Origin of the sequence: Pseudomonas sp. 2995-3, from assembly GCF_002742565.1 — a bacterium.
GTDB lineage: Bacteria > Pseudomonadota > Gammaproteobacteria > Pseudomonadales > Pseudomonadaceae > Aquipseudomonas > Aquipseudomonas edaphica.
The window spans coordinates 167,584-225,254 of record NZ_LJSB01000178.1; the positions used below are offsets into that span (position 1 = coordinate 167,584).

A 57,671-nucleotide genomic window follows, 5' to 3' on the forward strand; every position below is an offset into this window, starting at 1 on the left:
AGCTGGAACAGGAAGCCTTGCAGTCCCAGGCCGCCGAAATCAACCCGTGGCTGGAGTCGGCCGAACCCGAGGCCCAACAACCTGCGGCCGCCCCGGAAAAACAAGGCGCACCGAAGTCCGCGACCGGCTCGTTCATTATCGATAACGTCGGGCCGGCGTCACTGCTGGACCTGATCAACCAGAGCTTCGAAGTGATGCAGACCTCGTTGGCGCAGTACAAGATTGCCGGTTACCCGCCGGACGTGTTGATCAACGTGCCGAAGCGCGTGTGCCGTTTTTTCGAGTTCTACAAGGCGCCGGAGTTGATCGCGTTGGGGCGGGAAATTGCCAGTGATACCTTGGACAAGTATGAGAGTGAGCAGGGTTGAACGTGTGGATGTGGCTGATGGCCCTATCGCAGGCAAGCCAGCTCCCACCTTTGAATGTATTCACAGATCAAAAGGTGGGAGCTGGCTTGCCTGCGATGAGGCCCGTTCAGGCACTGCAACATTCAGGCATTCAACAACCGATACCCCACACCCGCCTCGGTCACGATAAACCGTGGCTGGGTCGGATCATCCGCCAACTTCTGACGCAGATGGCCCACCACAATGCGCAGGTAATGGCTGTCTTCAGTATGGGTCGGCCCCCAGATATCCTTGAGCAATTGCTGCTGGGTGATCACCCGCCCAGGATGCCGCGCCAGTTGCGCCAGCACCGCGTATTCCTTGCGGGTCAGGGCCACCTCGGCACCGTCCAGCAGCACCCGGCGATAGGCCAGGTCCACCGTCAAAGGGCCGAAACTCAAAGCCGCTTCCTGAGCCTCTCCCGCCGGTGCCTGGCGCAACAAGGCGCGCACACGGGCAAGAAATTCCTGGATGCCAAAGGGCTTGGTCACGTAGTCATTGGCGCCGCTGTCCAGGGCTTCGACTTTTTGCACTTCGCTGGCGCGCACCGACAGCACCAATACCGGCACCGTCGACCACTCACGAAACTCGCGCAACACTTGCTGGCCGTCCATGTCGGGCAGGCCAAGGTCGAGCACCAGCAAATCCGGTTTGCTCAATGCCGCTTGGGCCAGGCCCTCGTTGCCGGTGCCGGCCTCGATCACCTTGTAGCCCTGGGAGGCCAGGCTGATACGCAGGAATTTGCGGATCTGCGGTTCGTCATCAATGACTAAAATCGTCGCGGTCTGGCTCATGGTGTCCAATCAAAATCCGTGGAGAAAAGAGGGTAGCTCAAGGCTCGCGCTCCGGGCCAGGTTGCGTCGGTAACGGCAGGAACAAGCTGATGCAGGTGCCGCGCCCCTCTATACCATCCTCGACGCGGATATGCCCGCCGTGTGCGCCTACCATGCCCTGGCAGATCGCCAGGCCAAGGCCTGTGCCCTGCCCGCCGCGATCACCACGGGCGGCGGTGTAGAACATATCGAAAATCTTCGCACGCTCGTCCTCGGGGATCCCCGGCCCCTCGTCGGCCACCGAAAAAAACAGTTGCTCATCGGCCACGCCGGCACTCACCTGCAAACGGCCGTGGGGCGGTGAGAAACGCGCGGCGTTTTCCAGCACATTGACCAAGGCCTGCTCGATCAACGCCGCGTGTACATACAGCAACGGCAACTGCGCCGGCACGTCGGTGTGTACCTGCAACGGCGCCAGTACCGCGCGCAAGCGGCCCAGGGCGCTGCCGACGATATCACCCGGCGAGACCCAATCGCGCGCCAGCTTCAGGGCGCCGTGACCCAGGCGTGTCATGTCCAGCAGGTTCTGGATATAGCGGTCCAGGCGCTCGGCTTCATCGCGAGTGCCTTCAAGCAATTCGCGGCGGTCTTCCAGCGGGATGGCTTCACCGAGCGCCAGCAGGCTGTCGATGCTGCCGCGCATCGAGGTCAACGGCGTGCGCAAATCGTGGGACACCGAGGCCAGCAAGGCGCTGCGCAGTTGTTCGGTTTCGCCGTGCAGGCGCGCCGATTCCAGCTCCTGCGCCAGCTGTGCGCGCGCCAGAGCCTGGGCCAATGGCTGGCTCAATGCAGTGAGCAGGCGACGGCGTTGGCCGCTCAATTCCAGGCCGGGTTTGGGGCTGACGCCAAGCAAACCCAACGGCCCCTCCTCGCCCGACAGCGGCCACCACCACCAACGCCCAAACGGCAACGTGCCGGTGCCCATGCCAGCCGGTTGATCATGCTGCCAGGCCCAATCGGCGGCGGCGCGTTCGGCTTCGGTGAGGTTCAGCGCGGTGCCGGTTTCAACCTTCCAGCCGCCCTGGCCGTCGCGATTAAGCAGACACAGGTCCAGATCACTCCAGCCGTCCAGATGATGGGCCGCTGCACTGATCACCGCCTGACGGTCGGTGGCCGCAGTGAGCTTGCGCGACAGGTCGAGCAGTTCGCTGGTTTCTTCCTGGGTGTCGCGCAAGGCCTGCAACTGCTGACGCTGACGCGCCGCGAGGTTGCCGGTCAGCGCCGCCATCAGCAAGAAAAACAACAGGGTCAGCACGTCTTCTTCACGCTGGATGGCAAAGGAGAATTTCGGCGGGATAAACAAAAAGTCGTAGCTCAGGAACGACAGCGCCGCACACACCAGCGACGGTCCCAGGCTGCTGCGCACACCGACCAGCAGTACCGCAGCGAGAAACACCAATGAGATATTCGGCAGCGGCAACACACTGGCTACCGCCCAGGCCAGCGCCGCCGCGACGATGGTTGCAACCACCGCCAGGCCATAGTCGAACCACACCAGCCCGCGCACATCCGGCAGGCGTGGCGGCGCGGGCATGTCGTCGCTGTCGAGCACGTTGATCTCCAAACCCCGCGCATTGCGCAGCAAGCGTGCCGCCAAGCCACCTCCGAACAGCCTGCGCCGCCAGCGCATCCGCGACTGCCCCACGAGTAGCAGGCTGGCGCGGCGTTCGGCGGCATGCTGGATCAGCGTCTTGGCCACTTCGCCAGCGCGCAGCAACACCACTTCGCCGCCCAGCCGTTCGGCCAATTGCTGGGCGTTCTGCAGGCGCAGGCGCGATTGCTCGTCGTGCGCACGGCCGTTATCGATATGCACCATGCTCCACGGCAAATGCCGGCGCTGGGCCACGCGGCTGGCGTGACGCACCAGGCGTTCGGCCTGCGCATCACCGTCCACGCCCACCAGCAAACGCCCGCGCACCGCCGGGGCGGCCTGACCGAGCTGGCGGTAGCCTTGGGCCAAATCGTCATCGACATGCGCAGCAGCGGTTTGCATGGCCAGCTCGCGCAGGGCCATCAGGTTGGTCTGGGTGAAGAATGCGTCGATGGCGGCGCGGGCCTGTTCCGGCACATACACCTTGCCGTCGCGCAGGCGCTCGAGCAGCTCGCGGGACGGCAGGTCGATCAGCAGCAGTTCGTCGGCCTCTTGCAGCACCCAGTCGGGCAAGGTTTCACGCACTTGCACGCCGGTGATGCCACGCACTTGATCGTTCAAGCTTTCCAGGTGCTGGACGTTGACCGTGGTGAACACGTTGATGCCGGCGGCGAGCAGTTCCTGGATGTCTTGCCAGCGTTTTTCATGGCGGCTGCCGGGGGCGTTGCTGTGGGCCAGCTCATCCACCAGCACCAGCTTGGGCTTGGCGGCGAGCAGGCCGTCGAGGTCCATTTCTTCGAGCATCACGCCACGGTATTCGCTGCGCAGCAAGGGTTGCTGCGGCAGGCCGCTGAGCAAGGCTTCGGTCTCGGCGCGGCCGTGGGTTTCAACCACGCCTGCGATCAGGCGCACACCCTGGCGCAGTTGAGTGTGGGCGGCCTGGAGCATGGCGTAGGTCTTGCCCACACCGGGCGCCGCACCGAGGAAGACTTTGAGCCGGCCACGGCCGTCCCGTGGCAGATCGGCTAACAGGGCATCGGCGCGGCCGGAGTCGCTCATGCTTTGGAGTTCCTTCAGGTGTTTATTTGGAATCCTTCAGGCCGTCATCGCGGGCAAGCCCGCTCCCACATTTGGAATGCATTTCCCTGTGGGAGCGGGCTTGCCCGCGATAACGGCACCACGGTTTACAACGTTTCCAGCGCCATGTTCAGCGCCAGCACATTCACCACCGGCGGCCCCACCAGCGGGCTTTCGATGTGCTCATCGAGCAAGCGCTGCAGTGTAGACACCGGCACATTCCGCGCCGCCGCTACTCGCGCCAGTTGATAGGCAATCGCCGCCGGTGGCAAGTGTGGATCAAGGCCGCTGCCGGAGGTAGTCAGGGAGGCCAAAGGCACCGGCCCCTGGCCTGGCACCAACTGTTTATTCGCGTCATCAAAAATACGCGTGGCCAATGCCGGGTTGCTTGGGGCCAGGTTGCTGGCGCTGCTGGAGACCGTCGCAAACGCGCCAGCCGATGGGCGTGGGTGGAACCAGCTGTCACCGGTAAAATCCTGGGCGATCAGGCTGGAGCCGCGCACTTTGCCCTCGGCGTCACGCACCAGGCTGCCGTTGGCCTGGTCGGGGAACGCAACTTGGGCGACACCGGTGACCACCAGCGGGTAGGCAACGCCGGTGATCAGGGTCATGAGGACCAGCAGGCTCAGGGCCGGGCGGATCATGTTAGTCATCTTGAAATCCTCAATAAATCGAGTAACCACTGTGGCGAGGGAGCTTGCTCCCTCTCCACAAAAAGTGCGATCCAGTTACACCAGGTGCAGCGCGGTCAGGAGCATGTCGATCGCCTTGATGCCCACGAACGGCACCAAAAGCCCGCCCAGCCCGTAGATCAGCAGGTTGCGGCGCAGCAACGCCGCCGCACTCGCCGCCTGTACGCGCACACCGCGCAGTGCCAGGGGAATCAACACCACGATAATCAGCGCGTTGAAGACGATGGCCGAGAGAATCGCGCTCTGCGGGCTTTGCAAATGCATCACGTTGAGCACGCCCAACTGCGGGTAGATCGAGGCAAACAGCGCCGGCAAAATCGCGAAGTATTTAGCCACGTCGTTGGCGATGGAAAAGGTCGTCAACGCACCGCGGGTCACCAGCAGTTCCTTGCCGATCTGCACCACGTCCAGCAGCTTGGTCGGGTCGCTGTCGAGGTCGACCATGTTGGCCGCTTCGCGAGCGGCCTGGGTGCCGTCGTTCATCGCCATGCCGACGTCGGCCTGGGCCAGCGCCGGAGCGTCGTTGGCGCCGTCGCCGCACATCGCAACCAGGCGACCGTCGTTCTGCTCGTGGCGGATGCGGGCGAGTTTCTTCTCTGGCGTGGCTTCGGCCAGCACGTCGTCCACGCCCGCTTCAGCGGCAATCGCGGCGGCGGTCAACGGGTTGTCGCCGGTGACCATCACGGTGCGAATCCCCAGTTTGCGCAGTTCGGCGAAGCGTTCGCGGATGCCGGGTTTAACCACGTCCTTGAGGTGGATCGCGCCGAGCAGTTTGCCATCGGCGCATACCAGCAATGGCGTGCCGCCGCTCTGGGCGATCTTGTCGATTTCCCGCGAGAGTGCCGGCTGCAGGTCACGGCGTTGTTGGCCGATAAACGCCAGCAGTGAATCGACCGCGCCTTTGCGGAACACACGGCCTTGGTAGTCGACACCGGACAAGCGCGTTTCGGCACTGAACGGCACGGAGGTCAGCTCCTCCACGGTTGGCTCGGCCTGAGGGTGCAAAGCACGCAGGTATTCGACGATGGATTTGCCTTCCGCCGTGTCGTCCGCCAGGGACGCCAGCAACGCGCCTTCAGCCAGGTCGCGACCACTGACGCCAGGCGCTGCAATCACGGCTGCACAGCGACGGTTGCCGAAGGTGATGGTGCCGGTCTTGTCCAGCAGCAGCACATGCACGTCACCCGCCGCTTCCACCGCACGCCCGGATTTGGCGATGACGTTGAGGCGTACCAGGCGATCCATGCCGGCAATACCGATGGCCGACAACAGGCCGCCGATGGTGGTCGGAATCAGTGTCACCAGCAGCGCGACCAGGAACACCAGCGGCAAGCTGCCATTGGCGAAGTGGGCGAACGGCTGCAGGGTGACCACCACCAGCAGGAAGATCAGCGTAAGGCCGATCAGCAGGATATCCAGCGCCACTTCATTCGGGGTTTTCTGGCGTTTGGCGCCTTCCACCAGGGCGATCATGCGGTCCAGCGTGGACTCGCCCGGGTTGACGGTGATGCGGATCAGCAACCAGTCCGACACCAGCCGCGTGTTGCCGGTGACGGCCGAACGGTCGCCGCCGGATTCACGGATAACCGGTGCGGATTCGCCAGTGATCGCCGCCTCGTTGACGGCCGCGATACCTTCGATGACCTCGCCGTCACCGGGGATCATCTCCCCGGCCGCGACGCGCACCACATCACCTTTGCGCAGGCTGGTGGCCGGCACGACCTTGAAGCTGCCGTCGGCCTCTTTGCGGCGAGCGCTCAGGCCTTCGCTGCCGGCTTTGAGGCTGTCGGCGCGGGCCTTGCCGCGACCTTCGGCCAAGGCTTCGGCAAAGTTGGCGAACAGCACGGTGAACCACAGCCACACGGCGATTTGTACCGCCACAAAGGTCGGCACCGCAGTGTCCGGCACAAAGCACAACACGGTGGTGAGGATGGCGGTCAACTCGACCACCAGCATCACCGGCGAGCGTTGCAGTTGGCGTGGGTCCAGCTTGACGAAAGCCTGGACCAGCGCCGGACGCCAAAGAGCGGAGATGGCGGTTTTGGCCGGTTCCTGAGAACTCACAGGGGCCGCATTTTTTGCAGGCATATTCATTTTCATATCCCCTCTAGCTCTTTATTTAGGAGCAGCCATGCTCAGGTGTTCAGCAATTGGGCCCAGTGCCAGCGTCGGCAGGAAAGTCAGGCCGCCCACCAGCAAAATGGTCACGGTCAACAGGGTCACGAACAGTGGGCCATGGGTCGGGAAGCTGTTCTGGCCAATCGGTGCGGTTTTCTTCATCGCCAGGCTGCCGGCAAGGGCCAGTACCGGGAGGATGTAGCCGAAGCGGCCGATCAACATACCCAGGCCCATCATCAGGTTGTGGAACGTGGTGTTGGCACTGAAGCCGCCGAACGCCGAGCCGTTGTTGGCACTGGCCGAGGTGTAGGCATACAACAATTGACTGAAACCGTGCGGGCCGGGGTTGCTGATGGCCCCCGCCGGACCCGGCAGGCTGGCGGCGATGGCGCCCAGTACCAGGGTGCCGATCGGCATCACCAGCAAAGTCACCACCAGCAATTGCACTTCCTTGGCCTGCAGCTTCTTGCCCAGGTATTCCGGGGTGCGGCCGATCATCAGGCCGGCGAGGAACACCGCGATCAACACGTTGAGCAACATGCCGTACATACCGGCGCCGACGCCGCCGAAGATCACTTCGCCGACCATCATGTTGACCAGCGCCACCATGCCGCTCAGCGGGTTGAGGCTGTCGTGCATACCGTTGACCGAACCATTGGACGCCGCTGTAGTGGTGACCGACCACAACACGGTGGCAGTGGTACCGAAGCGCACCTCTTTACCTTCCAGCGGCGCGGTTTGCTCAACAGCTGGGTTGTTCAGGGTGGGGTTGGGCTGGTATTCGGCCCACAGCGAGGTCGCGCCGCCGATCAGGAACAAGGCCAGCATACAACCGAGGATCGCCCGGCTCTGACGCAGGTCTTTCACGTAATGGCCGAAGGTGAACACCAGCGCCACCGGGATCAGGATGATCGCCGACAACTCGAACAGGTTGGCCCAGGCTGTCGGGTTCTCAAACGGGTGCGCCGAGTTGACACCGAAGAACCCGCCACCGTTGGTGCCCAACTGCTTGATCGCAATCTGGCTGGCTGCCGGGCCGAGTGGGATCACTTGGTCCACGCCCTGCATCGTCACGGCATTCACATAGTGCGCGAAGGTTTGCGGCACGCCCTGCCACACCAGGAACAACGCGAACACCAGGCACATCGGCAGCAGGCCGTAGAGGGTGGCGCGGGTCATGTCGACCCAGAAGTTGCCCAGGGTCTTGGTGGATTTACGCCCGATACCACGGCACAACGCGACCAGCACAGCCAGGCCAGTGGCGGCGCTGACGAAGTTCTGCACGGTGAGACCGATCATCTGGCTGAGATAGCTCAGCGAGGCTTCACCGCTGTAGTTCTGCCAGTTGGTGTTGGTCATGAAACTGACCGCCGTGTTGAAGGCCAGCGTCCATTCCTGACCCGGCAATTTCTGCGGGTTAAGTGGGAGATATTCCTGGAACAACAACACGGTAAACAGCAACACAAAACCGGCCAGGTTGAACGCCAGCAGTGCCAGCGTGTACTTCTGCCAGCTCTGCTCCTGGTGCTCGTCCACGCCGGACAAGCGATAACAGCCGCGCTCGACAGGGCCGAGCACGGGCGAGAGCCAGGTGCGCTGGCCTTCCATCACCTTGTAGTAGAACCGCCCCAGGAACGGTGCCGGCACCAGCACCACGGCAAAGAAGGCGATGATCAGCCAATAGTCATAACTGTGCATAGCCTGCTCCTAGTTCCGATCCGCGCGTAACAGCGCAACCAGCAGATAAATGAACAGCGCCACGGCCAATAGCAGTGACACCCCGTCCAGAACGCTCATGGAAGTCTCTCCGTTTTGCGGCGATTGCCGCGTGTGGGGCAATTGTCGGCAGGAGTGGCGTAAAGGAACGAGAGCGAGGGCATGGGCGGGGCGTAAAGACGGCGTAAAGAGTGGGTTTATGCGGGGTTTACAGGGGGATTTTCAGCGCCTGGGCGGGCCTCATCGCGGGCATGCCCGGCTCCCACCATTGAAATGCATTCCCTGTGGGAGCCGGGCTTGCCCGCGATGGCGTCGGTGAGGCCACCACCGCACCCATCTGGTGCGACGCCGAAAAAATTCAAACGCCAAACCGTCCCCATGGCGACAGTTCGGCGCCTTTACGACATGAGTTCGCGCAATGGCATGGCCGCTGCAACACCCAGTAATCATTCCAACCCGTTCAGGGAGCGCCACACGATGAACACACAACTCAAACCCACCTTGGGCACCCTGCATTTATGGGGCATTGCCGTCGGGCTGGTGATTTCCGGCGAATACTTTGGCTGGAGCTATGGCTGGGGCGTGGCCGGCACGCTGGGCTTTTTGGTGACCTCGTTGATGGTCGCCGCCATGTACACCTGCTTTATATTCAGTTTCACCGAACTGACCACCGCGATTCCTCACGCGGGCGGGCCGTTCGCCTACAGCCGTCGCGCCTTTGGCGAGAAAGGCGGTTTGATCGCGGGCCTGGCGACCTTGATCGAATTTGTCTTCGCACCACCCGCGATTGCCTTGGCCATCGGCGCTTACCTGAACGTGCAGTTCCCGGCACTCGATCCGAAACACGCGGCTGTGGGGGCCTACATCGTGTTCATGGGCCTGAATATCCTGGGGGTGAAGCTCGCCGCGACCTTTGAACTGGTGGTGTGCGTGCTCGCCGTCGCTGAATTGCTGGTGTTCATGGGCGTGGTCGCGCCGGCGTTCAGCTTCAGCAACTTTGCCCTGAACGGCTGGGCGGGTTCCGACACCTTTGGCGCACCGGCCATTGCCGGGATGTTTGCGGCCATTCCTTTCGCCATCTGGTTCTTCCTCGCCATCGAGGGCGCAGCCATGGCAGCTGAAGAGGCGAAAGATCCCAAGCGCACTATTCCAAAAGCCTACATCAGCGGCATCCTGACCTTGGTGATCCTGGCCATGGGCGTGATGTTCTTCGCCGGTGGCGTGGGCGACTGGCGCACCCTGTCGAACATCAACGACCCGCTGCCGCAGGCGATGAAAAGTGTGGTGGGCACCGGCTCCGGCTGGCTGCACATGCTGGTGTGGATTGGTCTGTTTGGCTTGGTGGCAAGCTTTCACGGCATCATCCTCGGCTATTCGCGGCAGTTCTTTGCCCTGGCCCGTGCTGGTTACTTGCCGCCGTTCCTGGCCAAACTGTCGCGTTTTCAGACACCGCACCGGGCCATTATCGCCGGCGGTGTGGTCGGTATCGCCGCGATCTACAGCGACGGCCTGATCAACCTGGGTGGCATGACGCTGACCGCAGCGATGATCACCATGGCGGTGTTCGGCGCCATTGTGATGTACATCATGAGCATGCTCAGCCTGTTCAAGCTGCGTAAGACCGAACCGCTGCTGGAGCGCACATTCCGCGCACCGGGCTATCCGATCGTGCCGGCTATTGCGCTGGTATTGGCGCTGGTGTGCCTGGTGGCCATGGCCTGGTTCAATGCGCTGATCGGCTTGATATTCCTGGGCTTTATGTTGGCGGGGTTCATCTACTTCCAGCTGACCGCCCAAGACCGTGCCGACGCACCGGCTGATGCGATGTTGACCGGGCGCTAAGGTTAACGAGGCGGAACAGGCCTACAATGAACTACTCAGAACGCCTGTTACTCAAAGCCGTTATTAGCGTGGGAACATCCTCCGACGCTGGTCCGCCTCAAGGAGAGCCTTATGCCGTGGTATGCGTGGTTGATTTTAGTGGTAGCGATCGGGTCGATCGTCGGTGGGCTGCTGATGCTGCGTGACAGCGCCAACAAGGTGGAACTCACCGACGAACAACGCAAACGCGTGGTCGAGCGCAACGCCCAGGCGGACGCCAAGGATGCGCAGGACCGCTGAAGCAGGTTATTCCCAGGCTGCCTTGGCAATATGCAAGCCGTGCTGCCCCTTGTAGGCAGCACGCTCAGGCTGGCTCCAGCCGTTGAGCAACGCCTCCTCCAAGCGATAGATCTCTACGCCCAGCGGGCGGCACACGGTCAATGGGTCTTGTGCGTCCGGCCCCCACATCGGTAGCGACAAGTCCCCGCCCGGGCACGTCGACAATGCGCAGAGCAAATCAATCTCGGCAAAAAACTCCAGGTAATCGCCCTTCTGCGCCGGGCAGGCTTTCATGAAGTACATGTCGTCATGATTAAGACCGGTGCACTGGAAAATATTCAGCACATCGTGCACGTCAAATTCGGTCAGGCCATGGGGCAGCACGGCGCGGGTCAAGTTGGAATGGCAATGGTGGTGGAAGTCTTCGCCGGTGAGCATGCGGTTCACATACGGGTCACAGCGAGTGCCGAGCAAATCGTGCAGGCGCCCACCGTGTTCATCGATGCCGTAGCCCGCCAGGCTGTCATCGGTGATGGTTACCAAGGGGCGCAGAAACGGCAGGTTCGACCATAACCGGTCATGGGTACTGACATGGGCGCCCTGCAACTGCCGCGTGCGTGCCGCCCATAGGCGTTCGCGCGGGTCATTGGCGTTCCACACGTTGAAATCGCCGACCTGTGGCCCTACCGGCGTTGTCACGCGAAACACATGCCCGGCCGGCACTTTCCACGCCCTGCCCGTGCGAATCGGCACTTCGAACTGCTCGATCAATGTGCGTTTACCCGCCTGGTCGCGAATACGTGCGTAGAAGGCCTTGTCCACTTGCAGCGCCGAGCCTTTGCTGACCTGATAGGCAGCCGGATAGTCTTTGTACATGGGTGCAATCCTCCATCAAGGGTAGTCAAACAGCGCCAGGGACAGCTGTTCAGAATCGTGCAGATAGAGGCTCATCGCCTCCTGCGCAGCTGGTTTATTGCCCTGCGCCAGCAAGGTGTAGATCTCACGATCACGCTCCAGCCAGGGCGACTGAAAACGTTGTTCATCGGGCGCCGCACAAAACACCAGGCGCAACTGAGCAATCACTTGGGCGAAAAACTCATCGAATAAAGGGCTGCGCATCAACCCGACAACGTGCTGGTGGAACACCAGGCTATGAGTGGCAACGGCGCGCCAATCTTCGCGCTCTCGCGCCAGCGTGGTGGCGTCGATGGCATTTTGCATACGCACGTCGTGGTCGCCCGTCAGCGTGCCACTCTGGGCGATGGCCTGCAGCTCAAGGGTACGGCGGACCACAAACAGGTCACGCACGTCGTCGCGCGCCACACGCCGGACCATCACGCCCTTGTTGCGCACATAACGGGTGAGCCCCTCCTGCCCCAAACGGTGTAACGCTTCGCGAATGGTATTGCGCGAGGCGTTGTAGCGCTTGACCAGGTCCACTTCGACCAGCGCTACACCTGGCAGCAGCCGCCCACCCATGATGTCGGCGCGCAGTTCAAGGGCAATCTGATCGGCTAGAGACAAGCTGAGCGTCATCATGGCACCTCGATTGTTGAACAATTCATGCAACGGATGTAATCACTTTTCATGCCAAGCCCGCTGAATACTGTCTCTATGGGTAAACAGGTTCGACTCCGCTAAAATGCGCACTCGTTCTCGAGGCCGTCCTATGCGTTATTCAACAGACCACAAAGCCCAGACTCACCAACGCATCATCAAGGAAGCCTCCGTACGATTTCGCCGCGATGGTATTGGCGCCACCGGCCTGCAGCCCTTGATGAAAGCGTTAAACCTGACACACGGCGGGTTCTACGCGCATTTCAAGTCCAAGGATGAACTGGTGGACAAAGCTCTTCTGGCCGCCGCCGCAGAGCTGGATGCCCATTGCGCAATGTTGTTCAGCCAGAAACGGCCGCTGGATGCGTTCATCGACAGCTACCTTTCGCAATGGCACCAGACCTCGCCGGGTGAAGGCTGCCCGCTGCCCACGATGTCGTCGGAGCTGGGCCTGCGAGGGCAGCATAGTCCGGTAACGGATGCGGTACTTGAAGCCAGGTTGACGCAGATCGACTCAGCATTGGAGCACCCAAAGGGGGAACACGAGAGCCTGGTACTGATGTCGACATTGGTGGGCGCATTGGTGTTGGCCAGAAGCGTCGAAAACCCGGAACTGGCAGCCCATATCATGGAAGTGGTACGCGGGTGTTTGAAAGAACAGGTCTCGGACAAACAGAAGGCCGGTCAATGACCGGCCTCTTGCCCAGGATTTACACCCTTAGTTGATTGCCAGCCTGTCGCGGTTTTTCTCCAGCAACGCCTTACCGATGCCTTTGACTTCCAGCAACTCGTCTACCGCCGTGAAAGGCCCGTTGCTGTCGCGATAGGCGATGATCGCCTTGGCCTTGGCGGCGCCAATACCGAACAGGTCGCGGCGCAGGACTTCAGCGTCGGCGGTGTTGAGATTGACCTTGGTGGATTGCTCGACGTTAGCCATCTGGGCCGTGATAGGCGCCGGGGCTTCGGGTTTGATGGAGGGGGCTGCGGTGGTTGCTACGGAGAGGCTGGTGAGGACTGCAAAGATCAGGGAAGAGATATAGGCGTTTTGCATTGGTGACACTCCATGACATCGGTAGAAGAAAAGCAGCTTTCCAAAAGCTGCTTTTCTAACTTAGGCGATGTGGGGAGAGAGTCAAAAACGGGTGAGTAACAGGGTGTTAACTCACGGCTCCAAACGGCGCTGCTGGTAGATCCAATCGACGATTTCGCCGTCGGGCGAGTAGCCACTGACTGTCTCGCGCAGGATCTGACGCACACGGGTGTAGTCGTCCTCACTCACCGCGCCGAGCAATTCGCTCAGTTTGCTTTTGAGTACGTCCCACGCCAGGTGATCCTCGTTGGCGCTCATAATCATCGGGTGCTGGGTAGCGACGACGTTGTTGCCGATCAGCAACTCCTCGTAAAGCTTTTCGCCTGGCCGCAATCCGGTGAACTCAATCGCGATATCCCCGAGAGGGTTTTTATCCGTGCGTACACTCAGCCCGGATAAATGAATCATCTTTTCCGCAAGCTCTACAATTTTTACGGGCTCACCCATGTCCAGAACGAACACGTCCCCCCCCTGCCCCATGGAACCGGCCTGGATCACCAGTTGGGCCGCTTCGGGGATGGTCATGAAATAACGCGTAATTTTTGGGTGTGTGACGGTCAATGGACCGCCGGCCTTGATCTGCCGGTGAAAAAGCGGAATCACTGAGCCGGAAGAACCCAGTACATTGCCGAACCTGACCATCGTGAAGCGCGTTTTGTTTACGCGGGCCACGCCAGACTTGTCGCCAAACATCACCGGCGCTTTTTCAACGCTGAGGGCTTGCAGGGCTAATTCTGCAAGGCGCTTGGTACTCCCCATCACATTAGTGGGGCGAACAGCCTTGTCGGTGGAAATCAGCACAAAGTTCACCACACCGGCCTTCAAGGCTGCCTGGGCGGTATTCAAAGTACCAATGATGTTATTCAAGACACCTTCGGCAATGTTGTGTTCGACAATCGGCACATGCTTGTACGCAGCCGCATGATAAACCGTGTCGACGTGCCAGCTCTTCATAACATCAAGTAATTTATTCTCGTCGCGTACCGAACCCAGAATGGGCAATAACTTAATGGGCATTGACTCATGCGCAACGCGGTGTTCAAGTTCGGACAGGATACTGTAGAGGTTAAATTCGCTGTGTTCGAACAAGAGTAAGGTCTTGGGTTTCTGCGTCAAAATCTGCCGGCATAGCTCAGACCCGATCGACCCCCCTGCTCCCGTGACCAAGACCGACTGGCCAACGATACAACGTGCAAGCAGGTCTTCCTGGGCTGGCACTGCATCACGCCCCAGCAAGTCGGCAATATCGACTTCCTGAATATCGTCGACCTTGACGCGGCCACTGGCCAGGTCCATAAAATCCGGAACACTGCGCACATGCAGCGGAAAACGCTCCAAGTTCGAGAGAATCTCACGCCTGCGCCCGCGGCCCGCCGAAGGCACTGCGAGCAATATCTGCTGAGCGCCTGTTGTGTCGATCATCTGCTGAATATGCTTGGGCTTGAACACCTGCAGCCCAGAGATGACACGACCTGCGATACTCCCGTCGTCATCGATAAAGGCGACCGGCCGCATGACACGCCCCATGCGCAACGCAGCAACCAATTGATTACCCGCCGAGCCGGCTCCGTAAATGGCAACTTTCGTCAAGCCATCATCACGATTGGTAAAGGGAACATGCTGTGCTGCAGAGAACCAATCCCCCATGAAGTACTGGCGCATCGCTAGTCTCAACCCGCCTACGGTAACCAGGCACAACCACCAATAATTGAAAATAACCGAGCGTGGAACAACGTATTGATGGTTGCTGTAAAGATAGACAGCCAAGCCAAGAATAAGTGAAGAAAGGCTCACCGCCTTGATAATAGTAATAAGTGCATCGTTACCAAAGTAACGCATGACGGCGCGGTACATGCCAAAGCGAACAAACAGGGGAATGGCAATAACCGGAGCGCTCACGAACAGCCATAAGTATCGCTGGATCGGTTGTTCCATCTCGGCAATTCCAAGCCGTACGACGAAGGCCAACCATAATGAAATCCACACCAGTACAATATCGACAAGCACCTGAAGAATGCGCTTGTGGCGGCGCGGCAGATTTAATAAAAAAACTCTCATCTTATCCATGCCCCTCTCCAACACTTTTCCACGCTCCTAGAATCAAAACCCTGCCCGCGAATAGACGAAAATAGCGATCCACAATGAATAACCCGCACTGAACAAAAATCGTACAGACGTGGCAACTGCATGAAAATCTCCTTTCAGAAAAATCGCACTCCTTTGACGACCTTTCCTTGGGTTAATAACCCCTATTCTGTACAGAAAATACCACGGTGGTACTCGACACCTACAGTAAACACCATAGATGGGATGATACCCTTGTTGTGTCGGAAATCCTTTGAAATCCTTTCTCAGCCCCAAAAAAAACCAGGACGGGTAGGCACTGACCCCTACGAAACCGCGGGGTTCGAGCGCTCACGAACAAAAAATGGCGAACACCTGACAAGCTGCTAGGCTTGGCCCGAGACGTTGAGTTGCAGCCGTATCATTAGCTAGCACAGCAACAGTATCGTATAGCAAAATGTAACAAAAATGGTCACCCTTAAAACAATACGAGAGAGGCTGATGCCACCGTCGATGTTCATTAATGGTATAGCTGGACTCTAAGTCCCTTAATCTAGAACGTCTCGCGAATGCCCTTTTAGAGCCAGTCGAACAGCTGTTCCATTCCAATCTTGGAAAAAACACGCCTAAAGAGGCTATACTCCGCAACGCGTTCACCTGCGCCGCTACAGCGGAAAGCGCTGTAGGAAAAATCTGTAAGCATCCGCCGCGACAAAATAATGACCGGATCACCCGCACTTGACGGTTGACTTTAATCATAGAGATGCTAATCCGCGATCATGTTTTAACGAAACTAACCAGCCCCAATGCAAGCCAATTTTTGCCTTGGAGCCGAATGGGAGGGATACTTTAGAGTATGCGCACTACTTGCTGAGTGATCATCGCAGGTGTACATACGCACTGCCAAACGGGACGAAAGGAGGACGCCCGAGAATTTTCACTAGACCCAGGCAAATGGCTTGGAATTCGCACGAACCTCAACTCACGGGCCTGCAACTGCCTGCGAGTGGAATTCCAAAAAATAACGCATGCACAACTATCAGATGTCATGTTTCCACTATCTGATTGTGCTGTCCCGCGGCCCTGCGCCCTGGCATAGCGTGTGCAAAAACGTATCACAACTGACGGCACCCTAATCCGCGGATTATGACGTAAGCGTGCATTGATTTTTACTTTAAGTAGCGGTGTTGCGATGACTTTAAGAACCCTGTGTGTATTCGGCACACGACCTGAAGCAATCAAAATGGCTCCCTTGGCGTTGAGCCTTGCAGCAGATGAGCGCTTCACTGCCAAGGTCTGCGTGACTGGACAGCACCGAGAAATGCTCGACCAAGTGCTCAGTCTCTTTGAAATCAAGCCTGATTTCGATTTGAACATCATGAAGTCCGGCCAGGATCTGACCGATGTCACGAGTGCCATCTTGCAGGGAATGAAAACTGTCTTCGCAACCTTCAAACCGGATATTGTCCTGGTCCATGGCGACACAGCGACGACGTTCGCCACCACATTGGCCGCTTACTATCACCAAATTCCTGTGGCTCACGTCGAAGCCGGCCTGCGCACCGGAAACCTCTATTCTCCGTGGCCTGAAGAGGCAAACCGCAAGCTGACTGGCGCTCTTGCGGCATTGCACTTCGCGCCCACTGAAACGTCCAGGCAGAATTTGCTGAGAGAGGGGGTCGCAAGCCAAAGCGTCCATGTGACCGGCAACACTGTCATTGACGCGTTGCTGGATGTGGTGGGCCGAATCAAGACCCGTCCGGCCCTGCAACAGCAATTTCACCAGCAGTTCTCGTTTCTGGGCGATTGCCAGCGAGTGATCCTGGTCACGGGTCATCGCCGCGAAAGTTTCGGCGGTGGCTTTGAGAATATCTGCCAGGCCTTGATCAATACGGCCCTGGAGTTCCCCGATGTCGAGATTGTGTACCCCGTTCACCTGAATCCGAATGTACGCGAGCCAGTCAATCGCCTGCTCAGCGACATCCAGAATATCCATCTGATCGAACCCCTGGATTATCTGCCCTTTGTGTATTTGATGGATCGCTCTTATCTAATTTTGAGTGATTCAGGTGGCATTCAGGAAGAGGCCCCCTCTTTAGGTAAACCTGTGCTGGTGATGCGTGACACCACAGAGCGTCCAGAGGCGGTTGACGCGGGCACAGTCAAACTTGTCGGGACTGAAATTGAGGCCATTACCTCTAACTTGAGAGTCTTGCTGACTGATGTTGAAGCCTATGGCCAGATGAGCTTCGCTCACAACCCCTATGGTGACGGAAAAGCATCCGCACGAATTCTCGATGTACTTTCACGAATTAAAAAGGCTAATTCATGAGCTTTGAAACTGTTTCTGTAGTCGGCCTCGGCTATATAGGGCTTCCGACGGCAGCTGTTTTCGCTGCACGTAAGAAAAAAGTCATTGGCGTCGACGTCAACCCGAACACAGTTGCAACCATCAACCGCGGCGAAATCCATATTATCGAACCGGATCTGGATATCGTCGTACGGGCCGCCGTTACCGAAGGCTATTTGCGGGCAACTCTAACCGCAGAGCCGGCCGATGCCTTCCTGATTGCCGTCCCGACACCGTTCAAGGGCGATCACGAACCCGATCTTTCCTACATCGAATCAGCCAGCCGAGCCATTGCTCCCGTCCTGAAAAAGGGTGACTTGGTCGTGCTGGAATCAACCTCCCCAGTCGGGGCTACCGAGCAAATGTCTGCCTGGCTGGCAGAAGCCCGTCCGGACCTGACATTTCCGCAAACCCATGGCGCAGAGTCGGACATCCGCATAGCGCATTGCCCTGAGCGCGTGCTGCCGGGTCACGTACTGCGGGAGTTGATCGAAAACGATCGCATCATCGGCGGGCTTACCAGCAAATGTTCAGAAGCTGCGCGGTCTCTGTATAAAACATTCGTTGAGGGTGAATGCATCATCACCGACGCCCGCACCGCCGAAATGTGCAAACTCACAGAGAACAGCTTTCGCGACGTGAATATCGCGTTTGCCAATGAACTGTCGATGATCTGCGACGAACTCAACATCAATGTATGGGAGCTGATCCGCCTTGCGAATCACCACCCTCGCGTTAATATCCTGCAACCTGGCCCCGGTGTGGGCGGTCACTGCATCGCTGTCGACCCCTGGTTCATTGTCAGCAAAACGCCCGCCCTGGCACGCCTGATCCGCACCGCAAGGGAAGTGAATGACAGCAAGCCAAAGTGGGTATTGGAGCAGGTTCAACTGGCTATCGGTCAATTCCTGCAGGAACACCCGTCGAAAACCGCCAAGGACGTTACGGTTGCCTGCCTCGGGCTGGCCTTCAAGCCGGACATCGACGACTTGCGTGAAAGTCCATCCTTAGAGATCACCGCACACATTGCCCAGTCCCATCCCGGTACTGTTCTGGCGATTGAACCGAATATCGCGCACCTGCCGGCTCGCCTTGAAGGTATTGCAACCCTGAGCGGAATCGATCAGGCGCTGTCATCTGCGCACGTGATTGTCCTGCTGGTCGATCACAGCGTATTCAAGAAAATCCCGGGCGCACGCCTGTCCTCGCTCAAAGTCATCGACACACGCGGTGTGTGGGCTTGAAAAAAGCTTGATGAATACCGCTTGGAAATCGACGCAAGCCGTTAGTATTGCGTCGGTTTCCGAGCACCGAGCTGGGCACGTTTGTTAAATGATCATGCAATTGCATTTGTCATGATGAGGTTCAAGAGGTTCTGGCATGGTCAATTTATTGATCCAGGTGCTGACACTGATAAGTGGCCTGGTTGTTAACTTTGTGATTCCCGGACTTTACGGCTTGGAAGCATACGGCGCATTCATCAAGGCCAACGTGCTGGTATTTTTATTTCAAAAACTGTTGGATATCGTCAATGAGCAGCTGATTGCCACCGTGGAGGCCGAGTACATTCTGGTGACTTCATTATTTATGGCCGTACTGATTTTTGTACTGTTCAGCGCTGTGAACCTGATTGACCACATTGGCAACCCACTCCTGCTTGGGGTGATGCTTTTGAGCTCGGCATGCCTGTTATCGCTGTTCGGGCTACGCCTGCAACGCTGGATCGTGGCCTACCTGGTGCTATTTCTTGGCGTGTTTTTCACGCTCCTGTTTATCAGCTACCAACAAATAGTCTCGCTGACTATCGTCGACATACTGATTCTGACCAACTTGATTCCGTGCGCGTTTGCGGTAGCGGTGCTGTTTTTCAAAGGTGCGAAACTGCCCGTCGGCAAACAGCTGCTGCAGACCTGCCAAGGTGTGCTGCTGTTATTACCCAGAATGATATCCATCACCCTGGTGTTCAATCTGTTCACCAACATCTTGCCCTTCATTCTTTCCAAGAGCCTGCCCGTGCGCGACCTTGGATTGTTCAGGGTCATCGTCTCGATCATTCAATCCGCTACCAGCCTGTTCCCCATCAACGTCAGGGCAGTGTTTGTCGCCTTCGTCTCGGGCGGGCAACGCCAAGCGCAATATAGAATCATCACGTCGATCGCTATTTTCTACTTCGCGTTGGTAGGCTTATCGGGGTACGCAGCGGTTTGGCTGTTCCCTCAGTACTCGAACTATCTGGTGATGCTGCCCTGCCTGCCAGTGCTGTACTGGGCAGTGGTGACAGAGCGCTATCTGGTCGCCTCCGGCCTGCACCGTAAAGTCATCGTGGCAAACCTTGTCATTGCGCCACTGGCCATAACGAGCATGATTCTGTTTGTCAAAGACTTGAACCAGGCACAGTTGTTCTACGCTATCGGGTTCTCGGCCTACTTGTTGTTCCTGCACATAAGCTGCCGTCCTGGCATTCGCTTGCCGGTAGTTTTTTGGGTCGCCTTACTCTCTCCCCTGACTATCTTTTTGACACACATCAGCCTGGTCTGGGCCGTGCTGTATATGTGCTCGCTCATGATCATTGCAGTGGGAGCACTCCAGCTTCGACCCGCTGATCTTCGCACGCTGAGGTTTTAACCGTGAACGCAGTAAAACTTTATCGAGTTGGAAACTGGCTGCACCGGCGTCGAGTGCCGTTATTACCAGGCCTTGTTCGAAATGTGATTTTCCTACTGTTCAACTCTTACATTCCAATTACCGCAACGATCGGAAGGGGCACGATATTCGCCTATGGCGCGATCGGCGTTGTACTGCACGCAAATGCCAAGGTTGGCGACGGCTGTGTGCTGGGCCAAGGCATCACCATCGGCGCCGCTGAGGGTTATGTCACCAGCGAGATCAATCGCTGCCCCGTCATCGGTGACAACTGCTACATAGGGGCCGGGGCAAAGATCATTGGCGATATCGTCATCGGCAATAACTGTCAAATTGGCGCTTCAGCGGTCGTATTGAAAGACGTGCCTGATAATTCAATCGTTGTGGGAATACCCGCAAAAGTGATTGGACAAACAGCCAGCGACTATAAAGCCATACGCCCTTGAACAATGGAGTACCGCAATGCGTCAACCTGACTGCGTAAAAAATTCCATGGCGATCACGGCGGCAGCGCTCATCGCCATTTTATTTATGCTGGATCCTGGCGTGCTTTTCTACACGGCCATTATCGGCAGCGCTTTATTGGTATTGACGGCCATCATGTCGCCTTGGCTGGGTTTATTGGCGCTATTCCCATTGGCCTTTGCTCTCCACCCCGCGCCCACTTCGTTGGGCGCTCAGGAAGTGGCGTTTGCTGCCCTGCTGGTGGCGGTATTCCTCAGCGCATTGATCAAATTGCTCCGTACTCTGGGTTTTACATCGGTCCTGCGCCTGTTCGCCGCGCCATTGCTAATAGGCCTTGGGTTTCTAGTGCTGAACCTGGTTGTAGCGATGTACCACCATGTTCCGATGACTGATTGGCTCAGAGGGGTAGTGCCCTTTCTGTTTATCTATGCACTGATCCCGATCTGCGCTCTTGTAGGCCGCGAAGAAAACAACGTTCGTTGGCTCGGCGCTTCGGTGGGAACCCTGATTTTATTGACCGCAGGCTACATCGTTTTCTATTACTTCTATCACGGTCTGTGGCAGCCGTACTGGACCCTTGAGGTCAACGGGGAGATGGTAAAAATCCCTTATGAAGAAGCGCTGCGCAACGTTAACGCACAGGGCCCAATGCGTGATCGCATCACCATGGTGCTGGCGCAAGCAACCGACGCGATCCTGCCGCTGGGCATGGTGCTCGGCTATGTCGTCGGCACGCTGACCCCTGACCGAAGGGTTGCATGGATCAGTGGCCTGATATCGCTGCTGTGCACAGCCGCCGTGCTGATCACATTCACACGAAGCATGCTGATCAGTGCACTTCTCGTCATTGGCTTGTTCGCGCTCTATACCTTTTTCGCGCGCAGGCACTTATGGCTAAAAGTGGTATCCGGCATTGTCATTCAAGCGCTGTTTTGCCTTGTGTTTATTTTTGCCACCGGCATGCAAGACGTATGGCTCGGGCGCATGAACTCCCTGGCGAATACTGCATTACCTATCGCAACCTCTTCCATTGCGTCCATGGGAGAGAAACACACGCAGCCTGACGCTACGGCGCCTGTAGTCTCCGAGTCCAAGCCCGCTGCCAACGAGAAGCAGGACTTCAACGTCTCTTCCCGGGTACAGGAATATAAAATCGCCTGGCGCATGTTTCAGGACCACCCCGCGCTGGGCAATGGTATCGGGATCAAACACGAGATGCGCTGGGAGAAGCCCGGCGGTGATTCATTCACGGAGTCAGTTGGCTATATCCATAACTGGCCACTGTACATGCTGATGGTCGGCGGCGTCTTAGGGCTGCTGATGTACATCACTGTCCTCGGTGCTCCCGTTTTATATCGGTTCACCACTCTAAAGTCCGACCCCGCTCACCTCACCGTGATTCGCACGGCGGTCATAACGCTGGCGATCTACGGGTTGTTCTTCGCGGTGTTTCGCCTGATCTCTTTCAACTTACTGCTCGCAGCAGCTTGGGGCGTAATGCTGGCGCATAAGCATTCAAATCAAATGATGGGTACCGCCTTGCCTGACGGGCATACAGCGTCACTCTCCAACACCAGGCCGGAAACGGTCGTCAAAGACCCCAGGGAGACGTCGGTATAATGTGTGGCCTCAGCTTTTTTGCAGTCAAAGACGGTGTACCCGAGACCCAGGCCCAAATGGAAAAAAGCCTGGCGGTTACACGGCACCGTGGCCCGGATGCATCCGGTACCTATTTCGCCAGTGTCGCGGGCTATCAGGTAGGGCTAGGACACAACAGGCTGAGCATCCTGGATTTGTCACCGACTGGCAGCCAGCCGATGTTTGCCGACAATCATGGTGTAAGTATCGTGTTCAATGGCGAGGTGTTTAACCATCACGAATTGCGCCGGCAACTGATCGAAAAAGGCTATACCTTCAAAGGCACCTCCGATACCGAAGTTATCCTGCAATTGTACGTAGAACATCAAGAGCAGGCCTTTGCACTGCTTGAAGGCATGTTCACGTTTGTCATATTGGATGAGCCGCGCCAAAAAACCTTTCTGGTAAGGGACGTCGTTGGCATCAAGCCGGTGTATTGCTACACCGGCGTCGACGGCTTCTACGCCTGCTCAGAAATCCGCGGCCTGAAATGTTTTTCGCAGGTAAACACCGACATAGACCCTGATGATGTCTTTGAGTTTTTCAACAACGGCTTTCTCTACGAGCCCAACACGGGCTACACATCCATCAAGAAACTGATGCCCGGTAGTTACCTGGCGTTCGACCTGGCAACCGGCAAGATGACAACCCAGCGTTACCAGAGCGCCATGAACTTCAAGACCGAGCAAAGCCTCGTGCAGGATGTGCGTTCTGCCGTGACGCGCCAATTGGAAGCGGACGTCCCGGTCGGGGTATTTTTCAGTGGTGGCGCAGACTCCAGCATCCTGGCAAGTTTCACCGGTGATGCTGACTTATTTTTTGCACAGTACGACGCAACGGACGACTCCGCTGTCGATACGAAGTTTTCCGCCAGGATCGCCGAACACCTTGGCAAAAAGCTGGTGGTCACGGAGATTCTCGACTCAGATATAGACCCCTTCGAGTCCATCGACTTCGTCGCTGCCAACACCGAAGAACTGGTATCCGACTATACGTTCTGGGCAACCTACCGCTTGTCCACCGAAGCCAGGAAAAGTGGATATACCGTCATGCTCAGTGGCATGGGCGGAGATGAGGCGTTTGCAGGTTACCCACGCTACACAGTACTCAAGCATCACACACTCATCAGGCTGCTGTATCCCGTATTAAGTACACTGCTAAAACTCAAGTTATTTCCAAAGCGGCTCGACAAAAAGTTCGAACGGTTGGTGTCCTATGCTCAGGAAAACTATTGGCCCCTGGCGTATTCGCGCATGCTGGGGTACTTCTCCCGCCAAGAGTTGCAGGGCTTTTTTCGTGACTACAACGAGCTTGAACGACACTACAAGCAACGCCTGTCCGGCGTAATGGATCAGTACAGCGGCGCCGTTGAAGACAAAGTCAAATGTGCACAGCATTTTGACCAGACAGGCTTCTTGAGCCATAACCTGAGTGTCTCGGACAAGGCCAGTATGCTGGCCAGTATCGAACTGCGCGTCCCCTTGCTGGACGAGCGCGTGGTGGCCAGCGGTCTTGCAACCTCAAGTGCAGATTTGCTTAAAGGCGGAGCGCCAAAGGCCCCACTCAAGGAGCTGCTGAAAAGTCTGCTTCCCGCCTCATTGGTTGATCGCCCCAAAACAGGCTTCAACCCACCTCTGGATGGCATTATCCAACGCATAGGCCAACAACGCCTGCTCACCGAGTTCGAGCGCATCTACACCTATGTGGCCCGAGGAGAGGTGGAAAAATTAGTGAACAATCATTTTTCAGGCAGCGCAAACAACACCTACAAACTCTGGCAGGTGTTGTACTTCGAGCGCTGGCTGAAAATAAATTTCCCTTAACTGGCGTCAGTCAATACTCACTACTTTAAGTTTCAAGTGACTGACCTAAGCAGGACGTTGATGCAACGAATAATCAAGCTCTACCACACCGTTAAAATGCTGCGATTGAAGCAGGTTGTTTACCGTCTTTACTATCGCTTCGCTAAAGTTCGGCCTTTTTCGGCGCAAGGCTTTACCCGGCGCCCCGGAATTAACCTGGCGAAGGCTCCCCATTGGTGTGCCTCGCGCTTCGGTGCCGACGAACAGTTTGAATTCATGGGCCTGACGGCGCCGATTGATTGGCACGATCAGACACGCCCGAAAATTTGGCAATACAACCTGCATTATCTGGATCATCTGGCCTCTTCAGGCGAAGACCGAAGAGACTTCGACACGCGCCTGGTCAACAGTTGGATCACAAACAACGCCCCCTTTCATGGATGCGGCTGGGAACCCTACACGCTCTCTTTACGCATCGTAAATCTGATCAAGTGGCTGCAACAACAACCGAGCCTGGAACCGCACTGGCTGGACAGCCTGGCTACACAGGCCCACGCGCTGTCTGAACAGATCGAATATCACATTCTCGCTAACCATTTGTTCGTGAATGGCAAGGCACTGGTGTTTGCCGGGAGCTTTCTGAACGGCGATCGGGCAGACAGCTGGCTGTCCAAGGGTTTGAAGATCCTTGATGAGGAAATCAAGGAGCAGTTTCTGGCGGACGGTGCGCACTTCGAACTTTCACCCATGTACCACGCGTCTCTTCTTTGGGACATCTGCGACCTGCTGAACCTGGCCACTCACTCCGAGCTGCCGGAACTTAACATTCGCAAAAACCAATGGAAGCACCAGATTGAGCAAGGCCTGGTCTGGTTACGCAGCCTCCAGCACCCGGATGGTGGCATTGCGTTCTTTAATGACTCGGCATTCGGCATTGCACCCACACTGCTCGATATAGAGGCGTACGCGCTTGAATTGGGATGCCGTGCGCCCAATGACATGCCCACCGCTACGATTGCAGCTGTACACCAGGCTGAAAGTGGCTACGTGGCGATCAATTTTGGCGATCAGTGCAAAGCATTGTTGAACCTTGCGCAGGTTGCGCCTGATTACCAGCCAGGTCATACCCATGCGGACACCCTGAGCTTCGAACTCAGCCTGTTTGGACAGCGCGTGTTCGTCAACTCTGGAACGTCTCAATACGGCGAAGACGCGGAACGTCAACGGCAACGCAGCACGGCAGCGCACAACACAATAGAAGTGAACGGTGAAAACTCATCTGAAGTCTGGGCCGGATTCAGGGTCGCACGACGCGCACGCACCTGCGTGGGTAAGCTGGAACACACAGTCGACACCGTACGTGTCAGTGGCAGCCATGACGGCTACCTGCGTCTACCGGGGAAAAACCTGCACGTTCGCGAGTGGGTTGCGATGGCCGGTGAATTACAGGTGATAGATTCCGTCTCCGGCACATTTGATCAAGCTGTATCAAGGCTATTTTTACACCCTGATATCCGCACCACTCAACAAGGCAACACGGTAACGATCACCCTGCCCGGCGGTCAGGTCGCTGTCGCGACACTAGAGGGCGCAACCCGGATCAATGTGGTGTCTTCCACATGGCATCCGGAATTCGGCAAGTCTGTTCCCAATCAGTGCATCGTCGCTGAAATGTCGACAGACAAACTGACCACCCGCATAACCTGGTGAGGCTTACGTGAAACTTTTGATTTTGAGCTTTTACTACCAGCCTGATCTGTCAGCCGGTTCATTCCGCACGACAGCACTGGTAGACGCACTTCTGGAGCAACTCCCTGCAGACGCCCATATTGAGTTGATCACAACCCTGCCGAATCGCTACAGCTCCTTCAGCAGTCAAGCCCCGGAACTGGAGAAGCACCCGAGGCTCACCATCCGCCGAGTGGCCCTGCCTGGCCACAAGAGCGGGATGGTCGATCAAGCAAGAGCGTTTCTGGTGTATGCCAACGCTGCACGCAAGATTGTGCGAAACCAAGACTACGATCTTGTCTATGCGACTTCTTCACGCCTGATGACCGCTACGCTGGGAGCGGTGATCGCACGCACAAAACGAACGCCGCTCTACTTGGATATACGCGATATCTTTGTCGACACGATCAAGGATGTGCTGTCCAAAGAAAAAGTCTGGTTGCTTAAACCCTTATTATCGCTGGTTGAACGTTTTACCATTCACTCGGCGCAAAAGGTCAACCTGGTCTCTGAAGGTTTTCTTCCTTACTTCAAATCACGCTATCCCGACCAACGCTACTCCACCTATACGAATGGCATCGATGGCGAATTCCTGGATGCGCAACCCGTCGCTGAAGAAAAGGTGCCCAGCCCGATCCTGGACATTGTCTATGCGGGAAATATCGGTGAAGGCCAGGGGCTGCACAACATTATCCCCCAACTGGCCAAACAACTTGAAGGGAAGGTGCGATTCCGCGTGATCGGCGACGGAGGCCGGATCGAGCTGTTAAAACAAGCCATTGTCACTCACGCCTGTACTAACGTTGAACTCTTGAAACCGGTCAAGCGCGAACAATTGATCGAGGCTTATCAGTCGGCGGATGTGCTTTTCCTGCATTTGAACGACCACGACGCCTTCCGCAAGGTCTTGCCATCAAAAGTCTTTGAATACGCTGCACTGGGCAAACCGATCTGGGCGGGCATCTCTGGTTACGCAGCCAGTTTTGTCTCTGAACATATTGAAAACGCTGCCGTGTTTGCGCCGTGTGACGCCGCCGCAGGGATCCAGTCCTTCAAGACTCTCAATATTATGACGCGCCCGCGCCATGCCTTCGTCGAGCGTTTCGCACGTGGCCGCATCATGCGCGAAATGGCGAAAGATGTTCTTTCACTCACAGGAACTCCTTGATTATGCAAATCCTCCTGACGGGAGCGAGTGGCTTTGTCGGTAGCGGGTTAATCGCGCCACTGCTTAAACGCCAGCACTCGATTACCGCTGCTGTACGCGAGCTCAAGGCCGATCTTGATACGCGCGTCAACCAGCGCCTTATCGGCGGGCTATCCGACGATCAGGATTGGCAGGTGTTGCTCGAGAGCCAAGAAACGGTGATCCACCTGGCCGCCCGGGTCCATGTCATGAGTGACGCATCCACCGATCCACTTGCCGAATACCGGCGGATCAATGTCGAAGGCACCTTAAACCTGGCCCGCCAAGCGGCGGCTGCCGGGGTTAAGCGCTTTATATTTATCAGCTCGATCAAGGTCAATGGCGAGAGCACGGCGACTGGCGTGCCGTATACGGCTGACGGTCCCACAACCCCTACCGACCCTTACGGCATCTCCAAAAAGGAAGCAGAGCAAGGCCTGCGAAAACTGGCTTCTGAAACTGGCATGGAAGTGGTGATCATTCGTCCCGTATTGGTCTACGGACCCGGCGTTCAAGCGAACTTCCTGAGCATGATGCGCTGGTTGCATAAAGGCCTGCCCTTGCCCTTTGGCGCCGTGAACAATCGACGCAGCCTGGTTGCCCTGGACAACTTGATTGATTTGATTGTGACGTGCACCGAGCACCCCGCTGCCGCCAATCAAACCTTCCTGGTCAGTGACGGGGAGGACCTCTCGACCACAGCGCTTTTGCGTCGAATGGGAACGGCTCTGAACAAGCCCGCACGCTTGCTACCTGTGCCGAGTTGGTTGCTGCAAACCGGCGCCACTGCGCTGGGTCGCCGGGCACTCGCTCAAAGGCTATGCGGCTCCCTGCAGGTCGATATTGGCAAGACCCGCGAACTGCTGGGCTGGACACCGCCGAGCAGCGTTGACCAGGCACTGAGTAAAACAGGTAAACACTTTTTGGAACGGCAAACTAAATGAATATGTGGTGGTTGTTACCGGCTGTGACGATTGTCGCACTCCTTTTAACGGGGGCCTTGCGTCATTACGCTCTGGCTCGAAGCCTGATCGACATCCCGAATGCGCGCAGCTCGCACGTCGTGCCTACGCCCAGGGGCGGTGGTGTCTCGATCGTCGTCAGCTTTCTGTTAGCGCTATTGCTGACTGCCAGCCTTGGCCTGATTACATGGCCACTCACGTACGCATTATTCGGCGCCGGGACCGGCATCGCGGTATTGGGTTTTTTGGACGACCATGGCCATATCAGCGCACGTTGGCGCCTGCTAGGGCACTTTATAGCCGCGGCATGGGCACTGTTCTGGATCGGTGGCCTGCCGCCGCTGGTGGTGGCGGGATTCGCCGTCGACTTGAGCTGGATCGGCCATATGCTGGCAGCGGTCTACCTGGTATGGCTGCTGAACTTGTATAACTTCATGGATGGAATTGATGGAATAGCCAGCGTCGAGGCTATTTGCGTATGCCTTGGCAGTGCGCTGCTCTATTGGCTAACAGGTCATGAGCTGATCGCGTTTACACCGTTATTACTGGCGTTTGCAGTGGTTGGCTTTCTGTATTGGAACTTCCCAAAAGCCCGTATCTTCATGGGCGATGCGGGCAGTGGGTTCCTCGGCATCACGCTGGGGGTGCTGTCGCTGCAAGCGGCCTGGGTCTCGCCGCAGCTACTGTGGAGCTGGCTGATCCTGCTGGGTGTGTTTATCACTGATGCGACATGGACCTTGCTGCGCCGCCTGCTCAGAGGCGACAAAGTCTATGAGGCCCACCGCAGCCACGCCTACCAGTTCGCTTCTCGCCAGTTCGGTAAACACGCACCCGTTACCCTGGTGGTAGCGGCAATCAACATTGGATGGCTGTTACCTATGGCGCTGCTCGTGGGCAACGGCACGGTGGATGGCTTTCTGGGACTGCTGGTGGCCTATCTGCCGCTGATAGCGTTGGCGGTAAAGTTCAGGGCTGGAGAGAAAGAACCGAATTGAACCAGTGCAAAGGGGCGGCGATCGCCTCCCCTTCCTTCCACTCATCAATAGTGGCCAGGATCAAACTCGAGTCTTGCGCCGCGCCCTGGCAACCCACGCCATCAGTGGGCCAACAAGCATTCCGACCAATAAAGCGAGCACTACGAAAACAGAAATTGGTAACTGCGGGGCTGTCCAACTCAGGAACTGCAGAGAAACCGACTGTTGATTTTCCAGCACAAATGCCACGATGCACAGCAGCAGCACCAACACTACCAGCATTGCAATAACACGCGTCAATCTACTCATGCCCACTCCCTCACGAGTATCAAACCTCGTCTTCATCCTCATTAACTCGATCGCGCAATTCCTTGCCCGGCTTGAAGTGAGGCACAAACTTGCCGTCAAGGCTGACGGATTGCCCGGTTTTCGGGTTGCGACCCACTCGCGGTGCACGGTAGTGCAGGGAGAAACTGCCAAAACCACGGATCTCAATCCGATCCCCGGTAGCCAGGCATTGGGACATCTGTTCAAGCATAGTCTTGATAGCCAGCTCTACATCCTTGGATGAAAGCAGCCCTTGATGGGTGACAATTCGTTCGATCAACTCCGACTTCGTCATATTTTTCCCTTCTTTTTCAAGCAGCTAGGAAAAGCGCTTCGAAGGTTTTAGCATGACTTGGTGAATTTGAACAGCCCACCTGCCAACTTATCTGCAGCATAAACGGATACCCGGAACACATGCTTGACCCCCTCAATTACAGATCACCAACATGGTACGAGTGACAGCGCCGGCAGGGTTCCAGCCGAACAGATAGTCACCCTCCTCGTCCTTGGCATCACTGGATCGGGTGATGACCTTGTAGCCCTGCATCTTGCACTCCCGGGCAGCGCGCTTCTCACACTTGTCCCAGTTGCTGCCAAGGCCCGAGCAGTCGATCTCAATGCCGCTGACGCCGCGCTTGGCGTGGGTTTTGGCACTGGTGGCAGTGCAGCCGGCCAGCAGCACCACTGCGAATAAAACGATAAGCCTGTTCATTCAAATCCTTATTGAAACAACAACACAGCGGAGCATTTGTTAAGAACTATAGTCAGCTCTGACACTGGGCTGCACGCCTTGGTTCTAACTTGTTGATTCAACGAATTTCAGGCACAAAAAAGGGCGACCGAAGTCGCCCTTTTTCTATGGTCTGACAGAACTTAGTTCTGCTTTTCCATTTGTGCACGCAGCAGGTCGCCCAGAGTGGTCGGACCCGAAGCGATGTCAGAGGTAGCTGGCTTGTCGCGCAGGCTCTGAATTGCTTCTTTCTCTTCGATCTCGTCCTTGGACTTGATGGAGAGTTGGATCACGCGGCTCTTGCGGTCAACGCTGATGATCTTGGCTTCTACTTCCTGGCCTTCTTTCAGAACGTTGCGCGCGTCTTCAACGCGGTCACGGCTGATTTCGGAGGCTTTCAGAGTCGCTTCGATATCGTCGGCCAGAACGATGATGGCGCCTTTGGCGTCAACTTCTTTCACAGTGCCTTTAACGATTGCGCCTTTGTCGTTCTCTTGAACGTACTCGGAGAACGGATCGCTTTCCAGTTGCTTGATACCCAGGGAGATGCGCTCGCGCTCTGGGTCAACCGACAGGATAACGGTGTCCAGCTCGTCGCCCTTCTTGAAACGACGAACAGCTTCTTCGCCCACTTCGTTCCAGGAGATGTCGGACAGGTGAACCAGGCCGTCGATGCCGCCGTCCAGACCAATGAAGATACCGAAATCGGTGATCGACTTGATGGTGCCGGAGATTTTATCGCCCTTGTTGAACTGGCCAGAGAAATCTTCCCATGGGTTAGATTTGCACTGCTTGATGCCCAGGGAGATACGACGACGCTCTTCGTCGATGTCCAGAACCATAACTTCCACTTCGTCGCCGACTTGTACGACTTTCGAAGGGTGGATGTTCTTGTTGGTCCAGTCCATTTCGGAAACGTGTACCAGGCCTTCCACGCCTTCTTCCAGCTCTGCGAAGCAGCCGTAGTCGGTCAGGTTGGTAACACGCGCGGTTACGCGAGTGCTTTCTGGGTAACGAGCTTTGATAGCAACCCATGGATCTTCGCCCAGCTGCTTCAAGCCCAGGGAAACGCGGTTACGCTCACGATCGTACTTCAGAACCTTGACATCGATCTCGTCGCCAACGTTGACGATTTCGGAAGGATGCTTGATACGCTTCCAAGCCATGTCGGTAATGTGCAGCAGGCCATCGACGCCACCCAGATCGACGAATGCGCCGTAATCGGTGAGGTTCTTGACGATACCTTTGACTTGTTGGCCTTCCTGCAGGGATTCCAGCAGAGCTTCACGCTCGGCGGAGTTCTCTGCTTCCAGGACGCTGCGACGGGAAACGACAACGTTGTTGCGCTTCTGGTCGAGTTTGATGACCTTGAATTCGAGTTCTTTGCCTTCCAGGTGCGTGGTGTCGCGCACAGGACGAACGTCGACCAAAGAACCTGGCAGGAACGCACGGATGCCGTTAACGTCGACAGTGAAGCCGCCTTTAACCTTACCGTTGATAACGCCCTTGACCACTTCTTCAGCTGCGAAGGCTGCTTCGAGAACAATCCAGCATTCAGCGCGCTTGGCTTTTTCACGGGACAGCTTGGTTTCACCGAAACCGTCTTCAACCGAGTCCAGAGCAACGTGAACTTCGTCACCGACATTGATAGTCAGATCGCCAGCATCGTTGTAGAACTGTTCCAGCGGGATCAGAGCTTCAGACTTCAGACCAGCGTGAACGGTTACCCAGCGAGCTTGGTAATCGATATCAACGATAACACCGGTGATGATGGAGCCTGCCTGAAGGTTCAGGGTTTTTAGGCTTTCTTCAAAGAGTTCCGCAAAGCTTTCGCTCATTTTAATTCCTGTTGATAAGGGCGAAGAATACGCCCATCTCCACACCCCAGACGGTGTGGGTCAGTTTCAGTTAAAAGAAGCCACCGCAGGACTATGACTGGTCCCCTGCGGCCTTCTTGATCACCCGGCGATATCGCGAATGGCGATTTCACTCAAGATGCGTTCCAGCACCTGCTCGATGGACAACTCCGTGGAATCCAGCTGTATGGCGTCAGCCGCCGGCTTTAGCGGGGCTACCGCACGCTGGGTATCACGCTCATCGCGTGCACGGATCTCATCTAGCAGACTCGACAGACTAACACCATCGACTTTGCCCTTCAACTGCAAGTAACGGCGGCGAGCACGCTCCTCGGCGCTGGCGGTCAGGAAAATCTTCAGCGGCGCCTCGGGAAACACCACGGTACCCATGTCACGGCCATCAGCGACCAGGCCCGGCGGCTCCTGAAACGCCCGCTGGCGCTGCAGCAATGCGTCACGCACGGCCGGCAGAGCGGCAACCTGGGAGGCCCAGGAGCCGACTTGTTCGTTGCGCAGGTCATCGGTCACGTCATCACCCTCAAGGATGATGCGCTGCGGATGACCTTCCGTCGCGCCGACGAACTGCACATCAAGGTGCGCCGCCAGCAGCTTCAGGGATTCTTCGTTGGTCAGGTCGACGCCATGGTTGCGTGCGGCAAAGGCCAGCAGGCGGTACAGCGCGCCGGAATCCAGCAGGCACCAGCCCAGGCGCTTGGCCAGAATGCCGGCGATCGTGCCTTTGCCCGAGCCGCTTGGCCCGTCGATGGTAATCACCGGTGCTTTGATATTCACAATTGAGCCTCTTGGGCAACACGGATGCCGACGTGGGCACACAGTGTAAGAAAATTCGGAAAAGACGTAGCAACATTGGCGCAGTCACGGATACGAATCGGCGCGGCCGCCCGTAGGGAGGCCACGCTGAACGCCATGGCGATGCGGTGATCACCATGGGATTGCACTTCGCCACCGCCCATTGGGCCACCGTCAATGATAATCCCATCAGGTGTCGGTTCACACTTCACGCCAAGGGCCAACAGACCATCGGCCATGACCTGGATGCGGTCGGACTCCTTGACCCGCAGTTCTTCGGCGCCACGCAGCACGGTGCGCCCTTTGGCGCAGGCCGCCGCCACGAACAACACCGGGAACTCGTCGATCGCCAGCGGCACCAGGGCCTCGGGAATCTCGATGCCTTTTAACTCAGCGGCGCGCACGCGCAGGTCGGCAACTGGCTCACCGCCCACTTCACGCGGGTTTTCCAGGGTGATATCCGCGCCCATCAGCCGCAGGATATCGATCACGCCAGTGCGCGTCGGGTTAACGCCAACGTGCTCCAGCAGCAACTCGGAGCCTTCAGCAATCGAAGCCGCCACCAGAAAGAACGCCGAAGAGGAAATATCCCCCGGCACTTCTATATGCGTAGCCGTCAATGCATGGCCCGACTCGACAGACGCCGTAGCCCCCGCCACGGCAACCGGATAACCAAACCCACGCAACATCCGCTCGGTATGATCACGGGTCGGCGCAGGCTCGGTCACCGAGGTCTTGCCCTCGGCATACAACCCGGCCAGCAACAGGCAGGACTTCACCTGCGCACTGGCCATCGGCATCGAATAGTCCAGGCCTTTGAGCGCCTGGCCACCGCGAATTGTCAACGGCGGATGCCCGTCCGGTCCGGTCTCGATCACTGCGCCCATTTCCCGCAGTGGCTTGGCCACGCGGTTCATCGGGCGTTTGGACAGCGATGCATCACCGGTCAACACACTGTCAAAGCGCTGCGCCGCGAGCAACCCGGACAGCAAACGCATCGACGTACCGGAGTTACCCAGGTAGATCGGCCCCGGCGCCGGCTGCAAACCGTGCAACCCCACACCATGGATCGTCACGCGCCCGTGGTGCGGCCCTTCAATCACAACGCCCATGTCACGAAACGCCTGCAGGGTTGCCAGGGCATCTTCGCCTTCGAGGAAACCTTCGACTTCGGTCACGCCGTCGGCCAATGAGCCCAGCATGATCGAGCGATGGGAGATCGACTTGTCGCCCGGCACCCGGATCTGCCCGCTCAAGCGGCCGCCCGGTTTGGCGAGAAAGGTCTGCTCATCGGCGTTCACAGCGGTTTCCATGTAGGCCCGGCGCGCCAGGATCTTGCTGAAATGCTCACGCGCCACCCGCGCACGGGTGAACACGCCCAATAATTGATGGCCATCACCCGCATCAACCGCATCGCGCAAGGCGTCGAGGTCACTGCGGAAGGTGTCCAGGGTGCGCAACACAGCTTCACGATTGGCGAGGAAGATGTCGTGCCACATCACCGGGTCACTGCCGGCAATCCGCGTGAAATCGCGAAAACCACCGGCGGCGTAACGGAAAATCTCAAGGTTTTCGTTGCGCTTGGCCAGAGAATCCACCAAGCCAAAGGCCAGCAAGTGCGGCAAATGGCTGGTCGCCGCCAACACTTCGTCGTGGCGCTCGACCTGCATGTGCTCGACATCCGCGCCCAACTCGCGCCACAGACGATCCACCACCGCCAAGGCCGCCGGATCGGTCTGCTCAAGCGGGGTCAGAATCACCTTATGGCGACGGAACAACTGCGCATTGGACGCCTCGACGCCGCTCTGCTCGGAACCGGCAATGGGATGGCCCGGCACAAAACGCGCCGGCATGCCGCCAAAGGCGAGTTTGGCGGCGCGTACCACATTGCCTTTGGCACTGCCGACGTCCGTGAGGATCGCCTGCCCAAGGTCCATGCCGGCCAGCAAGGCCAGCAACTTCTCCATCGCCAGAATCGGCACGGCGAGCTGGATCACATCCGCGCCCTGGCACGCCAGCGCCAGGTCTGCCTCACAGCGGTCCACCACGCCCAGCTCCACCGCCAGCTTGCGCGATTGCGGGTCCAGGTCCACACCGACCACCTCGCCACACAGCCCGCTTTCACGCAGGCCCTTGGCGAAGGAGCCACCGATCAACCCCAGGCCGACCACCACCAGGCGACCGATCATAGGCACAGCAGGTTGCAATGCAGTGACATCAACCACGAGCCAGAACCTTGGCCAACGCCTCCAGGAAGCGACTGTTTTCGGCCGGCAAGCCAATGGTGATACGCAGGTGGTTCGGCATGCCGTAGTTGGCCACCGGGCGCACGATCACGCCTTCGCGCAGCAGGCCCTGGAACACCGGCGCGGCGACTTGGCCGAGGCCCACACAAATGAAGTTGCCCTTGGAAGGAATCCAGCCCAGGCCCAGCTCACGGAAACCTTCCTGCAGCTGCAGCATGCCGCTTTCGTTGATGCGACGACCTTCTTCGAGGTACTCGGCATCCTTGACCGCCGCACACGCCGCCGCCAACGCCAGGCTGTTGACGTTGAATGGCTGACGCACACGGTTGAGCACATCGGCAACCACCGCGGTGGACAAGCCGTAACCCACGCGCAGCGATGCCAGGCCGTAGGCCTTGGAGAAGGTACGCGACACCAGCAGGTTCGGGTAAGCCGCCAGGAAGTCCAGGCCGTCCGGCAGGTCGCTGCCTTCGGCATACTCGATGTAGGCTTCGTCAAGCACCACCAGCACGTGCTCGGGCACATCCTGCAGGAAGTCGTTCAGCGCCTGGGCGTCGAACCAGGTGCCGGTCGGGTTGTTCGGGTTGGCGATAAACACCACGCGGGTTTGCGCGTCGATGGCCGCCAGCATGGCCGGCAGGTCATGGCCCCAATCCTTGGCAGGAATGACGCGGGCGTCAGCCCCCACAGCCTGGGTCACGATCGGGTAGACGGCGAACGCGTGCTCGCTGAACACCGCATTCAGGCCTGGCGCCAGGTACGCACGGCCGACCAGCTCAAGAATGTCGTTGGAACCGTTGCCCAGGGTTACCTGGTTCGGTTCGACGCGGCAGTTCTCGGCCAGCAGCGACTTGAGGGCGAAGCCATTACCGTCCGGGTAGCGGGTCAGCTCAGTCAGTTCCTCACGAATCGCCGCCAATACTTTTGGGCTTGGGCCCAGCGGGTTTTCGTTACTGGCCAGTTTTACGATCTTCGACGGGTCCAGGTTCAACTCACGCGCCAGCTCGTCCACAGGCTTGCCTGGAACGTAAGGCGACAGTTGTTGCACGCCCGGCTGAGCCAGGGCGAGGAAGTTGCCACTCATGTTAAAGCCTCACAAAACCGCTTTCGGGTAAGAGCCCAGCACCTTGAGTGCCACGGCTTCCTGACTGATTTTCTCCAGCACCCCTTTGACCAGCGGGTCGCGGTGGTGGCCGATGAAGTCGATAAAGAACACATAAGTCCATTTACCGCTGCGCGAAGGGCGAGTTTCGATTCGCGTCAGGTCAATCCCGTTATCGTGGAACGGCACCAGCAGCTCATGCAGCGCGCCGGGCTTGTTGCTCATGGAGACGATGATCGAGGTTTTGTCGTCGCCGGTCGGCGGCACTTCCTGGCTGCCGATCATCAAGAAGCGCGTGGAGTTATCCGGGCGGTCTTCGATTTTTTCGGCCAGGCGCGTCAGGCCATACAGGCCCGCAGCCATGTCACCGGCGATGGCCGCCGAATTCCACTCACCCTTGACCCGCTTGGCCGCTTCGGCGTTGCTGGACACCGCCACGCGCTCGACATTCGGGTAATGCGCGTCCAGCCACTTGCGGCACTGGGCCAGCGATTGGGCGTGGGAGTAGATACGGCTGATGCTGTCGGTCTTGGTGTTCTCGCCCACCAGCAGGTGGTGGTGGATACGCAGTTCGACTTCACCGCAGATCACCATGTCGTGCTCAAGGAAGCTGTCCAGCGTGTGGTTGACCGCGCCTTCGGTGGAGTTTTCCACCGGCACCACGCCAAAATTCACCGCACCGGCCGCCACTTCGCGGAACACTTCATCGATGGCCGCCATCGGTTTGCTGATCACCGCGTGGCCAAAATGCTTCATGGCCGCGGCTTGGGTGAAGGTGCCTTCCGGGCCGAGGTACGCCACCTTAAGTGGCTGCTCCAGCGCCAGGCACGACGACATGATTTCACGGAACAACCGCGCCATCTCTTCGTTGCCCAACGGGCCTTTGTTGCGCTCCATCACGCGCTTGAGCACCTGGGCTTCGCGCTCAGGCCGGTAGAACACCGGCACTTCGCCTTCAGCCAGGGACGCCATTTTCACGCGGGCGACTTCCTGGGCGCAGCGCGCACGCTCACTGATCAGCTCCAGGACTTTCTCGTCCAGGCTGTCAATACGTACACGCAGGGCCTTGAGTTCTTGCTCAGACATTAGCCGTGTTCCTTTTCGAACTCTGCCATGTAGGCAACCAGCGCGTTGATCGCGTGGATGTCGACAGCGTTGTAGATGGAGGCGCGCATGCCACCGACCGAACGGTGGCCCTTGAGGTTCAGCAGGCCACGTGCGTCGGCACCGGCCAGGAACGGCTTGTCCAGGCGGTCATCGGCCAGGCGGAACGGCACGTTCATCCACGAGCGGTCGGTGAGGTTGATCGGGTTGCTGTACAGGCCGCTGGCGTCGATGAAGTCGTACAGGGTGCGCTTCTTCTCTTCGTTGAGCTTGCCCATGGCGGCCACACCGCCCTGCTCTTTCAGCCATTCAAACACCAGGCCCGACAGGTACCAGGCGAACGCCGGCGGCGTGTTGTACATCGAGCCATTATCGGCCGCGACCTTGTAGTTGAGCATGGTCGGGCACAGCGAACGCGCGCGGCCCAGCAGGTCTTCGCGGACGATGTTGACCAGGATGCCGCTCGGGCCGATGTTCTTCTGCGCACCGGCGTAGATCATGCCGTATTTGGACACATCGATCGGGCGCGAGAGGATGTCCGAAGACATGTCGCACACCAACGGCACGTCACCCACTTCCGGCACCCAGTCAAACTCCAGGCCGCCGATGGTTTCGTTGGCGACGTAGTGCACGTAGGCCGCGTCTTTGGACAGCTTCCACTCGTTCTGACCCGGAATGGCGAAGTAGTCGTAAGGCTTGGCGGTACCCGCCACGTTGACGTGACCGTAGCGCGACGCCTCTTCAATCGCCTTCTGACCCCAAATACCCGTGTCGATATAGTCGGCAGTGCCGTCTTCCGGCAACAGGTTCAATGGGATTTGCGCGAACTGCTGGCTCGCGCCGCCTTGCAGGAACAGCACTTTGTAGTTGGAAGGGATGTCCAGCAAGTCGCGCAGATCCTGCTCGGCCTTGGTGGCGATGGACACAAACTCATCGCTGCGATGGCTCATTTCCATCACGGAGAGGCCTTTTCCATGCCAGTCGAGGAGTTCACCCTGCGCACGCTGCAGGACTGCTTCAGGAAGCGCCGCGGGACCGGCACAGAAGTTATAGGCTCTCTTGCTCACATCCAATCTCACTCTGATCTGGTTGGGGCTGCAATCATGTTCGGCAACGGCCTTGCGCTGGCGCGAGCCCTTGTGGGAGCTGGCTTGCCTGCGATACAGGCACCTCGGTAGTTGCAGTGATACCGCGGTGATGCTATCGCAGGCAAGCCAGCTCCCACAGGGATCGAAGCCAGACCAAGGACATGTGTTTCAAAGGGGACACAAACAACAAGGGGGCGAATCTTCATCCGCCCCCTGTGTGTCCGCTTATTCCTGCGGTTCTTCTTCGTCTGCGGCAGCATCGAGGGTTGGCTCGTCGACGTTGTCATCGCCGGTTGCGATCACCTCGCCATCGAATACCGCACCGTCTTCGCCTTCCAGCTCTTCGCCTTCGACTTCCGATGGCTCCTGGACGCGCTCCAGGCCTACCAGCGTTTCGTCGCTGGCCAGCTTGATCAGCGTCACGCCCTGGGTGTTACGGCCCAGGCTCGACACTTCAGCCACACGGGTACGCACCAGAGTGCCCTGGTCAGAAATCAGCATGATCTCCTCACCATCAAGCACCTGCACCGCGCCAACCAGACGGCCGTTGCGGTCGTTGCTGACCATGGCGATTACGCCCTGGCCGCCACGCTTGTACTCCGGGAACTCGCTGATGGCGGTCCGCTTGCCATAACCACGCGCCGAAGCGGTGAGGATCTGGCTGCCTTCTTCCGGGATCAGCATCGAAATCAGCTTCTGCCCTTCCGGCAGACGCATACCGCGCACACCGCGAGCGGTACGGCCCATGGCGCGAACGTCGGATTCCTTGAAGCGTGTCACTTTGCCGCCATCGGAGAACAGCATGACTTCACGCTCGCCATCGGTGATGGCCGCAGAGATCAATACGTCGCCTTCGTCCAGCTCCAGGGCGATCAGGCCCACGCTGCGCTGGCGGCTGAAGGATTCCAGCGGAGTCTTCTTCACGGTGCCTTTGGCGGTGGCCATGAAGATGAAGTGACCTTCGGTGTATTCCTCGACTGGCAGCATGGTGGTGATGTATTCATCACTGTCCAGCGGCAGCAGGTTGACCAACGGACGACCACGGGCAGCGCGGGAGGCTTCCGGAATCTCGTAGGTCTTGAGCCAGTACACCTTGCCTTTGCTGGAGAACAGCAACAGCGTGGTGTGGCTGTTGGCAACCAGCAGGTGAGCGATGTAGTCCTCATCCTTCACGCCGGTAGCCGATTTACCTTTACCGCCACGACGCTGAGCCTGGTACGCAGCCAATGGCTGGGTCTTGGCGTAGCCACCGTGGGAAATGGTCACCACACGTTCTTCTTCCGGGATCATGTCACCCAGGGTCAGGTCGAGGCGCGCATCGAGGATTTCGGTGCGGCGCACGTCGCCGTATTCGGCACGGATCACTTCCAGTTCTTCGCGGATCACTTCCATCAGGCGCACAGCGCTGTTGAGGATGCGGATCAGCTCGCCGATCTGGTTGAGAATCTCCTGGTACTCGGCCAGCAGTTTCTCGTGCTCCAGGCCGGTCAGACGGTGCAAACGCAGTTCCAGAATGGCCTGGGCCTGTTCCGGCGACAGGAAGTACTTGCCGTCGCGCAGGCCGTATTGCGGGTCCAGGGTTTCCGGACGGCACGAATCGGCACCGGCACGTTCAACCATCGCCACGACGGCGCTGGATTCCCACGGCATCTTGATCAGCGCTTCCTTGGCTTCCGACGGCGTCGGCGAAGCCTTGATCAGCGCGATCACCGGGTCGATGTTCGACAGCGCTACCGCCTGGCCTTCCAGGATGTGGCCGCGCTCGCGGGCCTTGCGCAGTTCGAACACGGTGCGGCGGGTGACCACTTCGCGGCGGTGACGCACGAAGGCTTCGAGCAGGTCCTTGAGGTTCAGGATGCGCGGGCGGCCGTCGATCAAGGCCACTACGTTGATACCAAACACGCTTTGCAGCTGGGTCTGGGCGTAGAGGTTGTTGAGGATCACCTCAGGCACTTCGCCACGACGCAGCTCGATCACCACGCGCATACCGTCTTTGTCAGACTCGTCGCGCAGTTCGGTGATGCCTTCGAGCTTCTTCTCTTTAACCAGCTCGGCAATCTTCTCGATCAAACGCGCCTTGTTCAACTGGTACGGGAGTTCGGTAATGACGATCTGCTGGCGGCCACCGACCTTGTCGATGTCTTCGATCATCGAGCGGGCGCGCATATAAATGCGGCCACGGCCGGTACGATAGGCTTCGATGATGCCGGCACGGCCGTTGATGATCGCGGCAGTCGGGAAGTCCGGACCGGGGATGTATTGCATCAGCTCATCGACGGTCAGCTCAGGGTTGTCGATGAGGGCCAGGCAACCGTCGATGACTTCACCGAGGTTGTGCGGCGGGATGTTGGTGGCCATGCCCACGGCAATACCGCTGGAACCGTTGACCAGCAGGTTGGGAATACGGGTTGGCATGACGGCCGGGATCATTTCGGTGCCGTCGTAGTTCGGCACCCAGTCCACGGTTTCTTTATGCAGGTCAGCCAGCAGCTCGTGCGCCAGCTTGGTCATGCGTACTTCGGTGTATCGCATGGCCGCAGCGTTGTCGCCGTCGACCGAACCGAAGTTGCCCTGGCCGTCTACCAGCAGGTAGCGCAGGGAAAACGGCTGGGCCATCCGAACGATGGTGTCGTACACCGCAGTGTCGCCGTGAGGGTGATACTTACCGATCACGTCACCGACAACACGGGCAGATTTCTTGTACGGCTTGTTCCAGTCGTTACCCAGCTCGCTCATCGCGAACAGCACACGCCGGTGCACGGGCTTCAAGCCATCGCGCGCATCAGGCAGTGCCCGACCGACAATTACGCTCATTGCGTAGTCGAGGTAGGACTGTTTCAGCTCGTCTTCGATATTGACCGGGAGGATTTCTTTGGCCAGTTCGCCCATGAGAAGCCTGATTCCTTTTTCGGGTGAAACCTCGTCACATCCATATGGGACGAACGAAGCTCGCCGTTGCTGGCAGAGTGCCTGACAACGACTTACGACAAATCAACGAGTTATGACACGGATCTGCACGTTATGGGCAACCCCTCGGGGCGGCCCTGGAAACCGCCGGATGTTATCACAATCGCCGCCACGCACCTATCCCCCTGATGCGCATGGAGGCTAGTAATTTGACGGATGACAGGCTTGAGAGGGACGAGAGAGGCTCAGAGCGGGGTGGGTGCTGTTTTTTGAGGCTGGATCCAAGGGTTTTATTGACTTACAGGGCCAATCGCGGGCAAGCCCGCTCCCACATGTTGGCCTGCGAGCACCGTAAGTGTGGGAGCTGGCTTGCCTGCGATGGCGATCCTACAGCCACCAAAGCCCTCAATGCAGGCGCTTACGGCACATCAACTTGGCCAGCTTGGCAGTATCGGGCCGTTCGACAATGCCTTTTTCGGTCACGATCACATCAATCAGGTCCGCCGGCGTCACATCGAAGACAGGATTAAACGCCGCAACCTCCAACCGCTGACCGTTAACCTCCAGCAACTCCGCCGCATCACGCTCTTCCAGGCTGACATCATCACCGGTAGCCATCATCAAATCGAGCGTCGAACTGGGCGCCACCACCATAAAACGCACGCCGTGGTGCATGGCACACACCGCCAATTGATAAGTGCCGATCGGGCCGATCACATCACCATTGGCCGCAATGCAGTCGGCGCCGACCACGACCCAGGTCACGCCTTTGGTCTTGAGGATATGCGCACCGGCCGAGTCAGCATTGACCGTCGCCGGGATACCCTCACCTGCCAGCTCCCACGCGGTCAGCCGCGAACCTTGCAGCCACGGGCGGGTTTCGTTGACATAGACATGTTCGACCAAACCCTCGAGGAACGCTGCGCGGATTACCCCAAGGGCCGTGCCCACGCCGCCAGTGGCCAGGGCGCCCGCATTGCCATGGGTGAGGATCGCCTGGGCGTTGCCCTGGTGCTTGCGGATGCGTTCGAGGCCCAATTGGGCCATGACCAGGTTGGCTTCGCGGTCGCTTTCATGGATCGCAATGGCTTCGGCTTCCAGCACCGCCAGCGGGTCGGCGTGTTTTTTGACCCGATCCAGGCGGTCACGCATGCGCTTCAAGGCCCAGAACAGGTTAGCGGCGGTCGGACGGCTATCGGCCAGCAATGCGTAGTCTTCTTCCCATGCCGCCTGCCAGTCACCGCCTTCGGCGATCCGCTCGCGGGCGGCCAGCACCAGGCCGTAGGCAGCACTGATGCCGATAGCCGGCGCGCCACGCACAGTCATGCTGCGAATGGCTTGGGCGACTTCAGCCGCCGAAGTGCAGGCCACCCAGGTTTCCCGCGAGGGCAAGGCACGCTGATCGAGCAGGTGCAGTGCGCCATCACGCCAATCGATGGCCTTCACTTTCTCTGCAGCTAACAGTCGGTCGCGCATCCCTTACCCCGCACTCATGAACAAAAGCCGCCGATTATAGCGATCCGCCAGCCAGGACGCTCGGGTATACTTCGCCCTTCTTTTATAGCTGCCTGGGAAGAAGCCTGCGATGACCTCCACTGCCGCCCCGCTCGACTTATTGCTGCTGCCAACCTGGCTGGTACCTGTCGAACCCGCTGGCGTGGTGCTCAAGGAGCACGGCCTGGGCATCCGTGACGGGCGCATTGCGTTTATCGGGCCACGGGCGGCGGCCTTGAAGCTGACAGCCAGCGAAGTGCGCGAGCTGCCGGGCATGCTGCTCAGCCCCGGTTTGATCAACGCCCACGGCCACGCGGCGATGAGCCTGTTTCGCGGCCTGGCCGACGATCTGCCGCTGATGACCTGGCTGGAAAAACACATCTGGCCCGCCGAAGCCAAATGGGTCGATGAAGCTTTCGTGCGCGACGGCACCGACCTGGCCATCGCCGAACAGCTCAAGGGCGGCATCACCTGCTTCTCGGACATGTACTTCTACCCCAAGGTCGCCAGCGACTGCGTACACAACAGCGGCATGCGCGCGCAGATCGCGCTGCCGATCCTCGACTTCCCGATCCCAGGCGCCAGCAGCGCCGATGAGGCGATTCGCCAGGGCGTGGAGCTGTTCGGCGACCTCAAGCACCACCCGCGTATCAAGATCACCTTCGGTCCTCACGCGCCCTACACCGTAAGCGACGCCAACCTGGAAAAAATCCGGGTGATTGCCGAAGAACTGGACGCCGCCATCCATATGCATGTGCACGAAACCGCCTTCGAAGTGCAACAAGCCGTGGACAAGACCGGCGAACGCCCACTGGCGCGCCTTGGCCGTCTGGGCCTGCTCGGCCCACGCTTCCAGGCCGTTCATATGACCCAAATCAGCGAGGACGACCTGGCTTTGCTGGTAGAAAGCAACACCAGCGTCATTCATTGCCCGGAATCGAACCTGAAACTGGCCAGCGGCTTTTGCCCGGTGGAGCGTCTGTGGCAGGCTGGCGTGAACGTGGCCATCGGCACCGACGGCGCGGCCAGCAACAATGACCTCGACCTGTTGGGCGAAACCCGCACGGCGGCGATGCTGGCCAAGGCTGTCGCCGGCTCGGCCACTGCCCTGGACGCCCATCGCGCCCTGCGCATGGCTACGCTCAATGGGGCGCGTGCCATGGGCCTGGACAGCGAGATTGGCTCGCTCGAAGTCGGCAAGGCGGCGGATATCGTCGCATTCGATCTTTCGGGGCTGGCGCAACAACCGATCTACGACCCGGTCTCAACGCTTATATATGCCACCGGACGCGAGTGTGTGAAACACCTTTGGGTCGCCGGCAAGCAGTTGCTCGACGACCGGCGATTGACCCGCATGGATGAACAGCAGTTGACCGCCACGGCCATCGCCTGGGGCCAACGGATCAGCGGGCACAGCGAATAACGAAGGTCTTGAACCGCGCCGTTCAGGACTGAATAACCGATTTATCAGATTTAGAGGATTCACCATGAGCAACGTCGACCACGCCGAAATCGCCAAGTTTGAAGCCCTGGCCCACCGCTGGTGGGACCGCGAAAGCGAGTTCAAACCCCTGCACGACATCAACCCGCTGCGCGTCAACTGGATTGACGAGCGCGTCAACCTGGCCGGCAAGAAGGTGCTGGACGTCGGTTGCGGCGGCGGCATCCTCAGCGAAGCCATGGCCCAGCGCGGCGCCACCGTGATGGGCATCGACATGGGCGAAGCGCCGCTGGCCGTGGCCCAACTGCACCAGCTGGAATCCGGCGTGAGCGTCGAATACCGCCAGATCACCGCCGAAGCCCTGGCCGAAGAGATGCCCGAGCAGTTCGACGTGGTTACTTGCCTGGAGATGCTCGAGCACGTGCCAGACCCGTCCTCGGTGATCCGCGCCTGCTTCCGTATGGTCAAGCCGGGCGGCCAGGTGTTCTTCTCCACCATCAACCGCAACCCCAAGGCCTACCTGTTCGCGATCATCGGCGCCGAATACATCATGAAGCTGCTGCCGCGTGGCACCCACGACTTCAAGAAATTCATCCGCCCAAGCGAGCTGGGCGCCTGGAGCCGTCAGGCCGGGCTGACCGTCAAGGACATCATCGGCCTGACCTACAACCCGCTGACCAAGCACTACAAGCTGGCGAGCGACGTGGACGTCAACTACATGATCCAGACCCTGCGCGAGGAGTAAGCCTGTGAAGTTGCGAGCAGTTCTCTTCGACATGGACGGCACCTTGCTGGACACCGCGCCGGACTTTATCGCGATCTGCCAGGCCATGCGCACCGACCGCGGCCTGGAGCCGATCAACCCCCAGCACATCCGCGATGAAATTTCCGGCGGGGCACGGGCGATGGTCGCCGTGACCTTCTCGATGGACCCCGAATCCCCTGGCTTTGAAGCGTTGCGCCTGGAGTTCCTGGAGCGCTATCTCAAGGGCTGCGCAATCCACAGCAAACTGTTCGACGGCATGGCCGAGTTACTGGAAGACATCGAGAAATCCAAACTGGTCTGGGGCGTGGTCACCAACAAACCGTTGCGCTTTGCCGAACCGATCATGCAGCAACTGGGCCTGGCCGAGCGTTCGGCACTGCTGATCTGCCCGGACCACGTGAAGAACAGCAAGCCAGACCCCGAGCCGCTGATCCTGGCGTGCAAGATGCTCGACCTGGACCCGGCCAGCGTGTTGTTCGTGGGCGATGACCTGCGCGATATCGAGTCTGGCCGCGACGCTGGCACCCGCACTGCGGCGGTCACCTTCGGCTACATCCACCCGGACGACAACCCACGCAACTGGGGCGCCGACGTGGTAGTGGACCACCCGCTGGAGCTGCGCAAGGTGCTGGATAACGCACTGTGCAGTTGCTGATTGTGCGAGATACCCACTAGCACTGAGATCACTGTGGGAGCTGGCTTGCCTGCGATAGCGGTCTGCCAGCTAGCACTTGCGGTGACTGATACTCCGCCATCGCAGGCAAGCCAGCTCCCACATGAAATGGATTCCACTTCAAGGCCTGTTTCAGCTTGAATTCTGTCGAGGTTTTTTATGTTTGATTACTCCGCACGTCCAGAACTGCTCAAAGACCGGGTGATCCTGGTGACCGGTGCCGGTCGCGGGATCGGCGCGGCGGCGGCAAAAACCTATGCCGCCCACGGTGCCACCGTATTGCTGCTGGGCAAGACCGAAGCCAACCTGGCCCAGGTGTATGACGAGATCGAAGCGGCCGGCCAGCCGCAGCCGGTGGTGATCCCGTTCAACCTGGAAACCGCCCTGCCCCATCAATACGATGAGCTGGCAGCGATGATCGAAAAAGAATTCGGTCGCCTCGACGGCCTGCTGCACAACGCCTCGATCATTGGCCCACGCACGCCGATCGAGCAGTTGTCCGGTGAGAATTTCATGCGCGTGATGCACGTAAACGTCAACGCGATGTTCATGCTGACCAGCACATTATTGCCACTGCTCAAGCTGTCCCAGGATGCGTCGGTGGTGTTCACCTCCAGCAGCGTCGGGCGCAAGGGCCGGGCGTACTGGGGCGCTTATGGGGTGTCGAAGTTTGCCACCGAAGGCTTGATGCAAACCCTGGCAGACGAGCTGGAAGATGTGGCTTCGGTACGCTCAAACAGCATCAACCCGGGCGGCACACGCACCAGCATGCGTGCCCAGGCGTATCCGGGCGAAAACCCGATGGAAAGGCCTGCACCGGAAGACATCATGCCGGTGTACCTGTACCTGATGGGGCCGGACAGTGCCGGGATCAATGGGCAGGCGTTTGATGCGCAGTAAGCACTGACACTGTTCACCTGAAACAACAGGGAACCCAATGTGGAACTGGGTTCATGTGGGAGCTGGCTTGTGTGGGAGCTGGCTTGCCTGCGATGCGGGCAACTCGGTCTATCTGTTAAACCGAGTTGATACCATCGCAGGCAAGCCAGCTCCCACATTTGCTTAGCGGTGACCGTTAGTTCTTCACCACTTCCTCAAGGGTAAAACGCCCCAGCGGGTTCTGCAGGAAGTTGCTCACGTTCTTGCGTGAGATGTTGATGTACGGGCTGTAGTACAGGTCAATCCAGTTCACATCCTGCTTCGCCAGCTTCTGCAACTCCACATACATCTGCTCCCGCTTGGCCGGGTCGGCCTCGATCCGCGCCTGCGCTACCAACTCTTTAACCTTATCGTTCTTGTAGCGGGTCATGTAGTTCTGGTTGGTGTCATGGCCGAGCACGAAGGTGGTCTTCTGGTCCGGGTCGAGGATGTCGTTGGTCCAGTACATCACCGAAATATCGTACTCACCGTCCACCAGCATCTGCCAGCTTTGGGTCGGGTCGACCTTTTGCAGGTTGGCGGTCACGCCGACCTTGGCCAACTGGTCCTTGATGATCACCGCAATCTGCTCGTCAGCTTCGTTGCCGGCATTGACCACGTAGTTGAGTTTCAAGTCCTTGGCACCAGCCTCTTCCAGCAGTTTCTTGGCGGCAGCTGGGTCATACGGGCGTTGCAGGTTGTTGGCGTAGTGGTACAGCGAGCCTTTGGGGATGTAGGAATAGGCCACGGTGCCTTGGCCGTACGTGGCGCTCTTGACCAGCGACTGCTTGTCGATGGCCATGTCCAGCGCCTCGCGCACCTGAGGCTTGGCCAGCAGGCCGTGGGCGTGGTTGATCAGCAGGTGATCTTCGCGGGTCGAGGGGTCGGCGTGGATCACCACATTGTTGTCTTTCTTCAATTCTTCCACGCGGGAGAACGGCACGAAGATCGCCGTGTCCAGCTCGTTGTTCTGCACCATGCGCATGCGCGTGTTGTCGTCGGTGACCGAGACCCACTCCACGCCATCCAGGCTCACGTTCCTGGCCTGCCAGAAGTTCGGGTTCTTTTTGAGGATCACGCGGTCGCCCTTGCGCCATTCCTCCACGGTAAACGCGCCGGAGGTCACCGGGTTTTCCGAGTAGGCGTCTTCGCCCATCGTGGTCATGGCTTTTTGCGACAGGATCGATACCGTCGGCGAAGCCAGTTGCGAGAGGAAGGCCACAGCCGGGGTTTTCAGCGTGACCACCAGGGTCTGCGGGTCGCTGGCCTTGGCCGTGCTGATCAGGCTGAACGGATCTGCCCACAGCGACGCCTTGTTGTCGCGGATGCGCAACAGGCTGAACGCCGCGTCATCGGCGGTGATCGCCGAGCCATCAGAGAACTTGGCGTCACGCAGCTTGAAGGTGTAGGTCAGGCCGTCCTTGGAAATCTCCCAGCTTTCGGCCAGACCCGGTTCCATCTTGGTGCCCAGGTTATCCACGCGCACCAGGGTGTCGTAGACGTTGGCGAACACCCACGTATCGCGGTTCTGTGCGCTTTTGATCGGGTCGAACGTGGTGCTGTCTTCACGGCAGCCGATGGTCAGCACGCCGGCGGCGTGGGCCAGCCCGGCAGTGAGGGACCAGGCGGTCAGTGTCGCGGCGGCGAGCAACTTCAAGTGGCGCGATTGCATGTCATAACTCCTTGTTCATGAATGGCAGAAGTGGGTCAAAACAGAGGTTCTTCAAGCACGCAACTGTACCGATGCTCGTGCAGGTAATGGGTCGGCGGCAACACCACGGAACACATCGTCCGGGCATGCCGGCAGCGCGGGTGAAAGGCGCAGCCGGTGGGCAACTTCAGCGGGCTCGGCGGCTCACCGGGCAACGGTTCTGCGGGCAACGGCCGGTGCGGATCGATCTCGGGAATCGCCTCGATCAACGCCGCCGTATACGGATGGCGTGGCGCAGTAAACACTGCTTCCACTGGCCCTTCTTCGACGATTTTGCCCAGGTACATCACCGCCACGCGGTCGCACAGGCGCCGCACGATGGCCAGGTCATGGGCGATGAACAGAATCGCCAGGTTCATGCGCTGTTGCAGCTCCAGCAACAGGTTGATGATCTGGCCCTGAATCGACACATCCAGTGCCGCCACGCATTCATCGGCAATGATCAGACGCGGCTCCACCGCCAGGGCGCGGGCGATGCCGACGCGCTGGCACTGGCCACCGCTGAGGGAGCCGGGTTTACGGCTGGCGAGTTCAGGGCGCAGGCCCACCAGGTCAAGCAGCTCGACCACGCGAGCCGGTATCTGCTCCAGGGCGACCTTGCGCTGCACCCGCAGCACTTCGGCAAGGGTTTCGCCAATGCTGTGTCGCGGGTTCAGGGCAGCGTAGGGGTCTTGGAAGATCATTGCGGTTTCATGCCGCAGGCGGGCGATGTCGATAGCACTGCCCCGGGCCATGTCGACGCCATCGAACAACACCTGCCCGGCGCTGATCGGGGTGAGGTGCAGAATTGCCCGCCCCAGCGTGCTTTTGCCACTGCCGGACTCGCCCACCAACCCCAGGGTTTCACCTGCGGCCAGGTTGAGCGACACACCATTGACCGCCCTCACCCACTGTTTATTAAGGCCCAACACACCCGTGCCGGACGCGGCAAACCGCACCTCCAGGTCCTTGATCTGCAACAGGCTCATGGGCGCTCTCCCAGCGGATAGTGGCAGGCTACGCGCGCACCTTCGGGCAGCACCTCAGTGCACAACGCCGCCACTTGCGGGCAGCGCGGGTTGAAGCGGCAACCGTCGGGCAAGGCATCCAGTAACGGCGGCTGGCCAGGGATGGTGCGCAGCAAGGCGTGGCCGCTGCTGTGGGCGGGTTGGCAATTGATGAGGCCAGCGGTGTACGGGTGTTGTGGATGGGCCAGCACGTCGTATTTGCTCGCGTGCTCGCACAGGCGTCCGGCGTACATCACCGCGATGGAATCACAGGTCTGCGCCACCACGCCCAGGTCATGGGTGATCATGATGATCGCCAGGCCACGCTGGTCACGCAGCTCCAGCAGCAGGCGCAGGATCTGCGCCTGCACCGTCACATCCAGCGCGGTGGTCGGCTCGTCGGCAATCAGCACTTGCGGGTTGCAGCCCAGGGCCACGGCGATCATCGCGCGCTGGCGCATGCCGCCGGAGAACTCATGGGGGTAGTTGTCGACCCGCGCCTTGGGATCGGGAATACCGACCTGGCGCAGCACCTCGATGGCTTGCAGGCGCGCGTCTTTTTTCGACGCACCCTGATGCAAACGGATGCCTTCGGCGATCTGCTCGCCAATGCGCATCAACGGGTCAAGGTGACTGCTGGGGTTCTGGAAAATCATGCCCAGTTGCCCACCGCGCACGGCGCGCATGCCAGCCTCATCGAGTTGCAACAGGTCGCGACCGGCCAGGCGCACGGCGCCGCCTTGCACCCGCAGGTTGGGCGACGGCAACAGGCGCATCAGGCCGCGACAGGCCAGGGTTTTGCCCGAGCCGCTTTCACCCACCAGGCCGAGGATTTCCCCTTCGGCCAGATCAAAGGACACACGATCAACCAGCGTGACCTCACGCCCGCCATTGTTGGCGATCACGCTGAGGTCCTGCACGTGAAGCAGGCTCATGAACGATCCCCCAATACTTGCGCCACACCATCGGCGAGCAGGCTGAAACCCATGGCCAGGGTCACAATGGCCAGGCCCGGGAAGGTGCAAAGCCACCAGGCGGTGGTGATAAACGCCTGCCCTTCGGCGACCATCGTGCCCCACTCCGCCGTCGGCGGTTGCACGCCCAGGCCCAGGTAGCTCACGGCGGCGCCATTGAGCAGCACCAGCACGGCGTCGGACATCGAAAACACAATCGAGCCAAACATCGCGTTGGGCAATAAGTGCCGGAACAGAATGCGCCCATGGCCAAAGCCCAGGCTCTTGACAGCCAGGGCGAAGTCGCTTTCCTTGAGCACCAGGATCTGCGAGCGGATCAACCGCGCATACGACACCCAGCCCACCAACGCCATGGCGATATAAAAACTCTGCAAGCCCGGCCCAAGGATGGCCATGATCGCCAGCATCAACACCAGGAACGGGAACGCCAGCACCACGTCGATCACGCGCATGCACACGCTGTCGAAGCGCCCGCCGATGTATCCGGAAACAGCGCCGATAAAAGTGCCAATCAGGAACGGGAAGATCACGCCGATAACGGCCAGTTGCAGGTCAATCCGCGCGCCCCATATCACCCTCGAAAGGATGTCTCTGCCGTAGTTATCCGTGCCAAATGGGTGGGAAAAGCTGGGCGCCAACAAGCTCAGATCGGTGTTCTGCGCAATCGGGTCATACGGCGCGATCCACGGCGCGAACAGCGCCAGGGCCAGCCACATAAACAGGATCAGCAAGCCCCATGCGGCGGTCAGCCGACCATTGCGAAAACCAAACCGCAGGCGCAAACGCCACGGCGCAATCAGTGGTCGGCTGCTCATTGCATCTTCACCCGTGGGTCGAGGGCCACGGTCGCCACGTCCGCGACGAAGTTGACCACCACCGTCGCACACGCCAGCACCATCGCCACGCCCTGCACCACCATGTAGTCGCGGGTAAAAATGCCGCGCACCAATAATTGGCCGATGCCGGGAATCGCGAACAGGCTTTCGATCACCACCGTGCCGCTGATCAGCCAGCCGATATTCACCGCCAGCAGGTTAACCGCCGGCACCAGGGAGTTGGGTAACACATGCCGACGAAACACCGCCGCCTCCGATAGCCCGCGTGCGCGGGCAGCGGTGACATGGTCAGCCTGCAACTCCATCAGCATGCTCGCCCGCAGGTTGCGCACCAGCACCGCCGCCAGCGCCAGCGCAATGGTCAAGCACGGCAGGACCATGTGGTGGGCTTTATCTGTAAACGTGCGACCGTAGCCCGATACCGGGAACAACCCCCACTTCACACTCAGCAACAGAATCAGCATCAAGCCCAGCCAGAAGGCCGGCATGCCCAGGCCGACCGTGGTGAACACGCGGATCAGGTTATCCGCCCAACCGCCTTTGTTGCGCGCCGCCACGGTGGCCAGCGGCACCGCGATCAACAGCGCCAGCAGCACACTGCCGAGCACCAGCACCAGCGTCGGCTCAATGCGGGTGACGATCAGTTTCAACGCGTCGACCTTATAGAGCAGTGACTGGCCGAGATCGCCCTTGAGCAGGTTCTTGAGGAAGTAGAAATATTGCAGCCACAAGGGCTGGTCCAGGCCGTATTGGGCGCGGATTTTCAGCAGCGCGTCCGGCGTGCTACGCGAGCCCAGCAAGGCCCGCGCCGGGTCGCCGGGGATCGAGCGCACCAGCACAAAGGTGATCAGGCTGATGCCAAACAACACCGGCAGCAATTGCAGCGGCCGGGACAACACAAAACGGTAACGCGCAAGATTCATCCGTCAGCCTCGGTGGCGAGCGAGGAAGTCCAGCAGCACCGGGAAGTACGCGTGGGGTTCCTCATAAAACGGCATATGGCTGCTGTTGGGGAATACATGCAACTCGGCGTGTGTGGCGGCGAGTTTCATGCGATGGGCACAGGCGGGTGTGAGTTCGTCGTGCTGGCCGGTGGTGATCAGGATCGGCATCTTGAAATCGGCCATCTCCGGGATGCGGTTCCAGTCCTTGAGGTTGCCGATATAGAGGAACTCGTTGGGGCCTTGCATGGTTTCGTAAGGCCCCATGTTCCAGTCGCCCAGGGAGCGCTTGACCGGCTCCGGCCATTCGTCCAGACGGCAGACGTGGCGGTAGTTGAGCAAGGTGATAGCGGCCTGATACTGCGGATGGTCGAGTGTGCCCATGGCTTCATGGCGCTGCATCATGGCCACGGTTTCGCTGCCGAGGGCACCGCGCAGGCGTTCGAGCTCCTGGGACAGGTGCGGAATATCGCCGACGGTGTTTTCCAGGATCAGGCTTTTCAGGGCGTCGGGATAGTGGATGGCGTACTCGATGCCCAACCAGCCGCCCCACGAATGCCCAAGCAGATGCACGCGGCCCAGGCCCAGTGCCTGGCGCACGGTTTCGACTTCTTCGACATAACGGCCAATTTCCCACAGGGAAACATCTGATGGTCTGGCTGATGCGCCCGTGCCAAGCTGATCGAATGCAACCACTCGCAGGTTATGCTCTTTGAGCCAGCCATGGGCGTCGCGCAAGTAGTCACACGGCAGGCCCGGGCCGCCGTTGAGACACAAGAGCACCTCATCGCCGTCGCCAAAGCTGTAGGCCACGAGGTTATGGCCATCGACCTGCACGTTGTACTGCTGGTCGGGGGCAATTTCACGCCACATGCATACATTCCTTGTGTTGTATCGGCCTGGCAGGTAGCGGCCGTTTACAGGGCCAACACTACCGAGGATGCCGCGCGTCCATAACCTAGTAGTTCTTATAGGTTTGGCCTGGCAGTCCTTCGCCGGGGCGTGGCATTCTACTTGCCGCAAGTCGAGATTCAAATGAATTCGGGAGCAGAACGGATGCTGTCCAAACTTACTGCCTTCAACAACCGCCTCATGCCCGGCAGGAGCCTGGTTGAACAGGTGGACAACACGTTTGTCCTCGCCCAGCAGTTGGGCTTTGATGCGTTGGTGTATGACTACACGCCGGTGCCCATCGACCAGGACGGTTCGCTGATCACGCCTTCGGTGCTGGAGTCGCGCAACACGCCGTCGGACTGGCACGCGTTATGGTGCAGCGAAGGGTTTTACCAGATCGACCCGGTGCAGCACCTGGCCTTGAGCACGGTGTCGCCGTTCGTGTGGTCCTATGAGGCCAAAGCCGACACTGCGCTGCAAAAGATCATCGACCCGTGCCATGCGCCCGTGTCCTCTTATTTGCATGAACGCCAACTGACCTGCGGCGTCACCGTGCCGATCCACCTGCCGCGTGGCGGCTTCGCGTCGCTGACCGGCCTGCGCACCGGCAAGGCCAGCACGGTGCTGGAAGATGCCCAGCAAACCTTGACGGACTTCAGCCTGATCACCCATGCCTTGCAGGAAGCAGCCTACCCGCTGCTGAGCAAAGAGCTACGCACCTACCCGCACATCCATCTGACCAAACGCGAGCGCGAGTGCCTTAAATGGGCGGCGGAGGGCCTGACCGCCGCCGAGATCGCCACGCAGTTAAGCCGCTCACTGGCGGTGGTCACCCTGCACCTGGCCTCGGCCATGCACAAACTGGGCGCCAAGAACCGCGTACAGGCGGTGGTGCGCGCGACCCATTACCGCCTGCTCGAAGATTGATCCGTCGGTAAAACCTAGCTGTTTTGCTAGTTACTTAAACGCTGCGTGCCGACTATCGTATTCCTGATCCTTTTTTTCAGAGCAGGGTACGAAATGGAATTCATCGAGAAAGTCCGCGAAGGCTACGCGGCCTTCGGCGCCTACCAGACCTGGTACCGCGTCACTGGCGACCTGGGCACCGGCCGCACGCCCTTGGTGATCCTCCATGGCGGCCCCGGTTGCACCCATGACTACGTAGACGCGTTCAAGGACGTCGCCGCCAGCGGCCATGCGGTGATTCACTACGATCAAATCGGCAATGGCCGCTCTACGCACTTGCCGGACAAGGACGCGTCGTTCTGGACCATCGACCTGTTCCTCGACGAGCTGAACAACCTGCTGGACCACCTGCAGATCAGTGACAACTACGCGATCCTGGGGCAATCCTGGGGCGGCATGCTCGGCAGCGAACACGCGATTTTGCGACCCAAGGGCCTGCGCGCATTTATCCCGGCCAACTCGCCCACCTCCATGCGCACCTGGGTCAGCGAAGCCAACCGCCTGCGCCAACTGTTGCCCGAAGGCGTGCATCAAACCCTGCTCAAACACGAACAGGCCGGCACTTACCAAGACCCGGAATACCTTGCGGCGGCGCGGATCTTCTATGACCAGCATGTGTGCCGAGTAAACCCATGGCCGGAAGAAGTGGCGCGCACCTTTGCAGCCGTAGACGCCGACCCGACGGTGTACCACGCCATGAGCGGCCCGACCGAATTTCACATCATCGGCAGCTTGAAGGATTGGAGCGTGATCGGGCGCCTGTCGGCGATCAATGTGCCGACGCTGGTGATATCAGGACGCCACGACGAGGCCACGCCCTTGGTGGTCAAGCCGTTCCTGGATGAAATCACTGACGTGCGCTGGGCGTTGTTTGAAGACTCCAGCCACATGCCCCACGTGGAAGAACGCCAGGCGTGCATGGGGACGGTGGTGAAGTTTCTGGACGAGGCGTGTTCGCTGCCGCACCGAGCACTCAAGGCCGGCTGAGTTCAACTGTGGGAGCTGGCTTGCCTGCGATAGCGGTACATCAGTTACAGGTGCAGTGACTGGCTCGCCGCCATCGCAGGCAAGCCAGCTCCCACAGTTTTAGACCTCGGTGGTCTCAGGCTTTGCGGCCTTCCTCGGCACTTGCGCCACCACTGGAATCTCCTTCCCTTCAGCATCAAACAATTTACCGCCACTGAAGTAATCGCCATCGCGCAACGCCGCCACGTCGTGGAAGCACAAACTGCGCTCGGTGCCGGCCACAAACACCGATTGCTGGTCCGAGTTACCGGCGGTGAAGTGGTTGAACGCCAGGTTCAGCAGAATCGCCATGATCGCCGACGAACTGATGCCCGAATGGAAAATGGTCGCGAACCAAGTGGGGAAGTGATCATAAAAGTTCGGCGCTGCAATCGGGATCATGCCGAAACCGATGCTCGTTGCCACGATGATCAGGTTCATGTTGTTGCGGTAATCCACCTTGGACAGCGTGCGAATCCCGCTGGCCGCCACGGTGCCGAACAACACAATACCGGCGCCGCCAAGCACCGAAGTCGGCACCGCCGCAATCACCCGCCCCATAAAGGGCAGCAGGCCCAACACCACCAGAAATACACCGCCAGTGGCCACTACAAAGCGGCTTTTCACTCCCGTAACCGCCACCAGGCCGACGTTCTGGGCGAAGGCGCTTTGGGTGAATGAACCGAAGATCGGCGCAAACATGCTCGACAGCATATCGGCACGCAGGCCATTACCCAGGCGCTTGGAGTCGACTTTGGTGTCGATGATCTCGCCGACCGCGAGGATGTCCGCCGAGGTTTCCACCAACGTCACCATCACCACGATGCACATGGAAATGATCGCCGCCACATGGAAGGTCGGCATGCCGAAATGGAAAGGTGTCGGGAAGCCGAACATCGGCCCTTGGGCGACGCTGGAGAAATCCGCCATGCCCAGGAATACCGCGATCACGGTGCCAATCACCATGGCCAACAGAATCGACAGGCGCGAGATGGTCGCGCTGCCGATCTTGCTCAGTAGCAACACCAGCACCAGGGTCAGTGCCGCCAGGCCGATGTTGGCCATGCTGCCAAAGTCCGCTGCGCGGCTATTGCCGCCCATGGCCCAGCGCGCTGCCACCGGCATCAGCGTCAGGCCGATGGTGGTGATCACGATGCCGGTGACCAGCGGCGGGAAGAACTTGGTGATCCGTGAGAATACCGGCGTGATCAATAAGCCGATAAACGACGCGGCCATCACCGCCCCGAGAATCGCCGGCACCCCGCCCGCGCCATCACTGCCGACAATCGCCACCATCGTTGCCACACCGGCAAACGACACGCCCTGCACCAGCGGCAACTGGCAGCCAAAAAACGGCAGGCCGAGGGTTTGCAGCAACGTGGCCAGGCCACCGGCAAACAGCGAGGCGGCGATCAGCAGGCCGATATCCGCCGGCGACAACCCGGCCGCCTGGCCGACGATCAACGGTACGGCAACGATGCCGCCATACATGGTGAGCACATGCTGCAGGCCGTAAGCCATGTTGGCCGCGACGCCGAGATTCTCGTCTTCTGGCCGCTGCGGTGACGCCTTCGGGATAGTCATGGTGAGGGGTTCTCTGTTTTTGTTGTGCGAACACTGTATGCAATGTTTGGACTGGATGTCCATAGAGTTGTATACAATCAATCGAACAAGATACCCTCCATCGGCGTTACAAAAACAATCCGGCCGTCATGAGCCAGAACGCCAAAGGACCTAGAACAATGAAAAAGGCATTACAGGGCGCCACCGTTGCATTGACCCTTCTCGGCGGCGGGGAGGCCGTCGCGCTGGAATGGATGAACAACAGCGTAGGGTTTCGCTACGGCCAGCACTTCACCAACCCCAACAACCCCGACGACTTCAGCAAGCGCATCTACAGCTTTACCCACGCCAGCGGCTACCAGTACGGCAGCAACTACCTGAACCTCGATGTGTTTCTGTCCGACAGCAGCGACCCACGCAAGGGCACCGACCAGGGTGGCAGTGAGGTCTACGCCGTGTACCGACACCAGCTGTACGCCTCACGGGTATTCGATGTGCCTCTGGGCACCGGCCTGGTCAAGGATTACGCCCTGACCCTGGGCTTCGACGCCAACCGCAACAACAACTTCGCCTCAGCTAAAAAACGCGCGCTGGTGGTCGGCCCGACGTTGAAGTTCAACACCGTCGGCGTGCTGGATTTGAGCCTGATGTACTACAAGGAAAAGAACCACACCGGCATCCCCGGTGCGAAAGAGTCGAACCACACCTTCGACGACACCTACATGCTCAACCTGACCTGGATGCGCCCGTTCGACATCGCCAACCACGCGGCGAAGTTCCAGGGGTTTATCAATTACGTCGGGGAAAAGGGCGAGGACTACCACGGCCGCGACACCGCGCCGGAAACCCTGATGCGCACCGCGCTGATGGTGGCGGTGCGGCCAGGTAAAAGCGTCAAGCCTAACCTGTACCTGGGGGTGGGTTACGAGTACTGGCATAACAAGTTCGGGGTGGATGGTGGCATGGGCACCCGGACCTCCACGCCTACGCTGAATATGGAAGTGACGTTCTAACTGAAGAAACCCGACCAACTGTGGGAGAGGGCTTATGTGGGAGCCAGCTCCCACATAAGCCCTCTCCCACATGTTTGATTGGGTTTCAGCTTCAGGCGTTTGCCAGTTCCGAATTATCGGTTTTGGGCCGCGCCAGCCAGTAACCCAACACCGCCAGCGGCGCAGTCGCCAGCATCACAATCACGGTGATCAACAGCGGCTGGTCGATCAACGACGACACCAGCAGGCTGCTCAGAAAGCACAGGCCCAACTGCAGGGTGTTCTGCAGCGCCGCTGCCTTGCCGGAATTTTCCGCAAAGGGCATCAACGCATTCGCCACCACGATGGGGTAACTCGCACCGTTGACCA

At 59.0% G+C, this 57,671-nt stretch carries 50 protein-coding genes (2 of these 50 only partly in view); 21 read left to right on the forward strand and 29 right to left on the reverse strand.

What is annotated here, in order from left to right; translation table 11 throughout:
• On the forward strand, positions 1 to 368 hold the 3' end of the coding sequence (locus AOA62_RS15475; protein ID WP_099549110.1) for a patatin-like phospholipase family protein. 670 nt of this gene lie to the left of the window's left edge; the window shows 368 of its 1,038 coding nt (coding positions 671-1,038); the start codon falls outside the window, past its left edge; the stop codon is at positions 366 to 368.
• Between the two features lie 122 nt (positions 369 to 490).
• Here AOA62_RS15475 and AOA62_RS15480 read toward each other — a convergent pair whose 3' ends face one another.
• From AOA62_RS15480 to kdpF, 6 genes are all read right to left on the reverse strand, one after another.
• The gene (locus AOA62_RS15480) at positions 491 to 1,180 is read right to left on the reverse strand and encodes a response regulator (RefSeq protein WP_017136125.1); all 690 of its coding nucleotides are present in this window, start codon (positions 1,178 to 1,180) and stop codon (positions 491 to 493) included.
• A gap of 37 nt (positions 1,181 to 1,217) precedes the next feature.
• Entirely contained in the window at positions 1,218 to 3,869 is a 2,652-nt protein-coding gene (locus AOA62_RS15485; RefSeq protein ID WP_099549085.1) for a sensor histidine kinase KdpD, read from the reverse strand.
• A 125-nt stretch (positions 3,870 to 3,994) separates the two neighbouring features.
• Entirely contained in the window at positions 3,995 to 4,540 is a 546-nt protein-coding gene (gene kdpC / locus AOA62_RS15490; RefSeq protein ID WP_017136081.1) for a potassium-transporting ATPase subunit KdpC, read from the reverse strand.
• A gap of 75 nt (positions 4,541 to 4,615) precedes the next feature.
• Positions 4,616 to 6,673 carry a potassium-transporting ATPase subunit KdpB gene (gene kdpB / locus AOA62_RS15495; protein WP_169985681.1) on the reverse strand — a complete coding sequence of 686 codons (2,058 nt, stop codon included), beginning with the start codon at positions 6,671 to 6,673 and terminating at the stop codon, positions 4,616 to 4,618.
• Positions 6,674 to 6,694: 21 nt separating this feature from the next.
• Positions 6,695 to 8,395 carry a potassium-transporting ATPase subunit KdpA gene (kdpA, locus tag AOA62_RS15500; RefSeq protein ID WP_017136083.1) on the reverse strand — a complete coding sequence of 567 codons (1,701 nt, stop codon included), beginning with the start codon at positions 8,393 to 8,395 and terminating at the stop codon, positions 6,695 to 6,697.
• Positions 8,396 to 8,404: 9 nt separating this feature from the next.
• Positions 8,405 to 8,494, reverse strand: a complete 90-nt coding sequence (gene kdpF, locus AOA62_RS15505) for a K(+)-transporting ATPase subunit F (protein WP_003218754.1) — start codon at positions 8,492 to 8,494, stop codon at positions 8,405 to 8,407.
• Between the two features lie 396 nt (positions 8,495 to 8,890).
• Here kdpF and eat point away from each other — a divergent pair, with 396 nt between their 5' ends.
• Together eat and AOA62_RS15515 are read left to right on the forward strand one after the other, a co-directional pair.
• Positions 8,891 to 10,255, forward strand: coding sequence for an ethanolamine permease (eat, locus tag AOA62_RS15510; RefSeq protein ID WP_017136084.1), 1,365 nt, complete (start codon positions 8,891 to 8,893; stop codon positions 10,253 to 10,255).
• Positions 10,256 to 10,366: 111 nt separating this feature from the next.
• Entirely contained in the window at positions 10,367 to 10,534 is a 168-nt protein-coding gene (locus AOA62_RS15515; protein WP_017136085.1) for a DUF2897 family protein, read from the forward strand.
• Positions 10,535 to 10,540: 6 nt separating this feature from the next.
• Here the strand turns inward: AOA62_RS15515 and AOA62_RS15520 are convergent, their stop codons facing one another.
• Together AOA62_RS15520 and AOA62_RS15525 are read right to left on the reverse strand one after the other, a co-directional pair.
• On the reverse strand, positions 10,541 to 11,389 hold the full coding sequence (locus AOA62_RS15520; RefSeq protein WP_099549087.1) for a DUF1989 domain-containing protein: 849 nt from the start codon (positions 11,387 to 11,389) through the stop codon (positions 10,541 to 10,543).
• Positions 11,390 to 11,404: 15 nt separating this feature from the next.
• Entirely contained in the window at positions 11,405 to 12,049 is a 645-nt protein-coding gene (locus AOA62_RS15525; protein WP_026013604.1) for a GntR family transcriptional regulator, read from the reverse strand.
• A gap of 133 nt (positions 12,050 to 12,182) precedes the next feature.
• Between AOA62_RS15525 and AOA62_RS15530 the strand changes: the two genes are divergently transcribed.
• Entirely contained in the window at positions 12,183 to 12,761 is a 579-nt protein-coding gene (locus AOA62_RS15530) for a TetR/AcrR family transcriptional regulator (protein ID WP_099549088.1), read from the forward strand.
• Positions 12,762 to 12,788: 27 nt separating this feature from the next.
• Here the strand turns inward: AOA62_RS15530 and AOA62_RS15535 are convergent, their stop codons facing one another.
• Both AOA62_RS15535 and AOA62_RS15540 read right to left on the reverse strand, forming a co-directional pair.
• The gene (locus AOA62_RS15535; protein WP_017136089.1) at positions 12,789 to 13,121 is read right to left on the reverse strand and encodes a helix-hairpin-helix domain-containing protein; all 333 of its coding nucleotides are present in this window, start codon (positions 13,119 to 13,121) and stop codon (positions 12,789 to 12,791) included.
• Positions 13,122 to 13,232: 111 nt separating this feature from the next.
• A complete protein-coding gene (locus AOA62_RS15540) occupies positions 13,233 to 15,227 on the reverse strand; it encodes a nucleoside-diphosphate sugar epimerase/dehydratase (RefSeq protein ID WP_099549089.1) in 1,995 nt (664 codons plus the stop codon).
• Positions 15,228 to 16,416: 1,189 nt separating this feature from the next.
• Between AOA62_RS15540 and wecB the strand changes: the two genes are divergently transcribed.
• From wecB to AOA62_RS15590, 10 genes are all read left to right on the forward strand, one after another.
• Entirely contained in the window at positions 16,417 to 17,556 is a 1,140-nt protein-coding gene (wecB, locus tag AOA62_RS15545) for a non-hydrolyzing UDP-N-acetylglucosamine 2-epimerase (protein WP_099549090.1), read from the forward strand.
• Positions 17,553 to 18,818, forward strand: a complete 1,266-nt coding sequence (gene wecC, locus AOA62_RS15550) for a UDP-N-acetyl-D-mannosamine dehydrogenase (RefSeq protein WP_099549091.1) — start codon at positions 17,553 to 17,555, stop codon at positions 18,816 to 18,818. Before wecB ends, wecC begins: the two co-directional genes overlap by 4 nt.
• Positions 18,819 to 18,954: 136 nt before the next feature.
• On the forward strand, positions 18,955 to 20,199 hold the full coding sequence (locus AOA62_RS15555) for a hypothetical protein (protein ID WP_017136092.1): 1,245 nt from the start codon (positions 18,955 to 18,957) through the stop codon (positions 20,197 to 20,199).
• A 2-nt stretch (positions 20,200 to 20,201) separates the two neighbouring features.
• Entirely contained in the window at positions 20,202 to 20,663 is a 462-nt protein-coding gene (locus AOA62_RS15560) for a serine O-acetyltransferase (protein ID WP_026013606.1), read from the forward strand.
• Positions 20,664 to 20,679: 16 nt separating this feature from the next.
• Positions 20,680 to 22,302 carry an O-antigen ligase gene (locus AOA62_RS15565; protein WP_099549092.1) on the forward strand — a complete coding sequence of 541 codons (1,623 nt, stop codon included), beginning with the start codon at positions 20,680 to 20,682 and terminating at the stop codon, positions 22,300 to 22,302.
• Positions 22,302 to 24,143 carry an asparagine synthase (glutamine-hydrolyzing) gene (gene asnB, locus AOA62_RS15570; RefSeq protein WP_099549093.1) on the forward strand — a complete coding sequence of 614 codons (1,842 nt, stop codon included), beginning with the start codon at positions 22,302 to 22,304 and terminating at the stop codon, positions 24,141 to 24,143. Before AOA62_RS15565 ends, asnB begins: the two co-directional genes overlap by 1 nt.
• Positions 24,144 to 24,203: 60 nt before the next feature.
• On the forward strand, positions 24,204 to 25,832 hold the full coding sequence (locus AOA62_RS15575; RefSeq protein WP_099549094.1) for a heparinase II/III family protein: 1,629 nt from the start codon (positions 24,204 to 24,206) through the stop codon (positions 25,830 to 25,832).
• Between the two features lie 7 nt (positions 25,833 to 25,839).
• Complete coding sequence (locus AOA62_RS15580) at positions 25,840 to 27,018, forward strand: glycosyltransferase family 4 protein (protein WP_017136097.1); 1,179 nt, start codon at positions 25,840 to 25,842, stop codon at positions 27,016 to 27,018.
• Between the two features lie 2 nt (positions 27,019 to 27,020).
• On the forward strand, positions 27,021 to 27,980 hold the full coding sequence (locus AOA62_RS15585) for an SDR family oxidoreductase (protein ID WP_017136098.1): 960 nt from the start codon (positions 27,021 to 27,023) through the stop codon (positions 27,978 to 27,980).
• On the forward strand, positions 27,977 to 28,993 hold the full coding sequence (locus tag AOA62_RS15590) for a glycosyltransferase family 4 protein (protein WP_017136099.1): 1,017 nt from the start codon (positions 27,977 to 27,979) through the stop codon (positions 28,991 to 28,993). The genes AOA62_RS15585 and AOA62_RS15590 overlap by 4 nt, the downstream gene beginning before the upstream one ends.
• 60 nt (positions 28,994 to 29,053) lie before the next feature.
• Here AOA62_RS15590 and AOA62_RS15595 read toward each other — a convergent pair whose 3' ends face one another.
• The 11 genes from AOA62_RS15595 to mtnA all read right to left on the reverse strand — a co-directional run bounded on the left by AOA62_RS15595 (position 29,054) and on the right by mtnA (position 42,618).
• On the reverse strand, positions 29,054 to 29,281 hold the full coding sequence (locus AOA62_RS15595) for a LapA family protein (protein ID WP_026013607.1): 228 nt from the start codon (positions 29,279 to 29,281) through the stop codon (positions 29,054 to 29,056).
• A gap of 19 nt (positions 29,282 to 29,300) precedes the next feature.
• Positions 29,301 to 29,594, reverse strand: a complete 294-nt coding sequence (gene ihfB / locus AOA62_RS15600) for an integration host factor subunit beta (protein WP_003172657.1) — start codon at positions 29,592 to 29,594, stop codon at positions 29,301 to 29,303.
• A 132-nt stretch (positions 29,595 to 29,726) separates the two neighbouring features.
• Positions 29,727 to 30,011, reverse strand: a complete 285-nt coding sequence (locus tag AOA62_RS15605; protein ID WP_017136101.1) for a hypothetical protein — start codon at positions 30,009 to 30,011, stop codon at positions 29,727 to 29,729.
• A 161-nt stretch (positions 30,012 to 30,172) separates the two neighbouring features.
• On the reverse strand, positions 30,173 to 31,867 hold the full coding sequence (gene rpsA / locus AOA62_RS15610) for a 30S ribosomal protein S1 (RefSeq protein ID WP_017136102.1): 1,695 nt from the start codon (positions 31,865 to 31,867) through the stop codon (positions 30,173 to 30,175).
• 120 nt (positions 31,868 to 31,987) lie between these two features.
• The gene (gene cmk / locus AOA62_RS15615) at positions 31,988 to 32,677 is read right to left on the reverse strand and encodes a (d)CMP kinase (protein WP_003172653.1); all 690 of its coding nucleotides are present in this window, start codon (positions 32,675 to 32,677) and stop codon (positions 31,988 to 31,990) included.
• Positions 32,674 to 34,884, reverse strand: coding sequence for a bifunctional prephenate dehydrogenase/3-phosphoshikimate 1-carboxyvinyltransferase (locus AOA62_RS15620; protein WP_256592335.1), 2,211 nt, complete (start codon positions 34,882 to 34,884; stop codon positions 32,674 to 32,676). The genes cmk and AOA62_RS15620 overlap by 4 nt, the downstream gene beginning before the upstream one ends.
• 28 nt (positions 34,885 to 34,912) lie before the next feature.
• Positions 34,913 to 36,025: a histidinol-phosphate transaminase gene (gene hisC / locus AOA62_RS15625; RefSeq protein ID WP_099549096.1), complete on the reverse strand. Its 1,113-nt coding sequence runs from the start codon at positions 36,023 to 36,025 to the stop codon at positions 34,913 to 34,915.
• A gap of 9 nt (positions 36,026 to 36,034) precedes the next feature.
• Positions 36,035 to 37,129: a prephenate dehydratase gene (gene pheA, locus AOA62_RS15630; protein WP_003172650.1), complete on the reverse strand. Its 1,095-nt coding sequence runs from the start codon at positions 37,127 to 37,129 to the stop codon at positions 36,035 to 36,037.
• Complete coding sequence (serC, locus tag AOA62_RS15635) at positions 37,129 to 38,214, reverse strand: 3-phosphoserine/phosphohydroxythreonine transaminase (RefSeq protein WP_026013609.1); 1,086 nt, start codon at positions 38,212 to 38,214, stop codon at positions 37,129 to 37,131. Before serC ends, pheA begins: the two co-directional genes overlap by 1 nt.
• Positions 38,215 to 38,460: 246 nt before the next feature.
• Entirely contained in the window at positions 38,461 to 41,124 is a 2,664-nt protein-coding gene (gene gyrA, locus AOA62_RS15640) for a DNA gyrase subunit A (protein WP_017136106.1), read from the reverse strand.
• Between the two features lie 423 nt (positions 41,125 to 41,547).
• Positions 41,548 to 42,618, reverse strand: coding sequence for an S-methyl-5-thioribose-1-phosphate isomerase (gene mtnA, locus AOA62_RS15645; protein WP_099549097.1), 1,071 nt, complete (start codon positions 42,616 to 42,618; stop codon positions 41,548 to 41,550).
• A gap of 109 nt (positions 42,619 to 42,727) precedes the next feature.
• On the opposite strand from mtnA, the gene AOA62_RS15650 reads away from it, so the two are divergent.
• The 4 genes from AOA62_RS15650 to AOA62_RS15670 all read left to right on the forward strand — a co-directional run bounded on the left by AOA62_RS15650 (position 42,728) and on the right by AOA62_RS15670 (position 46,416).
• Positions 42,728 to 44,059, forward strand: coding sequence for a TRZ/ATZ family hydrolase (locus tag AOA62_RS15650; protein ID WP_017136108.1), 1,332 nt, complete (start codon positions 42,728 to 42,730; stop codon positions 44,057 to 44,059).
• 64 nt (positions 44,060 to 44,123) lie between these two features.
• Positions 44,124 to 44,822: a bifunctional 2-polyprenyl-6-hydroxyphenol methylase/3-demethylubiquinol 3-O-methyltransferase UbiG gene (gene ubiG, locus AOA62_RS15655; protein WP_003172645.1), complete on the forward strand. Its 699-nt coding sequence runs from the start codon at positions 44,124 to 44,126 to the stop codon at positions 44,820 to 44,822.
• 4 nt (positions 44,823 to 44,826) lie between these two features.
• Positions 44,827 to 45,498 carry an N-acetylmuramic acid 6-phosphate phosphatase MupP gene (gene mupP / locus AOA62_RS15660; RefSeq protein ID WP_099549098.1) on the forward strand — a complete coding sequence of 224 codons (672 nt, stop codon included), beginning with the start codon at positions 44,827 to 44,829 and terminating at the stop codon, positions 45,496 to 45,498.
• A 177-nt stretch (positions 45,499 to 45,675) separates the two neighbouring features.
• Entirely contained in the window at positions 45,676 to 46,416 is a 741-nt protein-coding gene (locus AOA62_RS15670; protein WP_017136110.1) for a YciK family oxidoreductase, read from the forward strand.
• Positions 46,417 to 46,591: 175 nt separating this feature from the next.
• Here the strand turns inward: AOA62_RS15670 and AOA62_RS15675 are convergent, their stop codons facing one another.
• The 6 genes from AOA62_RS15675 to AOA62_RS15700 are packed head-to-tail and all read right to left on the reverse strand — an operon-like array spanning position 46,592 to position 52,755.
• On the reverse strand, positions 46,592 to 48,106 hold the full coding sequence (locus AOA62_RS15675; RefSeq protein ID WP_099549100.1) for an ABC transporter substrate-binding protein: 1,515 nt from the start codon (positions 48,104 to 48,106) through the stop codon (positions 46,592 to 46,594).
• A gap of 35 nt (positions 48,107 to 48,141) precedes the next feature.
• Entirely contained in the window at positions 48,142 to 49,113 is a 972-nt protein-coding gene (locus AOA62_RS15680) for an ABC transporter ATP-binding protein (protein WP_099549101.1), read from the reverse strand.
• Complete coding sequence (locus tag AOA62_RS15685) at positions 49,110 to 50,066, reverse strand: ABC transporter ATP-binding protein (RefSeq protein ID WP_099549102.1); 957 nt, start codon at positions 50,064 to 50,066, stop codon at positions 49,110 to 49,112. The genes AOA62_RS15680 and AOA62_RS15685 overlap by 4 nt, the downstream gene beginning before the upstream one ends.
• Complete coding sequence (locus tag AOA62_RS15690) at positions 50,063 to 50,920, reverse strand: ABC transporter permease (protein WP_099549103.1); 858 nt, start codon at positions 50,918 to 50,920, stop codon at positions 50,063 to 50,065. Before AOA62_RS15690 ends, AOA62_RS15685 begins: the two co-directional genes overlap by 4 nt.
• A complete protein-coding gene (locus AOA62_RS15695; RefSeq protein ID WP_017136113.1) occupies positions 50,917 to 51,864 on the reverse strand; it encodes an ABC transporter permease in 948 nt (315 codons plus the stop codon). The genes AOA62_RS15690 and AOA62_RS15695 overlap by 4 nt, the downstream gene beginning before the upstream one ends.
• A gap of 3 nt (positions 51,865 to 51,867) precedes the next feature.
• Complete coding sequence (locus tag AOA62_RS15700; protein WP_017136114.1) at positions 51,868 to 52,755, reverse strand: proline iminopeptidase-family hydrolase; 888 nt, start codon at positions 52,753 to 52,755, stop codon at positions 51,868 to 51,870.
• Between the two features lie 183 nt (positions 52,756 to 52,938).
• Here AOA62_RS15700 and AOA62_RS15705 point away from each other — a divergent pair, with 183 nt between their 5' ends.
• Both AOA62_RS15705 and AOA62_RS15710 read left to right on the forward strand, forming a co-directional pair.
• The gene (locus AOA62_RS15705; RefSeq protein WP_017136115.1) at positions 52,939 to 53,703 is read left to right on the forward strand and encodes a LuxR family transcriptional regulator; all 765 of its coding nucleotides are present in this window, start codon (positions 52,939 to 52,941) and stop codon (positions 53,701 to 53,703) included.
• A 93-nt stretch (positions 53,704 to 53,796) separates the two neighbouring features.
• Entirely contained in the window at positions 53,797 to 54,729 is a 933-nt protein-coding gene (locus AOA62_RS15710) for a proline iminopeptidase-family hydrolase (protein WP_017136116.1), read from the forward strand.
• A gap of 99 nt (positions 54,730 to 54,828) precedes the next feature.
• Here AOA62_RS15710 and AOA62_RS15715 read toward each other — a convergent pair whose 3' ends face one another.
• Positions 54,829 to 56,331 carry a nucleobase:cation symporter-2 family protein gene (locus AOA62_RS15715; RefSeq protein WP_017136117.1) on the reverse strand — a complete coding sequence of 501 codons (1,503 nt, stop codon included), beginning with the start codon at positions 56,329 to 56,331 and terminating at the stop codon, positions 54,829 to 54,831.
• Positions 56,332 to 56,489: 158 nt separating this feature from the next.
• Here AOA62_RS15715 and AOA62_RS15720 point away from each other — a divergent pair, with 158 nt between their 5' ends.
• Positions 56,490 to 57,323 carry a hypothetical protein gene (locus AOA62_RS15720; RefSeq protein ID WP_017136118.1) on the forward strand — a complete coding sequence of 278 codons (834 nt, stop codon included), beginning with the start codon at positions 56,490 to 56,492 and terminating at the stop codon, positions 57,321 to 57,323.
• A gap of 91 nt (positions 57,324 to 57,414) precedes the next feature.
• On the opposite strand, the gene punC is transcribed toward AOA62_RS15720, so the two are convergent.
• Positions 57,415 to 57,671: the end of a purine nucleoside transporter PunC gene (punC, locus tag AOA62_RS15725; protein WP_017136119.1), read on the reverse strand. The gene runs 928 nt beyond the window's last position; 257 of the gene's 1,185 nt are visible here — the last part of the coding sequence; the start codon falls outside the window, past its right edge; its stop codon occupies positions 57,415 to 57,417.

Coding starts and splice junctions, on each gene's coding strand:
- kdpA (WP_017136083.1), bottom strand. CDS start 8,395: ATGCACAGTTATGACTATTGGCTGATCATCGCCTTCTTTGCCGTGGTG.
- AOA62_RS15705 (WP_017136115.1), top strand. CDS start 52,939: ATGCTGTCCAAACTTACTGCCTTCAACAACCGCCTCATGCCCGGCAGG.
- AOA62_RS15670 (WP_017136110.1), top strand. CDS start 45,676: ATGTTTGATTACTCCGCACGTCCAGAACTGCTCAAAGACCGGGTGATC.
- AOA62_RS15565 (WP_099549092.1), top strand. CDS start 20,680: ATGCGTCAACCTGACTGCGTAAAAAATTCCATGGCGATCACGGCGGCA.
- kdpC (WP_017136081.1), bottom strand. CDS start 4,540: ATGACTAACATGATCCGCCCGGCCCTGAGCCTGCTGGTCCTCATGACC.
- AOA62_RS15715 (WP_017136117.1), bottom strand. CDS start 56,331: ATGACTATCCCGAAGGCGTCACCGCAGCGGCCAGAAGACGAGAATCTC.
- AOA62_RS15650 (WP_017136108.1), top strand. CDS start 42,728: ATGACCTCCACTGCCGCCCCGCTCGACTTATTGCTGCTGCCAACCTGG.
- AOA62_RS15485 (WP_099549085.1), bottom strand. CDS start 3,869: ATGAGCGACTCCGGCCGCGCCGATGCCCTGTTAGCCGATCTGCCACGG.
- AOA62_RS15675 (WP_099549100.1), bottom strand. CDS start 48,106: ATGCAATCGCGCCACTTGAAGTTGCTCGCCGCCGCGACACTGACCGCC.
- AOA62_RS15575 (WP_099549094.1), top strand. CDS start 24,204: ATGCAACGAATAATCAAGCTCTACCACACCGTTAAAATGCTGCGATTG.
- AOA62_RS15595 (WP_026013607.1), bottom strand. CDS start 29,281: ATGAGTAGATTGACGCGTGTTATTGCAATGCTGGTAGTGTTGGTGCTG.
- AOA62_RS15520 (WP_099549087.1), bottom strand. CDS start 11,389: ATGTACAAAGACTATCCGGCTGCCTATCAGGTCAGCAAAGGCTCGGCG.
- AOA62_RS15620 (WP_256592335.1), bottom strand. CDS start 34,884: ATGATCGGTCGCCTGGTGGTGGTCGGCCTGGGGTTGATCGGTGGCTCC.
- AOA62_RS15480 (WP_017136125.1), bottom strand. CDS start 1,180: ATGAGCCAGACCGCGACGATTTTAGTCATTGATGACGAACCGCAGATC.
- AOA62_RS15700 (WP_017136114.1), bottom strand. CDS start 52,755: ATGTGGCGTGAAATTGCCCCCGACCAGCAGTACAACGTGCAGGTCGAT.
- AOA62_RS15690 (WP_099549103.1), bottom strand. CDS start 50,920: ATGAGCAGCCGACCACTGATTGCGCCGTGGCGTTTGCGCCTGCGGTTT.
- eat (WP_017136084.1), top strand. CDS start 8,891: ATGAACACACAACTCAAACCCACCTTGGGCACCCTGCATTTATGGGGC.
- rpsA (WP_017136102.1), bottom strand. CDS start 31,867: ATGAGCGAAAGCTTTGCGGAACTCTTTGAAGAAAGCCTAAAAACCCTG.
- wecB (WP_099549090.1), top strand. CDS start 16,417: ATGACTTTAAGAACCCTGTGTGTATTCGGCACACGACCTGAAGCAATC.
- AOA62_RS15605 (WP_017136101.1), bottom strand. CDS start 30,011: ATGAACAGGCTTATCGTTTTATTCGCAGTGGTGCTGCTGGCCGGCTGC.
- AOA62_RS15720 (WP_017136118.1), top strand. CDS start 56,490: ATGAAAAAGGCATTACAGGGCGCCACCGTTGCATTGACCCTTCTCGGC.
- AOA62_RS15685 (WP_099549102.1), bottom strand. CDS start 50,066: ATGAGCCTGCTTCACGTGCAGGACCTCAGCGTGATCGCCAACAATGGC.
- AOA62_RS15710 (WP_017136116.1), top strand. CDS start 53,797: ATGGAATTCATCGAGAAAGTCCGCGAAGGCTACGCGGCCTTCGGCGCC.
- AOA62_RS15695 (WP_017136113.1), bottom strand. CDS start 51,864: ATGAATCTTGCGCGTTACCGTTTTGTGTTGTCCCGGCCGCTGCAATTG.
- asnB (WP_099549093.1), top strand. CDS start 22,302: ATGTGTGGCCTCAGCTTTTTTGCAGTCAAAGACGGTGTACCCGAGACC.
- pheA (WP_003172650.1), bottom strand. CDS start 37,129: ATGTCTGAGCAAGAACTCAAGGCCCTGCGTGTACGTATTGACAGCCTG.
- kdpB (WP_169985681.1), bottom strand. CDS start 6,673: ATGAATATGCCTGCAAAAAATGCGGCCCCTGTGAGTTCTCAGGAACCG.
- ubiG (WP_003172645.1), top strand. CDS start 44,124: ATGAGCAACGTCGACCACGCCGAAATCGCCAAGTTTGAAGCCCTGGCC.
- AOA62_RS15535 (WP_017136089.1), bottom strand. CDS start 13,121: ATGCAAAACGCCTATATCTCTTCCCTGATCTTTGCAGTCCTCACCAGC.
- kdpF (WP_003218754.1), bottom strand. CDS start 8,494: ATGAGCGTTCTGGACGGGGTGTCACTGCTATTGGCCGTGGCGCTGTTC.
- mtnA (WP_099549097.1), bottom strand. CDS start 42,618: ATGCGCGACCGACTGTTAGCTGCAGAGAAAGTGAAGGCCATCGATTGG.
- AOA62_RS15525 (WP_026013604.1), bottom strand. CDS start 12,049: ATGACGCTCAGCTTGTCTCTAGCCGATCAGATTGCCCTTGAACTGCGC.
- AOA62_RS15530 (WP_099549088.1), top strand. CDS start 12,183: ATGCGTTATTCAACAGACCACAAAGCCCAGACTCACCAACGCATCATC.
- AOA62_RS15590 (WP_017136099.1), top strand. CDS start 27,977: ATGAATATGTGGTGGTTGTTACCGGCTGTGACGATTGTCGCACTCCTT.
- wecC (WP_099549091.1), top strand. CDS start 17,553: ATGAGCTTTGAAACTGTTTCTGTAGTCGGCCTCGGCTATATAGGGCTT.
- AOA62_RS15555 (WP_017136092.1), top strand. CDS start 18,955: ATGGTCAATTTATTGATCCAGGTGCTGACACTGATAAGTGGCCTGGTT.
- gyrA (WP_017136106.1), bottom strand. CDS start 41,124: ATGGGCGAACTGGCCAAAGAAATCCTCCCGGTCAATATCGAAGACGAG.
- AOA62_RS15515 (WP_017136085.1), top strand. CDS start 10,367: ATGCCGTGGTATGCGTGGTTGATTTTAGTGGTAGCGATCGGGTCGATC.
- ihfB (WP_003172657.1), bottom strand. CDS start 29,594: ATGACGAAGTCGGAGTTGATCGAACGAATTGTCACCCATCAAGGGCTG.
- AOA62_RS15585 (WP_017136098.1), top strand. CDS start 27,021: ATGCAAATCCTCCTGACGGGAGCGAGTGGCTTTGTCGGTAGCGGGTTA.
- hisC (WP_099549096.1), bottom strand. CDS start 36,025: ATGAGTGGCAACTTCCTCGCCCTGGCTCAGCCGGGCGTGCAACAACTG.
- AOA62_RS15540 (WP_099549089.1), bottom strand. CDS start 15,227: ATGGATAAGATGAGAGTTTTTTTATTAAATCTGCCGCGCCGCCACAAG.
- AOA62_RS15680 (WP_099549101.1), bottom strand. CDS start 49,113: ATGAGCCTGTTGCAGATCAAGGACCTGGAGGTGCGGTTTGCCGCGTCC.